The sequence below is a fragment of the Streptomyces sodiiphilus genome (assembly GCF_039529215.1).
Lineage (GTDB): Bacteria > Actinomycetota > Actinomycetes > Streptomycetales > Streptomycetaceae > Streptomyces > Streptomyces sodiiphilus.
In genome coordinates, this window is sequence record NZ_BAAAMJ010000032.1 from 112589 (window position 1) to 168726 (window position 56138).

56 protein-coding genes, 3 tRNA genes and 1 pseudogene (1 of these 60 cut by a window edge) are annotated in these 56138 nt (G+C 70.3%); 30 read left to right on the forward strand and 30 right to left on the reverse strand.

The features are described 5' to 3' along the window. From recF to ABD299_RS16550, 9 genes are all read left to right on the forward strand, one after another. On the forward strand, positions 1 to 619 hold the 3' portion of the coding sequence (gene recF / locus ABD299_RS16510) for a DNA replication/repair protein RecF (RefSeq protein WP_344263066.1). 515 nt of this gene lie to the left of the window's left edge; only the last 619 of its 1134 coding nucleotides appear in the window; its start codon lies off the left edge, out of view; it ends in the stop codon at positions 617 to 619. Positions 620 to 731: 112 nt separating this feature from the next. After that, a complete protein-coding gene (locus ABD299_RS16515; protein ID WP_344263274.1) occupies positions 732 to 1214 on the forward strand; it encodes a DciA family protein in 483 nt (160 codons plus the stop codon). A 293-nt stretch (positions 1215 to 1507) separates the two neighbouring features. Then, on the forward strand, positions 1508 to 3598 hold the full coding sequence (gene gyrB, locus ABD299_RS16520; RefSeq protein WP_344263068.1) for a DNA topoisomerase (ATP-hydrolyzing) subunit B: 2091 nt from the start codon (positions 1508 to 1510) through the stop codon (positions 3596 to 3598). Between the two features lie 35 nt (positions 3599 to 3633). Further along, positions 3634 to 6234, forward strand: coding sequence for a DNA gyrase subunit A (gene gyrA, locus ABD299_RS16525; protein ID WP_344263070.1), 2601 nt, complete (start codon positions 3634 to 3636; stop codon positions 6232 to 6234). Positions 6235 to 6237: 3 nt separating this feature from the next. Beyond that, a complete protein-coding gene (locus ABD299_RS16530) occupies positions 6238 to 6987 on the forward strand; it encodes a DUF3566 domain-containing protein (protein ID WP_344263073.1) in 750 nt (249 codons plus the stop codon). Between the two features lie 70 nt (positions 6988 to 7057). Next, positions 7058 to 7134, forward strand: a tRNA-Ile gene (locus ABD299_RS16535). Positions 7135 to 7323: 189 nt separating this feature from the next. After that, on the forward strand, positions 7324 to 7461 hold the full coding sequence (locus tag ABD299_RS16540; RefSeq protein ID WP_271681643.1) for a DLW-39 family protein: 138 nt from the start codon (positions 7324 to 7326) through the stop codon (positions 7459 to 7461). Positions 7462 to 7646: 185 nt separating this feature from the next. Continuing rightward, on the forward strand, positions 7647 to 9671 hold the full coding sequence (locus tag ABD299_RS16545) for a vWA domain-containing protein (RefSeq protein ID WP_344263076.1): 2025 nt from the start codon (positions 7647 to 7649) through the stop codon (positions 9669 to 9671). Next, complete coding sequence (locus ABD299_RS16550) at positions 9671 to 11017, forward strand: hypothetical protein (protein WP_344263078.1); 1347 nt, start codon at positions 9671 to 9673, stop codon at positions 11015 to 11017. The genes ABD299_RS16545 and ABD299_RS16550 overlap by 1 nt, the downstream gene beginning before the upstream one ends. Positions 11018 to 11060: 43 nt before the next feature. On the opposite strand, the gene ABD299_RS16555 is transcribed toward ABD299_RS16550, so the two are convergent. Next, a complete protein-coding gene (locus tag ABD299_RS16555; RefSeq protein WP_344263080.1) occupies positions 11061 to 12356 on the reverse strand; it encodes a serine/threonine-protein kinase in 1296 nt (431 codons plus the stop codon). Between the two features lie 73 nt (positions 12357 to 12429). After that, positions 12430 to 12990, reverse strand: a complete 561-nt coding sequence (locus ABD299_RS16560; protein WP_344263082.1) for a DNA-binding protein — start codon at positions 12988 to 12990, stop codon at positions 12430 to 12432. Between the two features lie 127 nt (positions 12991 to 13117). On the opposite strand from ABD299_RS16560, the gene ABD299_RS16565 reads away from it, so the two are divergent. Then, positions 13118 to 13190: transfer RNA gene (locus ABD299_RS16565), tRNA-Ala, on the forward strand. Positions 13191 to 13233: 43 nt separating this feature from the next. Here the strand turns inward: ABD299_RS16565 and ABD299_RS16570 are convergent. The 5 genes from ABD299_RS16570 to ABD299_RS16590 all read right to left on the reverse strand — a co-directional run bounded on the left by ABD299_RS16570 (position 13234) and on the right by ABD299_RS16590 (position 17124). After that, positions 13234 to 14034: a class E sortase gene (locus ABD299_RS16570; protein ID WP_344263084.1), complete on the reverse strand. Its 801-nt coding sequence runs from the start codon at positions 14032 to 14034 to the stop codon at positions 13234 to 13236. 22 nt (positions 14035 to 14056) lie between these two features. Next, positions 14057 to 15412, reverse strand: coding sequence for a class E sortase (locus tag ABD299_RS16575; protein WP_344263086.1), 1356 nt, complete (start codon positions 15410 to 15412; stop codon positions 14057 to 14059). Further along, entirely contained in the window at positions 15409 to 16095 is a 687-nt protein-coding gene (locus tag ABD299_RS16580) for an aminodeoxychorismate/anthranilate synthase component II (protein ID WP_344263088.1), read from the reverse strand. Before ABD299_RS16580 ends, ABD299_RS16575 begins: the two co-directional genes overlap by 4 nt. Continuing rightward, positions 16092 to 16271 carry a hypothetical protein gene (locus ABD299_RS16585; protein WP_344263090.1) on the reverse strand — a complete coding sequence of 60 codons (180 nt, stop codon included), beginning with the start codon at positions 16269 to 16271 and terminating at the stop codon, positions 16092 to 16094. Before ABD299_RS16585 ends, ABD299_RS16580 begins: the two co-directional genes overlap by 4 nt. Before the next feature lie 94 nt (positions 16272 to 16365). Continuing rightward, complete coding sequence (locus ABD299_RS16590) at positions 16366 to 17124, reverse strand: DUF881 domain-containing protein (protein WP_344263092.1); 759 nt, start codon at positions 17122 to 17124, stop codon at positions 16366 to 16368. 84 nt (positions 17125 to 17208) lie between these two features. On the opposite strand from ABD299_RS16590, the gene crgA reads away from it, so the two are divergent. Beyond that, the gene (crgA, locus tag ABD299_RS16595; RefSeq protein WP_344263094.1) at positions 17209 to 17514 is read left to right on the forward strand and encodes a cell division protein CrgA; all 306 of its coding nucleotides are present in this window, start codon (positions 17209 to 17211) and stop codon (positions 17512 to 17514) included. 244 nt (positions 17515 to 17758) lie between these two features. Here the strand turns inward: crgA and ABD299_RS16600 are convergent, their stop codons facing one another. Together ABD299_RS16600 and ABD299_RS16605 are read right to left on the reverse strand one after the other, a co-directional pair. Next, a complete protein-coding gene (locus tag ABD299_RS16600; protein ID WP_344263096.1) occupies positions 17759 to 18634 on the reverse strand; it encodes a rhomboid family intramembrane serine protease in 876 nt (291 codons plus the stop codon). A 105-nt stretch (positions 18635 to 18739) separates the two neighbouring features. Further along, positions 18740 to 19273 carry a peptidylprolyl isomerase gene (locus tag ABD299_RS16605; RefSeq protein ID WP_344263098.1) on the reverse strand — a complete coding sequence of 178 codons (534 nt, stop codon included), beginning with the start codon at positions 19271 to 19273 and terminating at the stop codon, positions 18740 to 18742. 215 nt (positions 19274 to 19488) lie between these two features. Here ABD299_RS16605 and ABD299_RS16610 point away from each other — a divergent pair, with 215 nt between their 5' ends. Beyond that, complete coding sequence (locus ABD299_RS16610) at positions 19489 to 20205, forward strand: DUF5324 family protein (RefSeq protein ID WP_344263101.1); 717 nt, start codon at positions 19489 to 19491, stop codon at positions 20203 to 20205. A gap of 132 nt (positions 20206 to 20337) precedes the next feature. Here the strand turns inward: ABD299_RS16610 and pknB are convergent, their stop codons facing one another. The 6 genes from pknB to ABD299_RS16640 all read right to left on the reverse strand — a co-directional run bounded on the left by pknB (position 20338) and on the right by ABD299_RS16640 (position 28094). Beyond that, a complete protein-coding gene (pknB, locus tag ABD299_RS16615; protein ID WP_344263276.1) occupies positions 20338 to 22287 on the reverse strand; it encodes a Stk1 family PASTA domain-containing Ser/Thr kinase in 1950 nt (649 codons plus the stop codon). 178 nt (positions 22288 to 22465) lie between these two features. Next, the gene (locus tag ABD299_RS16620) at positions 22466 to 23932 is read right to left on the reverse strand and encodes a peptidoglycan D,D-transpeptidase FtsI family protein (protein ID WP_344263103.1); all 1467 of its coding nucleotides are present in this window, start codon (positions 23930 to 23932) and stop codon (positions 22466 to 22468) included. Continuing rightward, positions 23929 to 25326: an FtsW/RodA/SpoVE family cell cycle protein gene (locus tag ABD299_RS16625; RefSeq protein ID WP_344263106.1), complete on the reverse strand. Its 1398-nt coding sequence runs from the start codon at positions 25324 to 25326 to the stop codon at positions 23929 to 23931. Before ABD299_RS16625 ends, ABD299_RS16620 begins: the two co-directional genes overlap by 4 nt. A gap of 10 nt (positions 25327 to 25336) precedes the next feature. Then, positions 25337 to 26713 (reverse strand): Stp1/IreP family PP2C-type Ser/Thr phosphatase, encoded by a 1377-nt coding sequence (locus ABD299_RS16630; RefSeq protein WP_344263108.1) that lies wholly within the window; start codon positions 26711 to 26713, stop codon positions 25337 to 25339. A gap of 69 nt (positions 26714 to 26782) precedes the next feature. Continuing rightward, positions 26783 to 27292: an FHA domain-containing protein FhaB/FipA gene (locus tag ABD299_RS16635; RefSeq protein WP_344263110.1), complete on the reverse strand. Its 510-nt coding sequence runs from the start codon at positions 27290 to 27292 to the stop codon at positions 26783 to 26785. A gap of 10 nt (positions 27293 to 27302) precedes the next feature. Continuing rightward, positions 27303 to 28094 carry an FHA domain-containing protein gene (locus ABD299_RS16640; protein WP_344263112.1) on the reverse strand — a complete coding sequence of 264 codons (792 nt, stop codon included), beginning with the start codon at positions 28092 to 28094 and terminating at the stop codon, positions 27303 to 27305. Between the two features lie 398 nt (positions 28095 to 28492). Here ABD299_RS16640 and ABD299_RS16645 point away from each other — a divergent pair. Then, positions 28493 to 28576: transfer RNA gene (locus tag ABD299_RS16645), tRNA-Leu, on the forward strand. Positions 28577 to 28663: 87 nt separating this feature from the next. Here the strand turns inward: ABD299_RS16645 and ABD299_RS16650 are convergent. Further along, entirely contained in the window at positions 28664 to 29938 is a 1275-nt protein-coding gene (locus ABD299_RS16650) for a tyrosine-type recombinase/integrase (protein WP_344263115.1), read from the reverse strand. 5 nt (positions 29939 to 29943) lie between these two features. Next, entirely contained in the window at positions 29944 to 30498 is a 555-nt protein-coding gene (locus ABD299_RS16655; RefSeq protein ID WP_344263117.1) for a hypothetical protein, read from the reverse strand. A gap of 1289 nt (positions 30499 to 31787) precedes the next feature. On the opposite strand from ABD299_RS16655, the gene ABD299_RS16660 reads away from it, so the two are divergent. The 7 genes from ABD299_RS16660 to ABD299_RS16690 all read left to right on the forward strand — a co-directional run bounded on the left by ABD299_RS16660 (position 31788) and on the right by ABD299_RS16690 (position 37170). Next, positions 31788 to 32051 (forward strand): helix-turn-helix transcriptional regulator, encoded by a 264-nt coding sequence (locus ABD299_RS16660; RefSeq protein ID WP_344263119.1) that lies wholly within the window; start codon positions 31788 to 31790, stop codon positions 32049 to 32051. Between the two features lie 204 nt (positions 32052 to 32255). Further along, positions 32256 to 32981, forward strand: coding sequence for a hypothetical protein (locus tag ABD299_RS16665; RefSeq protein ID WP_344263121.1), 726 nt, complete (start codon positions 32256 to 32258; stop codon positions 32979 to 32981). A gap of 148 nt (positions 32982 to 33129) precedes the next feature. Beyond that, complete coding sequence (locus tag ABD299_RS16670) at positions 33130 to 33471, forward strand: phage terminase small subunit (protein ID WP_344263123.1); 342 nt, start codon at positions 33130 to 33132, stop codon at positions 33469 to 33471. Positions 33472 to 33901: 430 nt separating this feature from the next. Beyond that, complete coding sequence (locus ABD299_RS16675; RefSeq protein WP_344263125.1) at positions 33902 to 34816, forward strand: Lsr2 family DNA-binding protein; 915 nt, start codon at positions 33902 to 33904, stop codon at positions 34814 to 34816. Further along, positions 34813 to 35235, forward strand: a complete 423-nt coding sequence (locus ABD299_RS16680) for a hypothetical protein (RefSeq protein WP_344263126.1) — start codon at positions 34813 to 34815, stop codon at positions 35233 to 35235. The genes ABD299_RS16675 and ABD299_RS16680 overlap by 4 nt, the downstream gene beginning before the upstream one ends. Then, positions 35232 to 36662, forward strand: a complete 1431-nt coding sequence (locus ABD299_RS16685; RefSeq protein WP_344263128.1) for a DUF3987 domain-containing protein — start codon at positions 35232 to 35234, stop codon at positions 36660 to 36662. Before ABD299_RS16680 ends, ABD299_RS16685 begins: the two co-directional genes overlap by 4 nt. A gap of 109 nt (positions 36663 to 36771) precedes the next feature. Next, positions 36772 to 37170: a hypothetical protein gene (locus ABD299_RS16690; RefSeq protein WP_344263130.1), complete on the forward strand. Its 399-nt coding sequence runs from the start codon at positions 36772 to 36774 to the stop codon at positions 37168 to 37170. Between the two features lie 63 nt (positions 37171 to 37233). Here the strand turns inward: ABD299_RS16690 and ABD299_RS16695 are convergent, their stop codons facing one another. The 7 genes from ABD299_RS16695 to ABD299_RS16725 form a co-directional block, all read right to left on the reverse strand. Beyond that, entirely contained in the window at positions 37234 to 38040 is an 807-nt protein-coding gene (locus tag ABD299_RS16695) for an aminoglycoside phosphotransferase (RefSeq protein ID WP_344263131.1), read from the reverse strand. 95 nt (positions 38041 to 38135) lie between these two features. After that, positions 38136 to 38300: a hypothetical protein gene (locus tag ABD299_RS16700; protein WP_344263133.1), complete on the reverse strand. Its 165-nt coding sequence runs from the start codon at positions 38298 to 38300 to the stop codon at positions 38136 to 38138. Further along, positions 38297 to 39418, reverse strand: coding sequence for a radical SAM protein (locus ABD299_RS16705; RefSeq protein WP_344263135.1), 1122 nt, complete (start codon positions 39416 to 39418; stop codon positions 38297 to 38299). Before ABD299_RS16705 ends, ABD299_RS16700 begins: the two co-directional genes overlap by 4 nt. A 93-nt stretch (positions 39419 to 39511) precedes the next feature. Then, positions 39512 to 39955, reverse strand: a complete 444-nt coding sequence (locus tag ABD299_RS16710; protein WP_344263136.1) for a hypothetical protein — start codon at positions 39953 to 39955, stop codon at positions 39512 to 39514. After that, a complete protein-coding gene (locus ABD299_RS16715) occupies positions 39952 to 40224 on the reverse strand; it encodes a DUF7848 domain-containing protein (protein ID WP_344263138.1) in 273 nt (90 codons plus the stop codon). The genes ABD299_RS16710 and ABD299_RS16715 overlap by 4 nt, the downstream gene beginning before the upstream one ends. Further along, complete coding sequence (locus tag ABD299_RS16720) at positions 40224 to 40376, reverse strand: hypothetical protein (RefSeq protein WP_344263140.1); 153 nt, start codon at positions 40374 to 40376, stop codon at positions 40224 to 40226. The genes ABD299_RS16715 and ABD299_RS16720 overlap by 1 nt, the downstream gene beginning before the upstream one ends. Then, complete coding sequence (locus tag ABD299_RS16725) at positions 40373 to 40624, reverse strand: hypothetical protein (RefSeq protein WP_344263142.1); 252 nt, start codon at positions 40622 to 40624, stop codon at positions 40373 to 40375. The genes ABD299_RS16720 and ABD299_RS16725 overlap by 4 nt, the downstream gene beginning before the upstream one ends. 143 nt (positions 40625 to 40767) lie before the next feature. Here ABD299_RS16725 and ABD299_RS16730 point away from each other — a divergent pair, with 143 nt between their 5' ends. Next, entirely contained in the window at positions 40768 to 41592 is an 825-nt protein-coding gene (locus ABD299_RS16730) for a helix-turn-helix domain-containing protein (RefSeq protein WP_344263144.1), read from the forward strand. After that, entirely contained in the window at positions 41589 to 41810 is a 222-nt protein-coding gene (locus ABD299_RS16735) for a DUF397 domain-containing protein (protein ID WP_344263146.1), read from the forward strand. Before ABD299_RS16730 ends, ABD299_RS16735 begins: the two co-directional genes overlap by 4 nt. A 474-nt stretch (positions 41811 to 42284) precedes the next feature. Here ABD299_RS16735 and ABD299_RS16740 read toward each other — a convergent pair whose 3' ends face one another. The 5 genes and pseudogenes from ABD299_RS16740 to ABD299_RS16760 form a co-directional block, all read right to left on the reverse strand. Then, positions 42285 to 45686: a HelD family protein gene (locus ABD299_RS16740; protein WP_344263148.1), complete on the reverse strand. Its 3402-nt coding sequence runs from the start codon at positions 45684 to 45686 to the stop codon at positions 42285 to 42287. 135 nt (positions 45687 to 45821) lie between these two features. Next, the gene (locus ABD299_RS16745; RefSeq protein ID WP_344263278.1) at positions 45822 to 46001 is read right to left on the reverse strand and encodes a DUF397 domain-containing protein; all 180 of its coding nucleotides are present in this window, start codon (positions 45999 to 46001) and stop codon (positions 45822 to 45824) included. 72 nt (positions 46002 to 46073) lie between these two features. After that, positions 46074 to 46298 (reverse strand): DUF397 domain-containing protein, encoded by a 225-nt coding sequence (locus ABD299_RS16750; protein ID WP_344263150.1) that lies wholly within the window; start codon positions 46296 to 46298, stop codon positions 46074 to 46076. Further along, the gene (locus ABD299_RS16755; RefSeq protein WP_344263152.1) at positions 46295 to 46561 is read right to left on the reverse strand and encodes a Scr1 family TA system antitoxin-like transcriptional regulator; all 267 of its coding nucleotides are present in this window, start codon (positions 46559 to 46561) and stop codon (positions 46295 to 46297) included. Before ABD299_RS16755 ends, ABD299_RS16750 begins: the two co-directional genes overlap by 4 nt. Positions 46562 to 46782: 221 nt before the next feature. Next, positions 46783 to 47458: pseudogene (locus ABD299_RS16760) on the reverse strand (alpha/beta hydrolase family protein); the annotation flags it as partial. Between the two features lie 167 nt (positions 47459 to 47625). Here ABD299_RS16760 and ABD299_RS16765 point away from each other — a divergent pair. The 8 genes from ABD299_RS16765 to ABD299_RS16800 all read left to right on the forward strand — a co-directional run bounded on the left by ABD299_RS16765 (position 47626) and on the right by ABD299_RS16800 (position 55444). Beyond that, on the forward strand, positions 47626 to 48222 hold the full coding sequence (locus ABD299_RS16765) for a TetR/AcrR family transcriptional regulator (RefSeq protein ID WP_344263154.1): 597 nt from the start codon (positions 47626 to 47628) through the stop codon (positions 48220 to 48222). Between the two features lie 170 nt (positions 48223 to 48392). After that, entirely contained in the window at positions 48393 to 49277 is an 885-nt protein-coding gene (locus ABD299_RS16770; RefSeq protein WP_344263155.1) for a DNA-processing protein DprA, read from the forward strand. A gap of 12 nt (positions 49278 to 49289) precedes the next feature. Continuing rightward, entirely contained in the window at positions 49290 to 49838 is a 549-nt protein-coding gene (locus ABD299_RS16775; RefSeq protein WP_344263157.1) for a hypothetical protein, read from the forward strand. A 344-nt stretch (positions 49839 to 50182) separates the two neighbouring features. After that, positions 50183 to 51388, forward strand: coding sequence for a serine hydrolase domain-containing protein (locus ABD299_RS16780; protein WP_344263159.1), 1206 nt, complete (start codon positions 50183 to 50185; stop codon positions 51386 to 51388). A 260-nt stretch (positions 51389 to 51648) separates the two neighbouring features. After that, positions 51649 to 52857, forward strand: coding sequence for a cytochrome P450 (locus ABD299_RS16785; RefSeq protein ID WP_344263161.1), 1209 nt, complete (start codon positions 51649 to 51651; stop codon positions 52855 to 52857). Between the two features lie 16 nt (positions 52858 to 52873). Continuing rightward, positions 52874 to 54079, forward strand: coding sequence for a type III polyketide synthase (locus ABD299_RS16790; protein WP_425581351.1), 1206 nt, complete (start codon positions 52874 to 52876; stop codon positions 54077 to 54079). Between the two features lie 90 nt (positions 54080 to 54169). After that, the gene (locus tag ABD299_RS16795) at positions 54170 to 55021 is read left to right on the forward strand and encodes a hypothetical protein (protein WP_344263165.1); all 852 of its coding nucleotides are present in this window, start codon (positions 54170 to 54172) and stop codon (positions 55019 to 55021) included. An 81-nt stretch (positions 55022 to 55102) separates the two neighbouring features. Then, positions 55103 to 55444, forward strand: coding sequence for a rhodanese-like domain-containing protein (locus ABD299_RS16800; protein WP_344263166.1), 342 nt, complete (start codon positions 55103 to 55105; stop codon positions 55442 to 55444). Positions 55445 to 55505: 61 nt separating this feature from the next. Here ABD299_RS16800 and ABD299_RS16805 read toward each other — a convergent pair whose 3' ends face one another. Then, positions 55506 to 56111, reverse strand: coding sequence for a GNAT family N-acetyltransferase (locus ABD299_RS16805; RefSeq protein ID WP_344263168.1), 606 nt, complete (start codon positions 56109 to 56111; stop codon positions 55506 to 55508). Positions 56112 to 56138: the final 27 nt, after the last annotated feature.

The window sequence follows — 56138 nt, forward strand, 5'->3', positions numbered from 1 at the left end:
CAGGCACGGGGGCCGGGGGATGGACCTGGCGACGCTGGACGTCTGGGACCAGCACCTGGCCCGGGTGGGGGCCGAACTGCTGGCGCACCGGCTGGCGCTGGTGACGGCGGTGCGGCCGCTGGCCGACAAGGCGTACGAGCAGCTGGCGCCCGGTGGCGGCCCGCTGGTGCTGGAGTACCGGGCGTCGGCGGGCGAGGCGACGGCGGAGGCGAGCGGTCCGGCGGAGCTGGAGGAGGTGCTGCGCGCCGCGCTGGGAGCGGCACGCGGACAGGAGGTGGAGCGGGGGGTGACGCTGGTCGGTCCGCACCGCGACGATCTGGTGCTGCGGCTGGGGGAGCTGCCGGCGAAGGGGTACGCGAGCCACGGTGAGTGCTGGTCGTTCGCGCTGGCGCTGCGGCTGGCGTCGTTCGGGCTGCTGCGGGAGGAGGGCCCGCAGCCGGTGCTCGTGCTGGACGACGTGTTCGCCGAGCTGGACACCCGGCGCCGGGAGCGGCTGGCGGAGCTGGTGGCGCCCGGGGAGCAGGTGCTGGTGACGGCGGCGGTGCCGGAGGACGTCCCGGGGGCGCTGGCCGGGGCGCGCTTCGAGGTGGCCGGAGGGGCGGTGGAGCGTGTCCGGTGAGCAGGACCGCCGCGTCTCCGGCGGGCCGGACGGGCCGGGGGCGCCCGGCGGGTCCGCCGCGTCCGCCGCGTCCGCCGCGGGGGACGCGGCCGGGGAGCCGTCAGGCGTCGATCTGGCGCGGGTGGCGCTGCGGGCGGCGAAGGAGCGTGCGCGGGCGCGCGGTGCGCTGGCGCAGCAGAAGAGGCAGGCGCGCAGGGGCGGTCTGCGGTCGGGGGCGCGGCCCGGTGGGCGGGATCCGGTGCCGCTGGGTGCGGCGGTGGAGCGGCTGACCGCGGAGCGGGGCTGGGAGGTACCGCTGGCCGTGGGCGGGGTGCTGGGGCGCTGGCCGGAGCTGGTGGGGCCGGAAGTGGCGCAGCACTGCGAGCCGGTGTCCTACGACGAGGATTCCCGGGTGCTGACGGTGCGGTGCGATGCCACGGCGTGGGCCACTCAGCTGCGGCTGCTGGCGCCGCAGCTGCTGGCGCGGCTGAACGCCGATCTGGGGCAGGGCAGCGTGAAGCTGATCAAGGTGCTGGGCCCTGGCGGCGGGCCGCGCCGGGAGCCGGGTGCGTGGCGGGCGCCGGGCAGCCGCGGGCCCGGGGACACCTACGGCTGAGACCCCGCGCGGGCGCGTATACACGGTTGTGCGTCCGGGCGGTCGCGGTGTGACATGTGATGCCGCTCACACAGTTTTGGGTTGACAGGGCAAGGCCCTGAGCGCCCCTGTGAGCGTTCTGGGGGGCCGGTCCCCATATAGGGAGTCGACGGACGTCAGTTCAGGGCGGCACATGCGGACTCAGGGCCCGGCAAACCGTCATCACTGTCAGCGCTACCGGTAGACTGGGGGCACCGCCCTGTTGCGGACCATGTCGAACGACGCAGCCGCTCCTGTCTGTCCGGAGTTGGCTTGTGCTGTGCCAGAAAGGGCGCTTCGTGGCCGATTCCGGCAACTCTCATGAAAACACCCCCTCCACGGCCGGTAACCCGGGCGAGGAGACCGTCGAGGCTCTCGTGACGCCGGAGGGCGCCGTGGCGTACGACGCCAGTGCGATCACGGTGCTGGAAGGGCTGGACGCGGTCCGGAAGCGGCCCGGCATGTACATCGGGTCCACCGGCGAGAGAGGCCTGCACCACCTCGTGGCCGAGGTGGTGGACAACTCGGTGGACGAGGCCCTGGCCGGGCACGCCGACCGGATCGACGTGACGCTGCTGGCGGACGGCGGGGTCCGGGTCGTGGACAACGGCCGCGGCATCCCGGTGGACATGGTGCCCTCGGAGGGCAAGCCCGCGATCGAGGTGGTCCTCACCGTGCTGCACGCCGGCGGCAAGTTCGGCGGGGGAGGCTACTCGGTCTCCGGCGGTCTGCACGGCGTGGGCGTCTCGGTGGTCAACGCGCTGTCGCACAAGCTGTCCGTGGAGGTCCGCAGGGACGGCTACCGCTGGACCCAGGACTACGTGATGGGCGCCCCCACCGCCGAACTGGCGCGCAACGAGGCGACGGAGGAGACCGGCACGACGGTCACCTTCTGGGCGGACGGCGGGATCTTCGAGACGACCGACTACTCCTTCGAGACGCTCTCCCGGCGCTTCCAGGAGATGGCGTTCCTGAACAAGGGGCTGACCATCTCGCTGACGGACGAGCGGGAGGCGGCCAAGCAGACGGCGGGTGCGGACACGGCGACCGGCGCCGACCAGGACCAGCCGCGCTCGGTCACGTACCACTACGAGGGCGGCATCGTCGACTTCGTGCGGCATCTGAACTCCCGCAAGGGCGAGCCGGTGCACCCGTCGGTGATCGCGATCGAGGCCGAGGACACCGTGCGGAAGCTGTCGGTGGAGATCGCGATGCAGTGGAACACCCAGTACACCGAGGGTGTCTACAGCTTCGCGAACACCATCCACACGCACGAGGGCGGCACCCACGAGGAGGGGTTCAGGGCCGCGCTGACGGGCCTGGTGAACCGGTACGCGCGGGAGAAGAAGCTGCTGCGCGAGAAGGACGACAACCTCGCCGGTGAGGACATCCGCGAGGGTCTGACGGCGATCATCTCGGTGAAGCTGGGCGAGCCGCAGTTCGAGGGCCAGACCAAGACGAAGCTGGGCAACACCGAGGCCAAGACGTTCGTCCAGAAGATCGTCCACGAGCACCTGACGGACTGGCTGGACCGCAACCCGGCCGAGGCCGCCGACATCATCCGCAAGGGCATCCAGGCGGCCACCGCCCGGGTCGCGGCCCGCAAGGCGCGGGACCTGACCCGGCGCAAGGGCCTGCTGGAGACGGCCTCGCTGCCGGGCAAGCTGAGCGACTGCCAGTCCAACGACGCGGCCAAGTGCGAGATCTTCATCGTGGAGGGCGACTCGGCCGGCGGCAGCGCCAAGTCCGGCCGGGACCCGCAGTATCAGGCCATCCTGCCGATCCGCGGCAAGATCCTGAACGTGGAGAAGGCCCGGATCGACAAGGTGCTGCAGAACACCGAGGTGCAGGCGCTGATCTCGGCGTTCGGCACGGGGATCCATGAGGACTTCGACATCTCGCGGCTCCGCTACCACAAGATCATCTTGATGGCGGACGCCGACATCGACGGCCAGCACATCAACACCCTGCTGCTCACCCTGCTGTTCCGCTTCATGCGTCCGCTGGTGGAGGCCGGACACGTCTTCCTCTCCCAGCCTCCGCTGTACAAGATCAAGTGGGGCCGGGACGAGTTCGAGTACGCGTACTCCGACCGCGAGCGGGACAGCCTCATCGCGCTCGGCCGGGAGCAGGGCCGGCGCATCCGGGAGGACGCCATCCAGCGCTTCAAGGGGCTGGGCGAGATGAACGCCGAGGAACTGCGGATCACCACCATGGACAGCGCCCACCGGGTGCTGCGCCAGGTGACGCTGGACGACGCGGCCGCCGCCGACGACCTGTTCTCCATCCTGATGGGTGAGGACGTGGAGGCCCGGCGCTCGTTCATCCAGCGCAACGCCAAGGACGTCCGGTTCCTGGACATCTGAACGACCCCGCAGCCCGAAAGGAATCGGAGCCGGTCATGGCCGATGACACCTCCCCCGCCGCGGGCGGGGACTCGCCCGCCGTGGACAACCCGTCCACCGTCCTGGAAGAAGTGACCGCCATGCGGATCGAGCCCGTGACGCTCGAGACGGAGATGCAGCGCTCGTATCTCGACTACGCGATGAGCGTGATCGTCTCCCGGGCGCTGCCCGATGTGCGGGACGGTCTCAAGCCGGTGCACCGCCGGGTGCTGTACGCCATGTACGACGGCGGGTACCGCCCGGAGCGGGGGTACTACAAGTGCGCCCGCGTGGTCGGCGACGTGATGGGCACCTATCACCCGCACGGCGACTCCTCCATCTACGACGCGCTGGTGCGGCTGGCGCAGACCTGGTCCATGCGCATGCCGTTGGTGGACTCCAACGGCAACTTCGGCTCGCCGGGCAACGACCCGGCCGCGGCCATGCGGTACACCGAGTGCCGTATGGCGCCGCTGGCCATGGAGATGCTGCGGGACATCGACGAGGAGACCGTCGACTTCCAGGACAACTACGACGGCCGCAACCAGGAGCCGACGGTGCTGCCGTCGCGCTTCCCCAACCTGCTGATCAACGGTTCGGCGGGCATCGCGGTCGGCATGGCGACCAACATCCCGCCGCACAACCTGCGCGAGGTCGCCGCCGGCGCCCGCTGGTACCTGGAGCACCCCGAGGCGACCAACGACGAGCTGCTGGACGCCCTCATCGAGCGCATCAAGGGCCCCGACTTCCCGACCGGTGCCCTGGTGGTGGGCCGCAAGGGCATCGAGGAGGCGTACCGCACCGGCCGCGGCTCGATCACCATGCGCGCGGTGGTGGAGGTCGAGGAGATCCAGGGCCGGCAGTGCCTGGTGGTCACCGAGCTGCCCTACCAGGTGAACCCGGACAACCTGGCGCTGAAGATCGCGGACCTGGTGAAGGACGGCCGGGTGGCCGGCATCGCCGACGTCCGCGACGAGACCTCCTCGCGCACCGGTCAGCGGCTGGTCATCGTGCTGAAGCGGGACGCGGTCGCCAAGGTCGTCCTCAACAATCTCTACAAGCACACCGATCTGCAGACCAACTTCGGCGCGAACATGCTGGCGCTGGTGGACGGGGTGCCGCGCACCCTGTCGCTGGACGCCTTCATCCGCAACTGGGTCACGCACCAGATCGACGTGATCGTGCGCCGGACGCGGTACCGGCTGCGGAAGGCCGAGGAGCGCGCGCACATCCTGCGCGGCCTGCTGAAGGCACTGGACGCCATCGACGAGGTCATCGCGCTGATCCGGCGCAGCGACACCGTCGATGTGGCGCGCGGCGGCCTGATGAACCTGCTGGCCATCGACGAGATCCAGGCGAACGCCATCCTGGAGATGCAGCTCCGGCGGCTGGCCGCGCTGGAACGGCAGAAGATCGTGGCCGAGCACGACGAGCTCCAGGCGAAGATCAATGAGTACAACGCGATCCTGGCCTCCCCCGACCGGCAGCGCCAGATCGTCGGCGAGGAACTGGGCGCGATCGTCGACAAGTTCGGCGACGACCGGCGCACTCAGCTGGTGCCGTTCGAGGGCGACATGTCCATCGAGGACCTGATCGCCGAGGAGGACATCGTCGTCACGATCTCCCGGGGCGGCTACGTCAAGCGCACCAGGACCGACGACTACCGGGCGCAGAAGCGCGGCGGGAAGGGGGTGCGCGGCACGAAGCTGAAGGAGGACGACATCGTCGATCACTTCTTCGTCTCCACCACGCACCACTGGCTGCTGTTCTTCACCAACAAGGGCCGGGTCTACCGGGCGAAGGCGTACGAGCTGCCGGACGCCGGGCGTGACGCCCGCGGTCAGCACGTGGCGAATCTGCTGGCGTTCCAGCCCGACGAGCGGATCGCGGAGATCCTGGCGATCCGGGACTACGAGGCGGCCCCGTACCTGGTGCTGGCCACCAAGTCCGGGCTGGTCAAGAAGACCCCGCTGAAGGATTACGACTCGCCGCGCTCGGGCGGTGTCATCGCCATCAATCTGCGGCAGATGCCCGACGGCCGGGACGACGAGCTGATCGGTGCCGAGCTGGTGTCCCCGGCCGACGACCTGCTGCTGATCAGCAAGAAGGCGCAGTCGATCCGGTTCACGGCCACGGACGAGGTGCTGCGGCCGATGGGCCGGGCCACCTCCGGTGTGAAGGGCATGAGCTTCCGCGAGGGCGACGAGCTGCTGTCGATGAACGTGGTGCGCGCCGGTACGTTCGTGTTCACCGCGACCGACGGCGGGTACGCGAAGCGGACCTCGGTCGACGAGTACCGGGTGCAGGGGCGTGGCGGTCTGGGCATCAAGGCCGCGAAGATCGTCGAGGACCGCGGGTCCCTGGTCGGTGCGCTGGTGGTGGAGGCCACGGATGAGATTCTGGCCATCACCCTCGGCGGTGGGGTGATCCGCACGCGGGTCAACGAGGTCAGGGAGACCGGACGTGACACGATGGGCGTCCAGCTGATCAACCTGGGCAAGCGTGATGCCGTCGTCGGTATCGCACGCAACGCCGAGGCCGGCCGGGAGGCCGAGGAAGTCGAGGCCGTGGCCGCCGGCGCCGAGGCGGAGGCACCGGCCGCGGACGACGAGGAGTAGGGCGTGAGTGGAGCCACGGGTGATCCCGCGGCCGGCGGTGCCGGTTACGACCGGCACCGCCCGGACGGTCAGGGCACCCCGCCGGACGGCGACGGCGCCGGTCGTGACCCTGCGGACAGCCGTACAACGGGAGAGACGCCCCGCGGGGGAGCCACCATGACCAGTGCCAGACCGGCGGACCCGTATGGACAGGGCCGCGGCTACGACCAGCAGCAGGACGGGCAGCACTACCAGCCGCCGCAGGCCTACCCGGCACCGCCCGGGGCGCCGCCCCAGGCCCGCTCGGAGAGCGGCGGGGAGAACGTTCCGTACGGCCCGCCGCAGCAGGGGGGCCCGCTGCAGGGCGTCCGCCGGCCGCGCACCGGGGCCCGCACGGTCCCGCGGACCCGCAAGGCCAGGCTGCGGGTGGCGAAGGCCGACCCGTGGTCGGTGATGAAGGTCAGCTTCCTGCTGTCCATCGCCCTGGGCATCTGCACGGTGGTCGCGGTGGCGGTGCTGTGGATGGTGATGGATGCCATGGGCGTGTTCTCCACCATCGGTGCCACCATCAGCGACGCGACCGGCACCGAGGAGGCCGGCGGCTTCGACCTGGTGGCGTTCCTGTCGCTGCCGCGGGTGATGATGTTCACCGCGGTAATCGCGGTGATCGATGTCGTGCTGGCCACCGCGCTGGCCACGCTCGGGGCCTTCATGTACAACCTCTCGGCGGGCTTCGTGGGCGGTGTGGAGGTCACCCTCGCCGAGGACGAGTGACGTGCCCGTCCGGCGCCGCCAACCGATTTGGGCGCCGGGGTGCACATGCGCTAACCTTTCGGTGCAGCGCGGGGCTATAGCTCAGATGGTTAGAGCGCATCCCTGATAAGGATGAGGCCACAGGTTCAAGTCCTGTTAGCCCCACCAGCGCGAAGAGGCCCGACCGGTTCCGGTCGGGCCTTTCGACATCATCGGGTGACATCAACGGCCTCTTCGGGAGGGGCCCGGCCAGGCTGCGCGACGCCGGTGGGCCCGGACGCCTCAACCAAACGGCACAGTTGGGTATCATCGGGCGCCAGATGGTCCGATCACGTCGAAGAAGGACGAGGTAGCGCGGTGAAGAAGCTCCTCCTGGTCGCCCTGGCCGCCATTGGCGGCCTCCTCGTGTACCGCCAGATCCAGGCGGACAAGGCAGAGCAGGACCTGTGGACGGAGGCTACCGACTCCGTACCGACCGGCTCGACGGGTGTCTGACCCGGCCGGCCACAGAACGAACGCCCCGCCGGGCCCCCGGCCGCAGCACGCGGACCGGGGGCCCGGCGGCGTGTGCGGGCCTGTAGCGAGACCGTGACACCGCGGAGCTTGTTGTGTGCGTCAGCAAACTCGTACCGTCTGTGCTGTCGACGGACGAGAGCAGCGGACACCGGGGGGAGTTGGCCATGGCGGGCAGAGCGGGAACGACGGGCGAGGGGGGCACGCGGCCACCGCGCCGCCGGATCCCGGGAACCACTGGCCGGCGTCTCGCCACCTGCCTCGGCGTACCGACCGTTGCTCTGCTGGCCTGCGCGTTGCTGGTACCGCCCCCGGCGGCCGCCGCGCCGGACCGGCCCGGACAGGTTGCGGACGGCAACAGCAGCCTGATCATGGTGCTGGACGCCTCCGGGTCGATGGCCGAGGACGACGGCACCGGGCGCACCCGGATGGCGGCCGCCCAGGAGGCGCTGGGCACCGCTGTGGACGCGCTTCCGGAGGGCTACCCGACCGGGCTGCGGCTGTTCGGCTCGGACTCCAGCGACTGCACCGACACCCGGCTCGCGCAGCCCGTGGAACCGGTGGACCGCGAGGCGCTGAAGGACGCGCTCGGTGAGGCCGGGCCGACCGGGAACACCCCGACAGCCCGGGCCCTGCGGGAGGCGGCGAAGGACCTTCCGGCGGTGCCGCACGGTGCGATCGGCCGGCAGACCATCCTGCTGATCTCCGACGGGGAGTCCAACTGCGGCACCACCCCGCCGTGCGAGGTCGCCGCGGAGCTCGTCGGCGACGGAGTGGAACTGCGCATCGACACCGTCGGGTTCCAGATCGGCGAGGAGGGCCGTGCGGAACTGGAGTGCATCGCCGAGGCGGGCCACGGCAGGTACTACGACGCGCCGGACGGCGAGGCGCTGGGCCGCGAGCTGGAGCGCGCCGCGCTGCTGTCCTCCGACGGCTACCGCTTCGAGGGTAAGGAGATCAGCGGCGCCGGGGACCGGGACGGCGCACCGCTGCTGACTCCCGGTCAGTATCTGGACACCATCGGCCCCGGCCGGACCCGCTGGTACGCGGCGGACCTCGACGACTCCTCCGCCGCCGACTTCTCCGTCACCGCGGTGCCCCACCCCGGCGTCCCGGTGGACCGCCGCGACGGCCTGGAGCTGCGGCTGACCGACGACAGCGAGCGGGGCCGCGGGTGCGGCGGAGTGGCGCGCACCCGGTTCGGCCAGGACGAGGGCGCCATGATCCTCACCCGGAGCGTGAGCCGCGTCCCGTCCCCGGACGGCTCGCAGACCTGCGACCCGGCGGGACGCTACCTGCTGTCGGTGACCAGGGAGAGCGCCGACGGCTCCGACACCGCGCACTGGCCCCTCGAACTGCGCTTCGCGCTGGAGGAGCCGCTGCCGGAGGGGGTGCGGCCCGCCGCCTCGCAGCCGCGCTACGGCGCGGCCGGCCCGGATGCCGCGCTGCCCACCGACCAGCCGGTGGACACCGAGGGCGGCACCGGGTTCAACGACGCCACCGAGCTGTCCCCGGGCGTGTACCGCGACCGGCTGCTGCCCGCCCAGACCCGCTGGTACAAGGTGCCGCTGGGCTGGGGACAGCAGCTGCGCTACCGGGTGGAGTTCGCCAACGAGCCGACGCTGGAGGGCCGGCCGCAGGCCAGCCACGTGCGCGCCGTCAGCTATTCCCCCTCCCGCCTGCCCATCGCCGGCGGCGACTTCCGCACCGAGCGGGTCTACCGCGGCGAGCAACTGGCGATGGACATGGGGACCGTCCCGGTGACCTGGACCAACCGCTGGGAGAGTCACGACCCGGCGCGCCCGGTCCGCAGCCCCGGCGACTACTACATCGCCGTGTCGCTGGGCCCTGGCGCGGTGAGCATCGCGGAGAACGCGGCGATCGGCGTGGTGCTGCGGGTGGACGTGGTGGGCGAGGAACTGACGGGCCCCGAGCACAACGCTCCCGTGGCGGGCGCGGCCGGCGACGAGGACGGCGAGGGGAGTACCGACGGTGCTTCGGACGAGGGCCGCGCACAGGACGATTCGGCATCGGACCGGGACAGCGCCGCCGGTGCCGGGGCAGGATGGACCGGCCCGGTGCTGGCCGCCCTCGGCGGTGCGGTCGCGGCGGCGCTGCTGACCACGGCGGTGCTGATGTACCGGGCACGGCGCACGGCGGCACGGAACGGCACGACGAGGGGTGACTGGTGATGACCGGGGCAGGACGCAGGACGATGGCGGCGCTCACCGGAGCCGCGGCGCTGCTGCTGCTGGCTCCCGCGGCGGCGCTGGCCGACGGCGAGGAACCGGTGGCCGAGCCGCAGCCGTACCGGATGGCCGACGACGCCGAGCCCATCGAGGGCACCGAGCGCAGCTCGGACGCCCCCCGCCTGGAGGGCGGGGGCACCTACACCGACGAGATAGCCCCCGGCCAGACGCTCTACTACTCCATCGGCCTGGACGACGTCTCCGACGTCTACCTCACCACGGTGGCGGCGCCCGCGCCGGGCACCAAGGTGGGCTACAGCGACCGCATCGAGGTGGTGCTCCAGACCACCGGAGGCGACACCTGCCTGTCGTCGGACCGGCAGAACTTCGGTGCCGACGGGCTCGCCCGGCCGATCACCGCCTGGTCGCTGCGGGCGATCGACCCGGACCGCTCCTGCCAGGAGGCGGGCGTCTACCACTACACGGTGACCCGGGACAGCGACCCCACCTCCAGCCCGGAACCGTGGCCGCTGGAACTGCGGGTGCTGGTGGAGCCGCCGGTCACCGGGGGCCAGGTGAACCCGCCGTCCCCCGGCAGCGTGCTGACCGAGCCCCCGGCCCCGCCGGCCGACGCGGCCGAGCGGGTCACCGGCGGCACCGGTTTCAACGATGCCCGGCCCGTCACCGAGGGCGTCTGGCGCGATGACATCGCGCCCGGGCAGACGCTGTTCTACCGGATCCCGGTGGACTGGAGCCAGCAGCTGGCGCTCACCGTGGAACTGGGCAACACGGCGGCCAAGGACGACGCGTCGTGGGTCAGCGACGGGCTGACGGCCGCGCTGTACAACCCGGCCCGTGCCCGGCTCGGCGAGGAGAAGACCAGCTACCGCGGCGAGGCCGAGGAGATGCGGGCCATCACCCCGCCGGTGGCCTACGACAACCGCTATGACGACCTGCCGGTCAGCCGGATGCGGTTCGCCGGCTGGCACTACATCGCGGTGACCCTGCACGAGGATGTCGCCACCGTCACCGACGAGCCGTCGATCGGCCTGACGCTGCGCACCTCGCTGGAGGGCGAGGTGACGGCCGGTCCCGACTACGAGGACCCGCAGGCGGCGCTGGACGCAGGGTTCGGGGTACGCGACAGCGACCGTGACCAGGCGGAGAAGGGGCTGTCGGACCAGGAGATCGCGGCGGACCGGCGCGGTTCGCAGCAGCTGCTCGGCTTCGCCGGAATCGGTGCCGGGGTGGGGCTGCTGGCCGCGCTGACCGTCTGGCAGCTCACGGCCCGCCGCCGCGCCGCCGCGTCGCAGCCTGCCCCGCCTCCCGGCGGCCCCTGGGCGGCCTGACGACCGCCCGTCGGGGCCCGGGCGCTCACCGCCGGGCCCCGGCTCAGGCGGTGAGGACGAGCCAGAGGCCGACGGCGATGAGGGCCACGGCGAGCAGCTGGAGCGGCACCGAGACCTTCGCGGACGGTCCCGGCCTGGCCGGGCGGGGTGCCGCCGCGGTGACGCCCGCGGTCGGCGTCGCCGGTGCCGGATGCGGGTAGCCGTATCCGGCCGGAGGCTGCGGGGCGTGCGCCATGGCGGTGGGCTGCTCGTGGACACCGGCGGGGTATGCCGGCTGCTGACCGGAGACCGGGTACGGGGGCGGCGGCACGGGTGCCGTCCCGGACGGTGTGCCGGACGGCGTGCCGGGGGGTGTGCTGGGGGGCTCGGGCACCGGCGGGGGCGGCGGCAGGTGGTAGCTGCCGGTCTCCGAGGGAGCCGGCGGCACGGCACCGGCCGGCCCGGCGCCCGGGGCGCGCCCGAGCGGGCCGTCCGGGCCGAACCCGGGCGGCAGCGGCCCGAGCTGGTCGAAGACCTCCACGCCGTCCTGCTCCGGCGTGCCGGGCAGCAGTTCGGCGGCGGAGGCGATCGCTCTGCGGGTGCCGGTCGCGGTACGGAACCGGGCGTCCGGGTCCGGCTGGAGGAGGTTTCCCAGCACCTGCCACAGCGCCTCGGGGACGCCCTCGGGAGCCTCGGGCACCCCGCCGGACTCCCGGTAGGCGACCATCAGCTGCTCGGAGTCGGGCTTGCGGCCGGTCAGCAGGTACAGCGCGACCAGGCCGACCGCGTACAGGTCCGCGGGGTAGTCCGGCTCGGCGCCGCGCATCTGCTCGGGGGCGAAGTACCCGGGGGTGCCCAGCACGAAGCTGGTGTCGGTCAGCCGCGGCTCGCCCTTGCGCATGGAGATGCCGAAGTCCGACAGCCTCAGGTGCGGGCGCCCGGTGCCGGTGGGTTCCAGCAGGATGTTGGCCGGCTTGATGTCGCGGTGCACCACCCCTTCGTCGTGCACCGCCTGGAGACCGGCCAGCAGCTGGTCCAGCAGGGTGCACACGAAGGCGGGCGGCAGCGGGCCGTAGTCCCCGATGAGGTGGGCCAGCGAGCCGCCCCGGACGAGGTCCATGGTGAACAGGACCTTGTCGTCGTCGGCCGCCCAGCTGGCGGGGGCCAGCACATGCGGGTGGTCGATGCGCAGCGCCTGTTCGCGGACGAAGCGCAACAGCGTGTGGGCGTCGGACTGCAGCAGTACCTTCGCCGCGACATAGCGCTTGCGGCGGTGGTCCCAGGCCCGCCATACGGCCCCGGCACCCCCGCGTCCGATCGGGTCGATCAGTTCGTATCGACCCGCGAAGACCTCACCCATCGTGCTGTGTCCGCTCTCTGCGTCGGTGACCCGTCCTGCCGGCTGTCCGCATCCAGTGTCCCAGTCCGTCGTCTCAGCCCTGATGGGTCTCGTAGTGCTCGATGGCCTCCCGGGTACGGGCCACCCCGTACACCCGGAGGAACTCGGCGAGTTCGGGGTGCGTGTCGGCCAGCACCTTGGCGGCGCTCTGGATCTCCGCGGCGTCGGAGACCGACCGCAGCAGCGCCTGGATCTCGCGCACCACGCGCTTGGTCGGGTTCGCCGGGACCCCGGCGGTGCTCGACCGGGTCGCGGTGGCGTTCGTGGACAGCACGTTTCCCCCGGCCGTGCGGCGGATCTCCTCCATGGCCGCGGTGGCCTCCGAGGCGCTGAGGTGGCCGCTGCGCACCTCGGCGGCGAGATCCTGGAGCGCGCGGACGCGCTGGACGACCGCCGGGTTGCCGATCTTCGCCCGCTGTCCGCTCATCAGCTGCGACAGCATGGGTGCCGAGAGCCCCAGGACGACGGCGAGCCGTGCCTGGTTCAGTCCCAGGTCGGCGATCAGGCGGCGGAAGAGCGCCCCCAGCGGCTCTCCGTACCACGTCGTCTGCTGCTCTCTGGCCTTCTCCGTCGCCTCCTGCTGTGCTGCGTCCATGGCCTCTCCCCTGATTTCCCCTGAGCGCTTCACGTGCGCGAAGTTGCGCGTCATCCTACGGAGCGACCCGGCCGTGGGCGATACCCGGTCGGAAACCGGGGGGAAGATTGGGTAGTCTGGTCACGACGGGGCCTTAGCTCAGTTGGTAGAGCGCTGTCTTTGCATGGCAGATGTCAGGAGTTCGACTCTCCTAGGCTCCACGGTCGCGGGCCGGGCCGCCCTCCTCGGGCGGCCCGGCCGCTGTCATTCCTGCCGCAGTTCCTCGGGCAGCGTGCGGTCCTCGTCGATCGGCTCCGTGCGCTCCAACTCGCCCCACACGATGTACCGGTACTTCGAGGTGAACACCGGGGTGCAGGTCGTCAGTGTGATGTAGCGGCCTTCCTCGGTGCGCCCGGACTCGGCCGGGACCGGGTCCAGGACCCCGATGTTGTACTTGGAGGTCTCGGGGAGGATGGCGTACGCCCGGTAGATGTACCAGGTGTTCTTGGTCTCGAAGACGATCGGGTCGCCTTCCTCGATCCTGTCGATGTGGTGGAACTTGGCGCCGTGTCCGTCGCGGTGGGCGGCCAGCGAGAAGTTGCCGCTGCGATCCCACGGCATCGCCGATTCGACGGGCTCGTCGTAGTAGCCGGCGACGCCGCCGTTCAGGGTGGGGAGGTCGATGCCCTCCTTGACGAGGATGTCGTCCGAGGTCATGGAGGGGACGTGCAGGAAGCCGATGCCGTCCTGCGGGTCGTACTCCCGGGGGTCGTCCCCCGGGGACTGCTCCCAGGCCTCCCGGACCGTGTCGGCGTCCCGCTTGGCCTCCTGGTTGGCGAGCACGTTGGTCCACCACAGCGAGTAGACGACGAAGAGGCCGAGCACCAGGCCGGCGGTGATGAGCAGTTCACCGAACAGGCTGACGGCGGTGGCGACGATCCTCAGGCCCCCGCGCGGCCGGCCGGACACCGCGGGCGGCGCGGGTTCGTCCGCCGCGTCGTCGGGGCCGGCGCCGGCCGGCTCCGTGCGGGCGGGGGGTGCTGACTGGTCCGGGTGTGGTGCCACGGGCTCCGTTCTCCGCTCAGGTTCAGTTGACGAGGGCATCGGGCAGCCCCTCGCTGCGTGGACGCTCCTCCGCCAGCTGCCCCCAGACGATCAGACGGTACGTGGAGGTGAACTCGGGCGTGCACGTGGTCAGGGTGATGTAGCGGCCCGGCTCGGTGAAGCCGCCCTGTTCGGGAACCGGGTCCAGGACGGCGATGTTGGAGGGCGAGGTGGAGTCCAGGCGGCTCGTCATCTCGTACACGTAGTACGTGGTCTCCGTCTCGACCACGATCGGGTCACCGGGATCCAGCCGGTTGATGTACCGGAACGGCTCGCCGTGGGTGTTGCGGTGCCCGGCCAGTCCGAAGTTGCCCTCCTCGTCCCAGGGCATGGCGGTGGGCAGGCCGTCCTCCGCGGTGTAGTGGCCGGTCATGCCCTTGTCCAGGACGGTGGCCTCGTCGACGCTCTCGGCGATGGGGACGCGGACGTCCAGCGTGGGCAGATAGAGGAGGGCGAACCCCTCGCCGGGCGAGAAGGTGCCCGGCTCGCGGTCGTCCGCTCCGCGCTCGCTTCCCTCCCACTGGTCGCGCAGGGAGTCCGCCTCGTTGTTCGCGTGCGCCCTGGCCTCCACGTTCGTCCACCACAGCTGGTAGGTGACGAACAGCAGCAGCAGCACGCCGGTGGTGATCATGAGCTCGCCCAGCACGTTGGCGACCTTGGAGCCCAGCGTGATCTCGCGGGCCTTGGCCGCCTTGCGGCGGGCGGCCCGGCCGCCGGGGGCGGGAGCGGGGGCCGGACCGGGGTCCGGGGTGCCGTCCGGCGGGGTGTCCCCGTCCGCTGCGGGCACGGAGCCGGTGAGGTCCGCCGGGCGGAGCAGGGCCATCGTCTCCGGGTCCCCCGCGGCGAGGTGCGCAGGGAGACGCAGGGCCATCGTCTCGGAGTCCCCGAAGGCTGCGGGCCCGGGGGACCCGGCTGCGGGCCCGGCCCAGTGCCGCGTCGCCTCCTCGCCGCCGGTGCCGGCGGAGGGGCCGGGGACGGGATTTCCGCCGGGGTACGTGCCGTAGGGGTCGCCGGGGGCGTGCAGCGGGTCGCCTCCGCCCTCCGCCGCCGGTTCCGCCCAGCCGGCACCGGGCGGGTATCCGCCGTCCGCGCCGCCGGCTGTGCCACCGGACGGCGTACGCCCCGCGGCGTGCCGTCCGCGTGGCCGCTGCGGGTCCCGCCGGTACAGGTCGTGACCGTCGGCCGGCTGTGGCCCCGATGTCCTCCCCTGCCCGGGCAGGGGGTCGTTCAGGGGATCGTCCAGAGCCTCCACGGCGGCCTCGAACGCGCCCGGAGCGGCGTAGGGGTCCTCCTCCTGGCCCCGCCATGCCGCGCCCCCCTCCGGGCGCACCGCGGTCACGCCGTCGGCTCCTGCCGTCCGCTGCGGCCCACCACCGGGGCGAGCCCGTGGGAGCGGCCGACGGCCGCGTCGTCCCCGCAGACGGCGAGCCAGTTGGCGAGCATCCGGTGGCCGCCGTGGGTCAGCACCGACTCGGGGTGGAACTGGACTCCCTCGATGGGGAGTTCGCGGTGCCGCAGGCCCATGATGACGCCCTCGGCGGGTCCGGCGTCCGGTCCGTGGCCGGGTGCGGTGCGGGCGGTGACCTCCAACGCGTCGGGCACGGTGCCCTCCACGACGGCCAGGGAGTGGTAGCGGGTCACGGTGAAGGGGGACGGCAGCCCGGCGAAGACGCCCTGGTCCCGGTGGACGACGGGGGAGGTCTTGCCGTGCAGCAGCTCGGGGGCGCGGCCGACGACGCCGCCGTGGGCGACGGCCATGGCCTGCAGGCCCAGGCAGACCCCGAAGACGGGGACGCCGGTGTCCGCGCAGTGCTTCACCATCTCGACGCAGACCCCGGCGTCCTCCGGGGTGCCGGGGCCGGGGGACAGCAGCACGCCGTCGAAGCCACCGGCCGCCACGTCGCCGGTGGAGACCTCGTCGTTGCGCAGCACCTGGCACTCGGCGCCGAGCTGGTACAGATACTGCACGAGGTTGTAGACGAAGCTGTCGTAGTTGTCGACGACGAGGATCCGTGTGGTCATCGGCCGGTCGCTCCCTGTCCGTCGTCCACGGTCACGTCATTGAACGGCATCATCGGTTCCGCCCAGGGGAAGACGTAGCTGAAGAGCAGGTAGATCACGACCAGTGCGAGCACCAGAGCGATCAGCGAGCGCACGAGCGTGTTGCCCGGCAGGTTCCGCCAGATCCAGCCGTACATGGTGTCGCGTCCCTCTCTGTCATGCCGCTCCCCGCGTCGCCGCCCGGGCGCCGCGCACCAAGCGTACGACGCGGCGGTGCCGGTGGGAGAAGGTTCAGTCGACGGGCTCGGCGTACTGCAGGTCCACGCTGCCGGTGTAGCCGGGCAGGGTCACTTCGGAGTGCTCCTGGACCTTCCATCCGAGGCCGTACGCGGCCACGTACTGCTGGTAGTTGCGGATGGCCGGTGAGTCGTCCAGCGCGTCGCGGAGCCGGTCGCGGTCGCCGACGGCGGTGACGGTGTAGGGCGGGGAGTAGAGCTGGCCCTGAAGGATCAGCGTGTTGCCGACGCAGCGTACCGCGCTGGTGGATATCAGCCGCTGGTCCATGACCTGGATGCCTTCGGCGCCGCCGTGCCACAGCGCGTTGACCACGGCCTGGAGGTCCTGCTGGTGGATGACCAGGTCGTTGGGGCTGGGGTCGGGGACGCCGGGCACCAGGGGGCCGGCGTCGGGTGGGGCGTCGGTGAGGGTGACGGTGAGGCCCGTGCCGGTCAGCTCGTGCAGTCCCGCGGTCTCCTCGGCCTCGGCGAGCCGGTTCTCCTCGGCGGCGCCGCCGGCGTTGTCGCGGCGGGTCAGCGCGGCGACGTCGGCGCGAAGGTCGGCGGTCGAGGACTCCAGCCGGGCGTTCTCCTTGCCGCGCTCCCTGACCAGGTCGGACATCTGCAGCAGGGAGTCGTCGGTGCGGATGTTGCTGCCCTGGGAGACGTTGAAGCTGGCCCAGAAGATCAGGCCGGCGAGGACGAAGACCCCGAGTGTCCCCAGGCGCGACGGCGGAAAGCGGAACCTGCTCACCGTTACCCTGGTCTCCTTCATCGCCCTGTGAAGCACTACGCTAACGGACGATCCCATCGCCGTGTTCCGCTGCGCTGCCGCAGCGCATCGACAGGAGAGCCTCTCGTGCCGAAGTCCCGGATCCGGAAGAAGAAGGACGACGTGTCCGCGTCGGGCAGGAAGAACGACGCGAAGAAGAACGACGCCACGTCGGACAAGGACAAGAAGAAGCAGACGAAGATCGACATGGGTTCGGGCCGCAACTGGGTGGCTCCGCTCATGCTGGCGCTGTTCGTGATCGGCCTCGCCTGGATCGTGGTCTTCTACGTGACCCAGGGCAGCCTGCCGGTGGACGCGCTGGGCAACTGGAACATCGTGGTCGGCTTCGGCTTCATCGCGGCGGGGTTCGTCGTCTCCACCCAGTGGAAGTAGCGCCGGGCATCGCCCGGCGCGGTACCCACAGAGTTATCCACAGCTTGCCGAAAGATCTGAAAAGCTGTGGATAACTCGGGAGGTGGTCGAACGCCCGTCCGCCTTCCGTCCGCCCGTCAGGCATATCCGCACCCCTGTTCGCCTGCGGAAATGTGCGTCGTGCCAGGTCGGGGTGGTGTCGTCCACAGTGTGCACAAGATCCGGCACCCCCTGTGGATACCTGTGGATAACCCGCCCGTCGGGGTCAGCCGCCGAGCAGATGCAGGGTGCGCACCACACAGGCGACGACGAGCAGCAGCAGGACGGTGGCGCTGACCCCGTACTGCACCGGCAGCCGCTTCTCCCGGGGCGCGTGGACCATGGCGTAGGCGATGACCGCGCCGACGACCAGCCCGCCGATGTGCGCCTGCCAGGCGATGTTCGCCCAGGTGAAGGTGAAGACCAGGTTGATGGCCAGCAGCACGGCGATCGGCCGCATGTCGTACCGCATGCGGCGCATCAGCACCGCGGTGGCGCCGAAGAGTCCGAACACCGCTCCCGAGGCGCCCAGCGTGAGCTGGTTCTGTGCGGCCAGCAGGTAGGTGAGGGTGCTGCCGGCCAGCGCGGAGATCAGATAGAGCGCCAGGAAGCGGGCCCGGCCCAGGGCCGCCTCCAGCGGCGGGCCGAGGAACCACAGGCCCAGCATGTTGAAGCCGATGTGCCAGATCTGCTGGTGCAGGAACGCCGAGGTCAGCAGCCGGTACCACTCGCCGTCGGCGACGCCGATCCAGGTGTACGCGGTGGGGTCGACGTCGTAGCCGATCAGGCCGAGGTCGCGGACCATGGAGTCGCCCACGGTGAGCACGGTGACGAACACCACAGCGTTGACGGCGATGAGGATCTTGGTGATCAGCCGGGTGTCGGAGACGACGGTGCCCCCGGCCAGGGTCCGCGGCCGGGTGGCGCGGGTCTCCTGGGAGCTGCCCCGGACGCAGTCGGGGCACTGGTAGCCCACCGAGGCGGAGATCATGCAGGAGGGGCAGACAGGCCGGTCGCAGCGGGTGCAGCGGATGCCCGTCTCGCGGTCCGGGTGCCGGTAGCAGCCTGCCAGGCCCGGCTGCGGCTGTTCCTGCTCCGTCATGGCTTCCCTCTCCCTCCGGCACGCCGGAGGGCGCACCGCTTCTCCCCGCCCCTGCCGCGGCCCCCCTGATCCTACGGACAGGGGGGCCGGAAAGGTTCCCGCCGGTCAGCCCTCGCGGGTCTCCACGACGACCGACTCGATCACGACGTCCTCGACGGGACGGTCGGTGCGGGAGTCGGTCGCGGTGCCGACGATGGCGTCGACCACCTTCTGGCCCTCGGCGTCGGCGACCTCACCGAAGATGGTGTGCTTGCCGGTGAGCCAGGCGGTGGGGGCGACGGTGATGAAGAACTGCGAGCCGTTGGTGCCGGGCCCGGCGTTGGCCATGGCCAGCAGGTAGGGCTTGGTGAAGGCCAGGTCCGGGTGGATCTCGTCCTCGAACTCGTAGCCCGGGCCGCCGGTTCCGTTGCCGAGCGGGTCGCCGCCCTGGATCATGAATCCGCTGATCACCCGGTGGAAGACCGTGCCGTCGTACAGCTTCTCGGCGGACTTCTTGCCGGTGGCCGGGTTGGTCCACTCGCGGGAACCCTCGGCGAGCTCGACAAAGTTCTTGACCGTCTTCGGCGCGTGGTTCGGGAAGAGCCGGACCACGATGTCGCCTCGGTTGGTCTTGAGGGTGGCGTACAGCTGCTCAGCCACGATGTACCTTCCGTCTGGTTGTGGTGACGGTTACCGATCCTGTCACGAATGGCGAAGGCATCCGGCGCGCGGCCCCCGGCGTGAGCGCCCGGCGCACGCGACACGCGATGCCCCGGATGCCCGTTTCGCGTGCCCGAGAGGCCCTTAACCGGCATGATTTGCACACGAGTGGACACGCGATGGCAAGAGGTATCCGCCACCGAGAAGGAGGAACCGTGACCCGCAACAACAGCGTGCGCGCGGCGAGCGACAACGCGAAGGACAGTGTGCGGCACGCCGCGGAGGTGGTGGCGCCCTACGCGGTCTCGGCCCGCGACAGCGCTGTGCACTACGCGCACGAGGCCGGCTCGTATCTGCGGCCGCACGCCGACCGTGCCGCCAAGCAGGCCCGTAAGCACTACACGTCCCAGCTGGCCCCCCGCCTGCAGCAGGCCCGGGGTGCGCTGCCGGACGGCTTCGACGGCGCCGCGGAACGCACCCGCGAGGCCGCCCGCAAGGCCAGGGCCGCCGCCGGACCCCGCGTCGAGGAGGCCGTGGTGCATGCCAGGGAGGCCGCCGGACCGGTGCGGGAGGCGGCCATGGCGCGCTCCGCGGCGACGATGGCCGCCCTGCGCGGCGAACTGACGGCCAAGGACGTCCGCAAGGTCGCCGCCCGTCGCAGGCGCCGCGGCAGGACGGTCCGGGCCCTGAAGCGGCTGGGCGTGATCGGCGCGGTGCTCGGCGCCGGGCTGGCCGTCTGGAAGTGGTGGGACCGTCAGAACCACCCCGACTGGCTGATGGGCCCCACCGCCGCCACCGAGGTCGGGGAGTTCACCCCGGGCGCGGAGCAGGAGCTGCTGGACCCGGACACCGAGGCCAGGCAGGCCGAGGCGGAGATCGACGCGGGCATCGAGGCCGACGCCCCCGAACGGCAGGAGGGCAGGAAATCCTGACGCCCGGACGGGCGCGGGGCGCCGCGCACGGGGCAGCGCGCACAAGAGTGGGGCCCGGGTCCCCGTTCCTCTCCCGCGAGGGAGAAGGAGCGGGCACCCGGGCCCCGAAGGTGTCCGGCCGGCCGGCGGGGATCAGTCGTCCCCGCGGCCCCCGATGAAGCCGCCGCCGCCGTTCTCCCCGCCGTCGTCGAACCCGGCGGAGAACAGCTTGACCTTGTCCCCGGCGCTGACCGGCTGACCGGGCGCCGGGTCGGTGTTGTGCACCACCGCCTGCGGGCCGCCCGGGCCTTCGATCTCCACCTTCAGGCCCGCCGCCTCCAGCTGCTGGCGAGCCAGCGGGACCGGCTGGCCGATCACGTTCGGCATGCCGAACTCGTCGTCCTCCTCGGCCGGCTTGGCGATGGTCAGGGTGATCTGGGAGCCCGGCTTCAGCGAGGAGCCCGCCGTCGGGTCCTGGGCGACCACCTGGTTCTCCGGGTAGTCGTTGGTCTCCTGCACCCGTTGCGCCGCGGTGAAGCCGTCCTGCTGCAGCCGCTGCACGGCCGCGTCGTACTGCAGGCCCACCACGTCCGGCACCTGGACCGTCTCCGGTTCCACCGCGACGGTCAGCGTGACCGTGGAGCCCGGGGCGACCTCCTCGGAGGCCGCCGGGTCCTGGCCGAGCACGGTACCCGCCGCCTGGTCGGAGACCTCCTCCTCGCGGCTGACCTCCAGGCCGAGGTCCTCCAGGGTGTCCCGGGCCGTCTCGTAGTCCTGGCCCGTGACATCCGGCACCTCGACCATCTCAGGACCCTCGGACATGATCAGCGTGACGATGCTGTCCCGCTCGATTTCCGAGCCGGCCGCCGGATCGGTCTCGCAGATCAGGCCCTCGTCCTCGTCGCAGGGCTTGCTGTCGCCGACTTCGACCCGGAAGCCGGCGCTCTCCGCCCCCTGCTCGGCCTCCTCGACGGTCTTGCCCGCCAGGTTCGGGACCTCCACACCGGCTTCCGGCGGGCTGCCTCCGAACAGGGCGCGGCCCACGAAGACCGCACCGATCAGCACCAGCACGGCGGCGACGACCAGAAGGATGGTCGAGGTGTTGTTGTTCTTCTTCTGCCGCCGGTCGGCGCGCGAGTACGGCGGCTCGTCACCGGCCGCCGGCATCATCGCGGTGGCCGGGTCCTGGGCGCGCAGCGCCGCGGTCGGCCGGTCGTCGTAGCCGTAGCCCGCCGCACCCATCGCCGCCGCCGCGCCCACCGGGCGCCCGTCGAGATACGCCTCGATGTCGGCGCGCATCTCGTCCGCGGACTGGTAGCGGTAGTCCGGGTCCTTCGTCAGCGCCTTGAGGACGATGGCGTCGATGTCAGGAGTGATCTCCGGGTCGTAGACGCTGGGCGGCTGAGGCTCCTCCCGGACGTGCTGGTAGGCCACCGCCACCGGGGAGTCGCCGACGAAGGGGGGCCGTACGGTGAGGAGTTCGTAGATCAGGCAGCCGGTCGAGTACAGGTCGGAGCGGGCGTCCACCTGCTCGCCCTTGGCCTGCTCCGGGGAGAGGTACTGGGCGGTGCCGATCACGGCGGCCGTCTGTGTCATCGTCATGCCGGAGTCGCCCATGGCGCGGGCGATGCCGAAGTCCATCACCTTGACCTGGCCGTTGCGGTTCAGCATGACGTTGGCCGGCTTGATGTCGCGGTGCACGATGCCGTTGCGGTGCGAGTACTCCAGCGCCTGGAGGATGCCGATGCACATCTCCAGCGCCCGCTCCGGAAGGAGCTTGCGGCCCGAGTGCAGCAGTTCGCGCAGCGTGGAGCCGTCGACGTACTCCATCACGATGTACGGGATGGAGATCCCGTCGACGTAGTCCTCGCCGGTGTCGTAGACGGCGACGATGGCGGGGTGGTTCAGCGAGGCCGCCGACTGTGCCTCACGGCGGAAGCGGGCCTGGAACGTGGGGTCGCGGGCGAGGTCGGCACGCAGCGTCTTGACGGCGACGGTGCGGCCGAGGCGCGTGTCGTGGGCCAGGTAGACCTCGGCCATGCCCCCGCGGCCGAGCACCTGGCCCAGTTCGTACCGCCCGCCGAGGCGACGCGGCTCTTCCATCATTCCAGCCCTCTCCATGTCTCCTGGCCGTCCCCTCTGGCCGGCCCGGCTGGGGTTGACCCCCGGACAGAGTCTGGGGGAGTGCTGTGGACCGTTGCGGCCCGGGCATACCGTACCCGTCGGGTCCCAGCCTGCCGGGCCGCGGTCGCCTGCCGATATCCAACCGGTATGGCGCCGGTCAGTTCTGCCTGCTGAGCACCGCCTCCATCACGTCCTTGGCGATCGGGCCCGCCAGGCGGCCACCGGAGATCTCGGTGCGGTCCTGGGAACCGGCCTCGATCACCACGGCCACCGCGACCGGCGAGCCGTCGTCGGTGATGGCGTAGGAGATGAACCAGGCGTAGGGCAGCTCGGTGTTGCCCTCGCCGTGCTGGGCGGTACCGGTCTTGCCGCCGACCCGGACGCCGGAGATCTTCGCGGTGCCGCCGGTGCCCTCCTCGACAGTGTCCTCCATGGCCTTCTGGAGCGACTGGGCGTTCTCCGGGGACAGCGGCCGGCTCAGTTCCTCGGGCCGGTGCTGCTCCACGACGTTGACGCTGGCGACCAGCGACTCGACCATGTACGGCTTCATCAGCTTGCCGTCGTTGGCGACCGCCGCGGCCACCATGGCCATCTGCAGCGGAGTTGCCCGGTTGGACGCCTGCCCGATGCCGGCCATGGCGTTCTGCGGCCGGTTGTCCTCCGGGTAGACGCTCTCGGCGGCGCGCACCGGGGTGTCGAGCTCGGGGTTGTTGAAGCCGAACTTCTCCGCCGCCTCGATCATCTTCTCGTTGCCGATGTCGTTGCTGAGCCCGGCGAAGACGGTGTTGCAGGAGTCCATCAGGGCGATGCGGATCGAGGCGTCCTCGCAGCGGCCCTTGATCTGGTTGTCCAGCGGCACGTCGTTGGTGTCGGGCAGCAGATAGGGCTCGGGGTAGTCGGTCGCGTCGTCGACCGAGGAGACCAGCCCCGCCTCCAGGGCGGCGGCCGCGGTCACCACCTTGAACGTGGAGCCGGGCGGGTAGGTCTCGCGCAGCGCCCGGTTCAGCATCGGGTTGTCGGGATTGTTCTCCACCTGGAGCGCGGACCACGCCTCGGCGTCCGCGGCGCCGTACCCGGCGAAACTGGACGGGTCGTAGGACGGGGTGCTGGCCAGCGCCAGGATCGCCCCGGTCTGCGGATTGATCGCGGCGACCGCGCCCTTCTTGTCGCCCAGGCCCTCGAACGCCGCGCGCTGGGCGTCGGCGTTCAGGGTGGTCACGACGTTGCCGCCCTTCTTCTCCTTGCCGGTGAGCATGTCGATGGTCCGGTTGAAGAACAGCCGGTCGTCGTCCCCGGTGAGGATGGAGTCGTGGAGCTTTTCCAGTTGGTTCGCGCCGAAGGCCTGGGAGGCGTACCCGGTGACCGGGGCCCACATCTCGCCGTCGGTGTAGGTCCGCTTGAACTTGAAGTCGATGCCGTCGGTCTCGGTGGAGCCGGTGATGGCCTTGCCGTCGACGATGATGTTGCCGCGCGGCTGGGAGTACTGGTTGATCGCGACGCGCCGGTTGTTGGGGTCGGTCTGCAGTTCGTCGGCCTGGACGAACTGCACATAGTTGACGCGGAGGAGCAGGGCCAGGATGAGCAGGCCGCAGAAGACGGCCACCCGTCGCATCGGTTTGTTCATGCTCGGACCACCTGAGTCTGTTCTGCGTCGGGCGAGGACGCCGGGGCGGGCGCGGGGCGGCGGGCGGTGTCGCTGATGCGCAGCAGCAGCGCGACCAGTGCCCAGTTGGCGATGACCGAGGAGCCGCCCTGGGCCAGGAACGGCATCGTCATGCCGGTGAGCGGGATGAGGCCGGTGACACCGCCGGCGACCACGAAGACCTGGATGGCGAACACCCCGGACAGGCCGACGGCCAGCAGTTTGCCGAACGGGTCGCGGGCGGCCAGCGCGGTGCGCAGGCCCCGCTGGATCAGCAGGGCGTACAACAGGATGACGGCCATCAGGCCGACCAGTCCCAGCTCCTCGCCGACGGTGGCGAGGATGTAGTCGCTCTTGGTGGCGATGCCGCCGATCAGCCGCGAGTAGCCCTGGCCGAGCCCGGCACCCAGCAGCCCGCCGGAGCCGAACGCGTACATGGCCTGCGCGGTCTCGGTGACGCCGCCGTTGGCGCCGAGGGCCAGCGGGTCGAGCCAGTTGCCGACCCGGGTGCCGACGTGCTCGTTGACCGAGGCGACAGCGACCGCGCCGGTGGCCGACAGCAGCAGGCCGAAGACGATCCAGCTGGTGCGCTCGGTGGCGACGTAGAGCATGACCACGAAGATGCCGAAGAACAGCAGCGACATGCCCAGGTCGGTCTCGAAGATCAGGATGAGGAGGCTGATCCCCCAGATCACCAGGATCGGCCCGAGGTCGCGGCCGCGCGGCAGGTACAGCCCCATGAAGCGGCGGCTGGCCAGCGCCAGGGCGTCGCGCTTGACCATGAGGTAGCCGGCGAAGAACACCGCGATCACGATCTTGGCGAACTCGCCGGGCTGCAGCGAGCCGACGCCGGGGATGGTGACCCAGATCCGGGCACCGTTGACCGGCGGGTAGAACATCGGCGCGATCAGGAGGGCGAGCGCCACCAGCATTGAGATGTAGGTGTAGCGCTGCAGGATGCGGTGGTCCTTCAGGAAGATCAGCACCCCGAGGAACAGCGCCACCCCGACCGTGGACCACATCAGCTGGCCCGGCGCCATCGCCCCGCCGAGGGCCGGGGTGGTGATGCTCGGCTCCTGGTCCAGGCGCCAGATGAGGACCAGGCCCAGTCCGTTGAGCAGGGTGGCGATGGGCAGCATCAGCGGGTCCGCGTACGGCGCCCACCGGCGCATCACCAGGTGGGCGACGCCGGCCAGCAGGCCGAGCCCCAGGCCGTAGCCGAGCGCCCCGGCCGGCACCGCTCCGTCGCGGGCCAGACCCACGTTGAGGTAGGCCAGGACCGGCAGCAGCACCGCGAACACGAGCATCGCCAGCTCGGTGTTCCGGCGGCTGGGAAGGCCGCCGGTGGACACGGTCGTGTTACTGGTGCTGCTCATGGCCGGTCCCTTACGTCCCGCAGTGCTGGCGGACGCCCTGCTGCGCCTCGGTGAGCACGAGCGGCTGCGGCGCGTCGGCTTCGTCGTCCGCCTCGGCCTCGCGGAGTGCCTCGCGGTGCTCGGCGACGAGCCGGCAGGTCTCGGCCTGGAGTCCGAGCTCGGCGACGGTGGCGCGGGCCTGGGGCAGGCCGGTGGCCGAGATGGAGTTCTCGACCTCGGTCCGCTTGAAGCCCGGCAGGTGGCGCAGCTCGACGGCCGGGTGGTCCTCGTGCACGCTGCTCAGCGACAGCGGGCCGAGATCCTGGCTGACCCCCTGGAAGATCGCCACGTGGTCGCCGTTGGCCCCCACGTAGTACTGCTCCTGGGTCCAGCGGTACCCGGCGTACAGCCCGCCGCCGATGACGGCGAGGGCGAGCAGGGTGAGGAAGGTGCGCTTGATCCACCGGCGGCGGGGCCGCTGCGGCAGGTACTCCTCGTCGGTGAACGCGCCGAAGCCGTCCGCGCCGTCCTCGCCGGCGGCAGGCTGCGGGCGGCGGAGCTCGGCGGCGCGCGCGGCCGGGGTCTGCGGCTGGCCGCCGCCCAGCTGGCTCTGGGTCTCGGCGACCGCGCCGACGATCTGCGGGGCGTCGCTGAGCTGGCCGGCGCGGGCGTCGGTCTCCCGGGAGCCGACCTCCAGGACGTCGGCGACGATGCAGGTGATGTTGTCCGGGCCGCCGCCGCGCAGTGCCAGCTCGATGAGCTCGCGCACCGCGTCCTGGGGCGCGGCGAAGGCGCTCAGGGTGTGCTGCATGGTCTCGTGGCTGACCACGCCCGACAGGCCGTCGGAGCACAGCAGGTAGCGGTCCCCGGCGCGGACCTCGCGGATGGACAGGTCGGCCTCGATGTGGTCGGCGCTGCCCAGGGCCCGCATCAGCAGCGAACGCTGCGGGTGGGTGGTGGCCTCCTCCTCGGTGATCCGGCCCTCGTCGACCAGCCGCTGCACCCAGGTGTGGTCCTGGGTGATCTGGGTGAGCTCGCCGGCGCGCAGCAGGTAGGCGCGGGAGTCTCCGACGTGCACCAGGCCGAGCCGCCGGCCGGTCCACAGCAGCGCGGTCAGGGTGGTGCCCATGCCGTCGAGCTGCGGGTCCTCCTCGACCATCGAGCGCAGCTGGTCGTTGGCGCGCTGCACCGAGTCGTCGAGCGAGGTGAGGATGTCGGAGCCGGGGATGTCGTCGTCGAGCTGGACGAGGGTGGAGATGACCTCGGAGCTGGCGACCTCGCCGGCCGCCTGGCCGCCCATGCCGTCGGCCACGGCGAGCAGCCGGGGGCCGGCGTAACCGGAATCCTCGTTGTGGTCGCGGATCATGCCGACGTGGGAGCCGGCGGCGAATCGCAGTGACAGGCTCATGTTCGCCTCACCCGCCGGCTCCGGAAATCTCCGCACGGTGCCCAGCCTCCGGTCGTCATGTTTGGGGCCCTACTTCCGCAGCTCGATGACCGTCTTGCCGATCCGGATCGGTGCACCGGGCGGGATGGGCATCGGCTGGGTGAGTCGTGACCGGTCGAGATAGGTGCCGTTGGTGGATCCGAGATCCTCCACGATCCACTGGCCGTCGCGGTCGGGGTAGATCCTGGCGTGGCGCCCCGAGGCGTAGTCGTCGTCCAGCACGATCGTGGAGTCGTGTGCCCGGCCGAGCGTAATGGTCTGCCCCTGCAGCGCGACAGTGGTTCCGGTGAGGGAGCCCTCGGTGATGACCAGCTTGGTGGGCGCGCCGCGGCGCTGCCGTCCGCCGCGTCCGCCGCGCTGGGCGGGCGCCTGCTGCCGGCGGCGCGGGCCGCCCGGCTCCGGGGCGCGGCGGACGGTGGCGCGCTGGGTGACCCGGGTGCCGAACAGGTCGCTGCGGATGACCTGCACGGCCACGATGACGAACAGCCACAGGACGGCCAGGAAGCCCAGCCTCATGACCGTCAGGGTCAGCTCTGACATTGCCCCCGCTTCACCCTTCGGCTTGCCGGTAGATGACTGTCGTACTTCCGACGATGATCCGTGATCCGTCGCGGAGCGTAGCGCGCTTGGTGTGCTGTCCGTCCACCACGATGCCGTTGGTGGAACCGAGGTCGCGGATGGTGGTGGGCTCGCCGGCCTGGATCTCGCAGTGCCGGCGGGAGACCCCGGGGTCGTCCACGCGCACGTCGGCCTCGGTGCTGCGGCCCAGCACCAGGGTGGGCCGGGAGATCTGGTGGCGGGTGCCGTTGATCTCGATCCAGCGGCGGGTGCGGCCGCCCTGCGCGGTGACGGGCCCCTGCGGGTAGCCGTAGCCGTAACCGGCCGGCGCGGGGGCGCCCGGCGGGGGCACGGCGGGGGGCGGGGGGTACGCGTGCTGCTGCGGCGGGGGCGCGCTGTGCGCGGAGGTGCTGGAGGCCAGGGTGCGGCTGCGCACCCGGTACAGGCCGGTGTCCAGGCCCGCGGACTTCTCCAGGTGGACCTTGATCTCGCCCATGAAGGTGTAGCGCTGCTGCTTTGCGTACTCCCTCACGATTCCCGCGAGTTCGTCCCCGAGCTGCCCGGAGTAGGGGCTGAGCCGGTCGAAGTCGCCCGTGCTGAGCTCCACGATGAAGTCGTTGGGCACCACGGTGCGCTCGCGGTTCCAGATGGTCGCGTTGTTGTCGCACTCGCGCTGCAGCGCGCCCGCGATCTCGACCGGCTGCACCTCGGACTTGAAGACCTTGGCGAAGGTGCCGTTGACGAGGCCTTCGAGACGCTCCTCAAAGCGCTTCAGTACTCCCATGGTGCACCTCCTTCCGCCGTCCCAGTTCCCTGCGTCCGCGCCCGCGGGACCGGGCGGTCGTGTTCGCCGATCGTATCCACGCGCGAGGCCACCGGGTGGTTCCCGTGATGACCTGCCCGGTCGGCGGGTGGTCATCCGCCTTCCGCCTGCCGCCGCACCCCGGATCGTAGAGGGGTGCACTGCACAGTGTCCCGCATGCGCGGACAGAAGTGCCGCCGCGTGCCCGGCGGGGGGCGCATCGGGGGCTTCGGGACGGTGGTTACGGAGGTGAGGGCACGGTTCGGAGCGTGTTAGCCTTCTGTGTGTCGGGAGGCGCTCGCACCGCACACGGCAGGTCGGTACAGATGGGTACGGACAGGTCGGGCGGATGTGGGATACTGACAACCGGCAGCACCCATGCGCGGGTGGCGGAATAGGCAGACGCGCTGGATTCAGGTTCCAGTGCCCGAAAGGGCGTGGGGGTTCAACTCCCCCCTCGCGCACTCACAGAGACCCCTGTTGATCAGGGGTTTTTCTGTTTTCCGGGCGGCGGCGTGACCAACCACGTGACCAACGGCCCGGAGGACTGGCTAGACCAGACCCGAGACCCGGACCCGGTTGGCGCTGCTGGCCGCAAGGCGGATCGCGCCGTCCTTCCGGCTGTGGCCGTAGCGGGCCATGGTGTAGCCCGGGGAGTGGTGCCGAACGTTCGCGGAGACCTCCACCGGGTTCTCCCCGGCCTCCAGACCGTTCGTGACGTAGCTGTGGCGCAGATCATGTATGCGGAAGCCCTCCGGGAGCCGCAGGCGCGTACGGAGCCGCCTCCAGCGGGCCGACACCTTCTCTGGGTCCTGCGGACCGCCGATCCGGCTCGTCTTGTGCACTCGGTGCCCGTCCCGGGCGAACACCAAGCCGTGATCGGTCCAGGCTGCCCCGAGACGCGCGATCTCGGCGCGCTGGCGCTCGCGCTGCCACTTCAGAACGTTGATGACGGACTGGTCAACGTAGATGGTCGCCGCGTCGTCTCCGTCCTTCGTGAGTGGTCGGTGACGGAAGACGTTGCCCTCCTCCACCACGACCCAGGACAGGTCAACGGCCCCGGTAGCCCAGTGCACGTCTTCCCAGCGAAGCCCCAGCGCCTCACTCCGGCGGCAGCCGGTCACGGCTATGAACGTCCACAGCGGCGCGTCTCGCAGGCAGTGATGCGTCAGGCCGCCGTCACACACCTTGATCCCGCACGGTTCCCACACGGCCCGCAGGAACCGTGTCGTCTCCGAGTCGTTCAAGGTCGGGTACTTCTGCTCCTGGGCCTTGATCTGCCGCTGGGTGGGCGGGTGAGCCGTGGCCGCCGGGTTGGAGGGGATCAGCTTGGGCACGGCGGCCCCCAGAGCGCGGGACAGGATGTTGTGTACGTGCCGGACGGACTTCGCTCCCAGCGGCTTGCCCTTGTTCGTTGGGCAGGGGGCCGTCTCCAGCAGCCGGTACAGGTCGTCCAATGTGTCCTCGGTGATCTCCTTCAGTTTGACCGTGCCGATGTGCGGCTTGATGTGAAGCCGGATCTTGGTCTCGTACCCGGCCATGGTCGTCCCTTCCTTGCGGTGGTTCTTCAACCACTTGTCCAGCCAGTCACCCAAGGCCATGTCGGAGGCGACGACGACCTTCCCGGCCTCGTGGTCAGTGATCCACTTCCGGAGGGCGCGTTCTGCGGCTGTCTTCGTCGGGAAGTCACGGCCGATCCAGGGCCGGACGTGCTTGCCCTGGGACCGGTCGAAGTGCAGGGGCGTGCGGACACCCCACGTGTTCGCGCGGCCCTTGCGGCTGATCTCAACTGGGGTGCTCCCCAGTCCGTTTCCTCTCTTCGCCACCGCTGTTACTGGTCCTTCCACTGGTTGAGGATCTGCCGTGCCTTGTCGGTGAGCTGCCGGCCGTCCCACAGGCCCCGGTCCTTGGCCCGTTTGATTCGTTCGGACATGGTTGCTTTGCCGATGCCGAGACGGGCGGCCAAGTCACCCTGTGGGGCGGTGCTTCCGGTGGCCCGCATCCGGGCCAGCTCGGCGACCAGAAGGGCGTAGTCCGTATCGGTGCGGCAGCGCTCCGGGACTGGCCACGGGGTGTGCATGTCCTTGCCCTCTTGGGGGGCGAGGATGGCGCGGGCCTGGGCTTTGATCTCCGCTAGCGGGACCTGTCGCAGGAGTGAGGCGGGGATGCCGTTGGTTGAGATCGCCTCTTCGGTGAGGCGGACAAGGGTCTCGTCGTCCCCCGCGACGTGGAGGCTGATGGACAGGTCCGTAGGGCCGTTGAACGGCCCGCCTTCCATGCAGGTGATCTCGATCTTCCAAGGGCCTTCCCAGTGGCGCCACTTGAGTGATCCGTCTTCGCGCTGCCAGCCCTGGGGAGGGCCGGTCTCGTTGCTGTGTGTGTTCACGCTCAGCAGAGTAACCCCGTAGGCGAACGCTCTGCAAGGGGTTCGGTGGGTGAGTGATGCCACGATGGCGAACGTTGTGCAACACGTTCGCGTGCCTGCACTCTGAGGACAGGAGAGCACGCAACGGAAGGGCAACATGCGCAACGGGGAACGCACCATCCCGCCGACCTCCGACCACGAGCGGGCAACCTTGGAAAGGGAAGCAGACCGGATAATTTCCGGGGTGCCTGATGATTGCGGAGACCCGTTTCCAGAACCGTGGAAGGGGGCGACTGGGGTTAGTTCCTTTGAAACCTTGAACGGTGCTCATGCTGGTTTCGCTCCCCTGGCTCTTACTGGGATGATCGCTTCGTATCCTGACTTCGATCCGATATTTGAGATGCGAGAACTTGAGTCGCTGATGAGTGCCGTTCCTCATTCCGATGACGGAAACGGCCGGCGTGCGGTTCTGGCTGAACTGGTGGATCTGGGCGGCTTCTCTTTCGCCGGGCGGGAGTCACAGTCAGGGGAGGACTGTGGGATCTGCCGTTGGAAGGGGTGCGGGGTGGCCCTGTATGCCCCTGGGCAGCCTCGGGGGCGGGGGAAGCCTCGCAAGTATTGCCCGGAGCACCAGAAGGCCGCGCGAGCGCACACGGCACGGCTGCGGCGGGCCGGTCTTCATCTCGGGAAGCACAGGAACTTGGTCTATGACTTCCCGGGACTGGACAGTCAAGAACTCCAGGGGTACCGGGACATCTGGGCCGGGCTTAACCGCGCGGCTACGGCAGCGTCGCTTTAATTCCTACCTTGTAGAGGGCTTGTCTTCTCACTCTTGGGCGCCCTTTGGAGTCATGTCCGCTGGGCGGTGGACCTCTGACGCGGAAGTGAGCCGGGGCCGTCACCAAGTCCGGAGCGTTCGCGCTCGAACGGGTCTCTGCGGATACCTCCCTGTGAGAGGGGACAGCGGAGAGAGGACGGGCTTCCCTACCCTCCGGGCCGACTGGTCACCGGCTGGGGGGTAGGGGGGCCGCATCTCTCTTACGTTGTCCTCTTGTGAGTGTGTCCACCGGCCGCCCCTCAGAGGCGGCCCGGGAAACCGTTCCTTGGCCTTGCCGTTCGGTGTGACGTGGCTCCCACTTCAGGGTTTCTCTGTGAGGACTCGGAAGATTCACACCTACGTTTAGTAGGAAGTGGTCTTCCACTGCCAGGGAGGAGTTTCTTTATCTTCCTGACAAAGAACAGGCTCCGGATTCCGTTCCGGGGCCTGTCTGTTTTCCCTGTTCTCTACTCTTTCGTTGGATGGTGAGTTGATGTATGACCCGAAGCGGGGGAAGGCCCGGCGGGAAGCGCTAGGAATGTCGGTTGAGGAGCTGGCGGCGCGGGTGGGGGTGAGCGCTCAGGCGGTGTATCAGTGGGAATGGGGGAAGCGTAAGCCGAATCTCGTTCGGTTTGTTTCGATCGCTTCCGCCCTTCGGATTCCCGTTGAATCGCTTGTGGAGCAGGCCGGGGGCGACGAAGAGACGATTTTGGCTATCCATCTGGCGCGGCTCCAGCAGAACAAGAGTGAGGTATGAGAAATGGGCACTGAAGACCCCATGCGGGGGATGCTCCGAGACGAGATTATAAAGGCGATTCGGGATGTCCGCCCAGTGCAGTACACGCGGGAAGACCTTGCCCGCATGACACGAGGGCAGATCAACGCCGCCCGTAAGGCCGGTCACCTCGATGACCTTCTGATGGGCCGGAACTGACAGATAAACGAGAGGAATATTTGATTCGTGGCAGATGACTTGAAGTTCATGAATGTTGATCTCGCTCATTTCGAGCTGTCGGACACTCTGGTTGAGTTGTTCCGCAAGCGGAATGAGGCCCGGGAGCGGTTCCGGAAGTACGGGGCGGAGAACGCCGACTGTCGGCGACGCGACACCAAGGGCCCGCACGATCACCACGCGCCCCCGCAATGGGTTGTGCCCGCCCTGGCGGCGGCGGACCGGGAGTTGCGGGAGCTGGAGGCGAAGGCGCTGGCGGAGGGGAAGCCGCTGCCGGACCGGGATGGGTTCATGGCGCCGGTCCGGGCGCGGGTGGCGGAGTACGAACGGATGGTTCCGGCTCTGCGGAAGCTGTGGGACCAGGCGGAGGAGGCGCTGGCCGCCGCTGTTGAGGAGGAGTTGCCCGCGCTGGCCTCGCAGGCTGTGGAGGGCTGCAACAAGGCGCAGAAGGAGTACCGGGCTGCTCTGGGGAAGGCTGAGGCCGCGCGGGCGCGGATGCGCGCCAGCACGGAGCGCTTCACGTGGGCGGTGACGGCTGGTTCCCGGCATGTCCGGGACGGCCGGGGCACACTCAGCGCGTTGGGTGATGACCTGGACCGGTGGGAGGCCACGGAAGACGGCCGGATCACCGAGCGTTCCGCGAAGGCCCTGGGCCTGATCACTCCATACGCCAACTTCCTTGCCCTGGACGGCTTCGTTCGGTTCGACCGCGAGGACGTACCCGTTCCGCGTTGATTGGTTGCTTCGACGGTTTTCCTGTCCTCACGAGCCCCGCGGCTTGCCGGCCGCGGGGCCGTTTCCGTTCGTGCGCTCCGGTTCTCCCACCGTGAGGCCGGCGGCCACGCTCTGCGTCTACGCCCCTGCCACCTTTGGAGGTCATCACGTGCCCAGACTGCGTAACCCGAACTCTCCGCACTCTCGTTACCGGGGGGTGGACGTGCTGCCCAATGATCACGGGTTGCCCGTGCCGGAGCTGCCCGCTTCCCGGGAGTGGACGCCGGAGGAGCGGGAGCAGTGGCGCCAGTGGTGGGAGTCGCCCCAGGCGGCCCGCTGGGATGAGTCGTACGTGCCGACCGTGGCGGTCATGCTGACGTACTACGGCAAGATCCTGGATGGCACGGCCAACCGGGACCACCTGACCGAGTACCGGCAGCTTGCCGGGGCTCTGGGCCTGACGGCTGACGGCATGAAGCGTCTTGGCTGGGCCTTCGAGGGGGAGGAGTGAGCCGCCGGGCGGCCAAGGCCGGGGCCGCTGCCGTTCATGACGGCACCCATCGCCCGGGCCGCGAATGCCCCTGGGATCACGAGGAACGGTGCTCAGAATGCGTATTGGAGTTCGCCATTCACACGGCCTGGCAGCTCACCGGCAAAGAACGACCCTGGGATAACGACATGAAGCACGTTCCCGAGGTCTGCTATCCGTGCAGAGAAGAGGAGTGAATCGCATTCCTGTCCCTTTGTTTGGTGCTTGGGGATTTGAAAGGCGTACACGGTGGAAGGAAGGCACCCCCGGTGGGTCCCTATTGGCTGGTCACAGGTATTACCCCAGGGTCTAGAAACGGGCTCACCTGTGCCCTGACATGCGGTTTCTCTGGTAGGGTCGGTGGTGAAGCGCGCCACAAAGATTCCCTCTTGCATTTCTCGGATTCTTGGGCATGATGAATTCCGCTCCGCCCCTCGATGGCGGGACGGCCGGGTGTAGCGGGACGCTCCCCGGGCGGATTCACCAGCCGGACCGATGCAAAGGAAGCCCAGCGATGCGTAAAACGGTTCTCGTGCCCGTTGAGAAGATGCTCTGTGACGCCCATATAGCGCGTGACGGGAGCGAGGAAGAAGCGGCCGAGACGCTGACGCTGGGACGCCACACGTGGGATCTCTGTCTTGAGCACAGCGTCACGTTCGGCCGGTACCTGCTGGACGCGCTTGGAGTGCCGGGGGAAGGGTCGGCCCCGGACGGGCCGGAGGAAGCCGCCACAGCGGCGCCTACGGCCGTTGCCGGGGACGCTGAGCAGCAGCCGGAGGAAGCGGCGGAGCCTGCCCACACCGACACGGAGGACGCCACGGACACGGCGGACGACACGGCGGAGGAGTCGGCCCCGGAGGAGACTCCGGCCGCGTCGGGGCCGGTTGAGTCGGTCATGGTCTGCGGGGAGGTTCCGGGCTACTCGTGGCAGGACGCGCGGGACGCCGTGCGCAACCTGGGCTATGAAGTGGTCGGCCGGGCGGACGACTCCACAGTGTTGATCATCTGTGGCACGGGTGCGGAGCGGAACGCGACCAAGCTACGGGACGCACGGGAACGGAACCTTCCCTGTCTGGACGCCACCCGGCCGGGCGCGTTCGCCGATGCCGTGTGCGCCGGGAAGCTCACCGGTAGCGACCCGTTGCCGGAACCGGTCAAGCAGGACCGGGAAGGCATGAGTGAGCGGGAGCGGAACCGGGCCGTTCGCCGCTGGGCACGGGCGCACGGGTTCACCGTGCCGGACCGGGGCCGCATTCCCATGAACGTCCGCCACGCCTACGACCTGTCCCAGCAGTCGGGGGCGGAGGGAAAAGCGCAAGCGGCGTGAGTGCCGCGCCCACGGTGACGGCCGCCCAGTGCGGCCGTCACCCCCGGCCCACCGACACGGCGGCATGGCGTGCGGCCAAGCGCTACGGGGCCGAGAGCAAGCCCAGCAAGCGCGCGTACGGCCCCGGTAGCTGGGTGAGCTGGACGGCCCCGACCGGCCAGCAGCGAACCGGAGTGGTCACCCGCGATGACCTCACCGTCCGGTCAGCCAAGCGTGCGGCGGAGGTAGGGGAAGCCAAGGACGGCCGTACCCGGGCCGCTGTGGTCCCCGCAGACGGAGGGGAAACGCTCCCGCTTGCCCTGCCTCATTGGAACGATCCCGCCGCCCTGGTCAAGGACGGCGGCCGGTGGCGCCCGGTCAGCGTGGCGCACCACCTGTCAGCCAACCAATCAACTCCCCTGGAAGTGAGCGCAGCATGAGCACCCCAGTCTTCTACGGTCCGATCGGTCGCGCGGTGCGGAAGGTGGCGCCGTATGTCGAGACTGACCCGCTGGGCATCTACGTTGCCGCCCTCACCCTGTGGTCTGCCGCGATTGGCGGAACGGTACGGGTATCTTCCCGGGGCAACGCCCGTCCCGCGCTGCTGTGGAGCTGCTTGGCGGCCGGAACGGGCAGGGGCAAGGGAACGGCACTGCGGGCCGCTCAGCACATCACCCGCCCGGCGCTGGGCCGCTTCCTGGACACGCACACCACGTCCGGGATCACCTCCGGCGCGTCCCTGGTCAACCACCTGGCCGAACAAGCGGAAGCCACAGCAGAGATGGAGGCCGGGCGGGACGTGCGTGCCCTGGTCATCGAGGAAGAGTGGTCGGAAGTGCTCCGCCGGGTACGGCGCGATCCCTCGTTCACGGCCAAGCTGCGTGCCGCCTGGGACGGGGCACCAATCCGCAACACCACCAAGGAAGACGCACAGTGCGTGGAAGATCCCGCGATGGTGCTGCACACCCACATCACGCCGTCCGACTGGACGCGGTACATCGGCGCAGTAGAGGCGGCCGGGGGCAGCTACAACCGGATCATGCCGTTCACGCTCGGGGCGGTGCCCATGCTGGACGATGACCGGGTGAGCCTGCCCACCATCAACGGCGCAGAACTGTCCGACGCCTACGGATGGGCGACCCTCCGGCCCCGGACCCTCACCCTGACCGATGACGCCCGGCCCCTGTGGCGGATCATCCGCCGCTACGCCCGGATCATCGCTGAGTCTCTGCCAGAGAGCCAGGCTGTTTATGTGGAGCGAACGGCCGAACAGACCCTACGAGTTGCCGCGTGCCTGGCCGCGTCGGAGTGCTCGGAGGAGATCACGGAAGAGATGCTGTCGGCCGCCTTCTCCCTGGTGCGCCGCAGCGTCGCCAGCGCCGTGAACCTCACCGGGACCACCCCGGACAGCGCCAAGGCAGCGCGCCCGGTCCTCACCCTGGCCGACAAGGTGCGCGCCCGGATCGAGCTGCACGGCGGCCGGGCCACCTCCTCCCAGGTACTCCCGTACGTCAACGCCACCGCCGCACAGGTCAAGGCACTCCCCGGAATCGTCGTCACCCAGGAACGGAACGGCGTCGGGCGCCCGGCCGTCGTCTTCACCCTCCGCGAGAACACCACTGTTCACCCCGAGTCGAACCGGACCGTTCCCACGCCCAGGCCGGCGGAAGCGGAGCGTGGACAGAACCGGGGAACCGTCGTGCGGATGGACTCCTACCGCCCGGCCCCCACCCCGGAACCGAAAACCGCCACGACACCGGCTGCCCGACCGGCCCCGAAGACGGTCGTCCCCCAGCAGCACGCCAAGACCACTCCGGCAGCCGCCAAGCCACTCCCGGCCGACAACCCGTTCCGTGCTCTGCTCTGACCAGCCACAGGAACCAAGAAACGCCCCCGCCAATCGCGGGGGCGTTCGTTGGTTCGGGGTGCTGGCCGGTGCAGCTCTACCCCGCTTCCGCCATGGGAACCCACACTCCGTGAATGCGTTCCGGACCGATGTCGATCCCGTCGAGCGCAAGCAGCAGGGCCGCGCGTCGCTGAAGCTGAAGCCGCTGTTCCTCAAGCTGCCTACGGTGTTCCTCGAAGCGGAGCACGTAGGGGCGGATGAGTCCGACGTCTTCACCGTTCAACGGCTCATCCGCCGCACAGGGCGCAGCGTAAGGGCTCCGGGGTTGCTCGTTCGCGGGACGTCGCCCTTCCTGCCGCTCACGGTTCACGGTGTGCAGGGGCGGAGGGTGCTCGGTGGTCCGGCGTCGCTGGCCCGTGGCGGGCAGCAGCAGCGCGAGAACAGTCCGGAGGCACGCCACGAGGGCGCGCGCGATAGAGTGACGCACGTCAACAGGTCCTATCTGTTGGCCATGCCCCGGGGGTGTTAGCGCACCCGCCGGGGTCCTTTTTCGTTTGTCAGTGAAAGACGCGTCCCTGGATGAGGAACACGCTTAAAGGGAGTTGCGATATCTGGCCCAGTCACGCGAAGCGGTGACCAGGCGAACCGTCCATGAGTCCGGGGCATCTCCGCCGATTTCCTGCCACATGGCCGCGTTGGCAACGGCGAATGCCGTTACGCCTGCGGATGGCGCTGCGCGCCATGCCGGAACACGGTTCGCCCATTGTTCCGCTGATTCCGGTGTGTGGCCTCCGGCCGCCATCAACCAGATGACCCAGTATCCGGCGTCCAGCCACGGGGCTCCACGCGTCGCCCATGCCCAGTCAACAAGGTGTGCGGAGTCGTCAACGAGTACATTGGCGTTGTTCAGGTCGGTGTGTAGCAGGGCGTTACCTGCGAAGAAATCCAGATCGGCTGGTGTCGCCGCATAGCTTTCCAGGCGCTGCTCTGCGTGCCGCAATTCAATCTCGGGGCAAGGTGTTTCGCCCAGGTGGTGCAGCAATTCGGCGACCTTTGGCAGATCCGGGGAGCCGGGCGAGTAGTCGGCGTGGCGGCCTTCCAGGAGTTCGAATCCCAGAACGTTCCACCCGGCCTCTTCCGCGTGCCAGAGAAGTTCAGGCGCGAGGTCCGTAAGGAACGGGTTGACTTCGGCTTCCCGTCGCTGTGTCCAGATACGCCTATGTTCGGATCGCATTCCCTTGACGAAATAGCCGTCGTTCTCTGTGAACACCCGTGCTGCGACCTCACTATTAAACCCTTCGCTTGCGGGCTCAGCTTTGAGGATCGGGCCGGTGTGCTTTTCAACGGCGGCGATCACTGCGGGTGGCAGCTCTTGGAAGGCGATACGAGTCGTCGGCATGGTTCCTCACACTCTCACACGACGGGCCGCGCGGACCCCACGACGAGTGAACGCCGTGGAGCCCACGCGGGACACGCGACCGGGGCGCCGGGCGCTTACCGGTACGGATTGTCGTCGTTGCAGGCGGCTGCCGTGCCTTCGGCCAGCGTCTCGACATCATCCACGATGACGAGTCCGGCAGGCTCGGGGCTCACCGGACGAAGCGGCTCCGGCTCCGCCGCCACGGGGCGGGGCGTGATCTCTACGGCTACTGCGGTCATGCGGCTTTTCCTCCATTTCCGTGCTGGCAATATGTTTCCAGTGGTGCCTTCGCTTCCTGGTAAGCCTTGGCGAGTGGTCGGCAAACTCGGCAGGTAGCCGAGAGCTTGCACCCGCCACAGCCACCGGAGCGAAGCATTTGGGCATCTGCGATTCCCGGCAGACGCAGGAGGCCCGGAAGCCCTTCAACCATCAGGTTGATGGGGTTTTCCCGGCCGACTTTGCACATGGTGACGAAGCCATGCGGGTCCACGTGAAAGAAGGTGTGCCCGGCCGGACATCCCTTGAACACGGTGGACTTGTTCAGGAAGCCCGGCGCTTGCGCGGCCAATGGCTCCGGGTTGCCGTCGTACGTCGGTGAAATATTCCCGTACTCGCTGTACGTGGTGGCGTACTCCTCCGCGATGGCGCGCATTGCTTCGATTTCGTGCGCGTTGTGTTTCGTGATAATCAGGGCAAGCTCAAGTGAAACCCCGGCTTCCTTCGCCGCCTTGAGCCCTTTCGAGAGAAGCTTGAACGCTCCCGGTTTTCGCGTCAGGGAGTCGAAACTTTCCGGAGACGCACCGTAGAGCGAGACGGTTACCTTGTGCGGCGGCATCGCCGAGAGCAGTTCAACGGTTTCCGTCTGGTGAAGTCGAGATCCGTTGGTCAGAATCTCGATCATCATCCCCATTCCGTAGGCTTCCCGGTAGGCGTCCCGGAAGTCCCGGTCAATGGTCGGCTCCCCGCCCGTGAACTGAAGCCAGAGAACGCCCGCGTCCCGAAGCATTTCGAGCAGGCGGGATTTTTCGTCGCGGGGAAGCCCTTCGAACTTCCGCTCCGCCAAGTAGCAGTGTTCGCAGTTGAAGTTGCAGCCCTTGTTGATTTCCCAGGTGGCGCGGCTGTAGTTGAGCCGGGTGACCGGGCGCACGAGGGCCGTTCCCTTGCTGGGCTCGCCGGAGATGTCAACGCCCCATGCCGTGCGGGCGGCATCAGCGAGCCAGTCAGGAACCGGCGTACCGTTCTGAACCGCTTCCGCAAGGTCGCGGTACATGGTGCTGGGGATCTGCATCCCTTTGCGGGAGCCGGGCCGCACGATGACGAACCTGTCGTGCTGCGGGCTGGCGATCACCTGGTGCATGTGTCCTCCGCTGGACCAGTTGGACCCGCCCCCTGCTGGGGGCCGTGCCGTGGGAGATGTGCGGTTTCCTCCCCGGCAGGGGGCGGGAGTCTGTCAGGCGTGCGCGTACTGCGGTGCTACTAATCTCCAGTCGGTCAGGAAATCGAGAGCGATCGGCCGGCATGACAGGGAGTAATAGACATCTGCGTCACACCGCCCCCATACGCGGTCCGGGCCGCCCGCGTTGACGCTGATGTGCCGACCGGTCACCAGGGCGGCCAACTGCACCTCCTGAAACCGGAGATCGGCCGCCCACTCACGGAAGATCCGCCCCGGGTTCGGCCCGTGCGGCCCGACCTGCCGGAGACTTCCCGGCGGGAACGGGCCACGGTCCGGAAGCGGGTCCAGGGCATCCGACAGGCGGCGCGCCTGCCTTCGCATCCATCGCAGGGCCAGACGGGGCGTGCTGGCCCGGTAGCCGCCGAGTATCCATTCCCCCTCGGCCTCCGGGCTGCGGGCCACCGTCTCGCACCAGTAGCCGTCATGGACCGTCGTCACAGCCAACCCCCGGGAATCAGCCGGTAGGGGTGGGTCTCCACAAGGCGGTAGGTGAAGTGCTCCCGGTTGCTGTCCCGGTGCTGGCGCACCCACCCAGCCGCTGACCGCCGCGCCACCTCCCGCGAGCCGGGCGCGTGCTGCCGGGGCAGCTCCACGGCCGGGCTGGACTCCCCGCACACGGCGCACTGCATCGCCACCGTGGAAGGCTCCGCGTCCGGCTCCACGTCCGCCTCCATGACGAACCGGCGGACCCCGTACACCTCCCGCATCACTGCCCCCGCAACTGGTTGAAGTGGTCCGTGATGCGAGCGCTCAGCGCTTCACGTTGCGCGTTCAGCTCCGCAAGGGTGGGGATCGCGTCGTCGGCCGCTGTCTCGGTGTCGTCGTGCTCCGTGGCGGGCGCGTGGGGCTGTTCGGTCACCGTGTCACCTCCACAGCCGCACTGCCCCGGAGAGCCGCCGCCAGGGCGCGGGCCGTCTCCACGTTGCAACGGCCCAGCTCGACCAAGGGAGGACAGGCAACGAACGGCGCACTGGGACCGATGTCCACGCAGAGCGACGGAAGCTTGATGCCAAGGACCGTCAGCACGTCTTCCAGTTCGTCACAGACCGCCTCGGCGTCCTCGATCTCGTCGTCTGCCGACTGCTGGCCCTTCGCTGCCGTCGTCATGCTCGCCACTCCGTACGCCGTCTTGTTCGTCCCTCTTGTGGGGCGGGTACTTACGTTGTGTACCCCCACCATCACGGCTGCGGCGTACTCTCAACAGGGGTAAGAGGTTTCCAAACCATTTGGAAAGCAAGGGGGTTGAACGCATGAGCGAGCTGTCACCCGAGCCCGCGAACGGGCTGGAGTGGTTCGGGCAGGAGCTAGCGGCGGCCCTGGCACACCATGGGGCCACCCAGCGGGAACTAGCCGACTTCACCGGCTACAAGGAGCCGTACGTGTCCAAGGTGAAGAACGGCAAGGCGCTGCCCTCACCCGCGTTCGCGGCAGGCTGTGACCGCTTCTTCAACACCTCGGGGTACTTCGCGCGGCTGCTGGTCAGGGTCTCGCAGCACGGACACCCGGAATGGTTCGTGCCCTATCTCCGCCTGGAGGAGAAGGCGGAACAGATTCTCGACTTCTCCCCGTTCCTGGTCATGGGCATCTTGCAGACACCGGAGTACGCCGAAGCTCTCTTCCGGGCCGCCCACCCCCGGGACACCGATCACGTGATCAAGGAGAAGGTAGCTCTCCGACTCCAGCGCCGAACCGTCCTGGAGCGTCCAGACCCGCCCGTCCTGTGGATCATCCTGGATGAGTCCTGTCTGCGCCGGGAAGTCGGCGGGCGCGCGGTGATGCGCCAGCAGATGGAACACTTGCTGGCCGAGGCGCAGGGACCGAACGTCACGGTCCAAGTGCTGCCCTACGACTCGGGTGCACCTCCGGCTGCCGAAGCCTTTACGCTTCTGACGTTCGGTGACGACGACGGGGCGCCGGTCCTCCACTCGGAGGCTCAGGGGTTGGGTCGCGTGATCGACTCAGCGTCCGTCGTCCGGACCGGCACCGACCGGTTCGAGCGTCTGCGCGCTGATGCACTGTCCCCGGAGAAGTCCCTCCGCGCGCTGCGTGAGGCGATCAAGGAGTACGCACGATGAGCAACATAGAGGGCACGCCGATGGTGTGGGTCAAGTCCACTTACAGCAGTGGCGACGGCGGACAGTGCATCGAGTGGGCGCCCGCGCACGCTGCGGCGCATGGCGTCGTTCCCGTCCGCGACAGCAAGGCCCCCCAGCGGGCCGGTCTCCGCGTCTCGCCCGCAGGCTGGGCCGGGTTCGTCACTGCGGTGAAGAACGGCGAGCTGGGCGCCGTCTGAGCCGTGGACCACGTGACCAACGCATGACCAACAGCGGTCGGGACTACCCGCAAAAGACCAGGTAACAGGCGGCAAACCGGTACCGCCCCGGGTGGCCGCCGAGTGGGTGTTTGCGCAGGTCAGCGGCCCGAAAGCCGAGAGTGCGCGAGGAGAGTTCAACTCCCCCCTCGCGCACAGCGAGCGGTTCGCGGAACTGCTCGGTGAGAAGAACAGGGCCCCCGCTCCGGAGAAATCCGGAGCGGGGCTTCCTTGTTGTGCGCCCATGGCTGTGTGCACGCACCACGCTGTTCGCGCCGGGCGGACGGCGCACCCGCGGTGAATTCCGTCACAGCACGCCCCCGGCTCTCCCGGGCAGCCGCCACGAGGGCCGCCCCGGCCCGGAACACCGGCCGGCGATCGCCCCTCGTACCGGGAGGCTCCGGGGATGCCCGTCCGTGCGCCCGCCCCGGTCGGCCGGGACGGGCGCACGCCGGACTACTCGGGCCCGCCGCCCAGCGCCGTCCGCACACCTTCTCCCTCCCAGCCGTTGTCGGTGCGCCACAGGACCTTGACACCGAGGACCCGCTGAATCGCGTCCGCGGACCACTCCTCGGCGGGCGGCTGGGAGAGCACCAGGAAGAGACCGTCGGCCGGGGCGGCCAGGGTGTGGTTGATCTCCCTCAGGCGGGCCGCCCCCGAGCGGAGGTCGGCGTGGGAGGCCAGACCGGCGCCGAGAACCTCGTAGAGGTGGTGGCCGCGGCTCGTGACGCAGCTGACATCCACGGCCGGTGAGTCGTCCGGCTCCAGGTCCGCCCGCAGCAGGGCCGCCTTCAGTTCGAGCCGGACGGCCTCGTGGGTCTTGCAGACGCGGTCGGCGGCCGCCGAGTCCTCCAGGGCCCGGCGCAGGCCGCCGTCGTCCGGTGCGGTCTGCGGGTCGGCGGGCTCGGCTGCGGTGTCGGGCACGGCGTCGGTTTCCTTCGGCTCGGGCGGTAGCTGGTCTGCGGGGGTCTGGTCGTCGTGCTCCGCCTCCGGGGGGCCGGCGGACGTCAGGCGCCGCTCCAGGGTCTGCCGGGCCTCCTCCAGTGCGTGGGCCCACCCGCTGCGCTCCAGGTCCCTCCGGATCAGGTCCGGGGCGGGGGTGCCGGAGGCGAGCGCGCGGCCGGTGGTCACGGCGAGGTCCCGCAGCAGGGTCAGGGCGGCCCGGTCCGGGGAGCCGAGCACCCGCCACACGTCCAGCCAGTCGTGCTGGTCCAGGCGCAGGCAGCGGTTCGCCATGCCCTTGAGCTCGGCCAGTCGGGCCCGGGCATCCTCCGGGACGCGCCCGTCGGCCAGTTCGCCGAGGGTGCCGAGCGCGGCGGCGTAACGGACGGCCATCTTGGGCGAGATGGGCGAGCGGCCCCGCTGGTCGGTGGTGACGAAGCTGACCTGGGAGGCGTGCCGGAGCACCCAGGCGTCCAGTTCGGCCCCCGCCTGTGGGGGCGCGGAGCCGTGCCGCACGGCCATGAGCAGTGGGCGGCCGGTGGGCGGCGAGAGGGCCTCGACCTTGAAGTTCCCGCCGGTGGTGTGGCCGACCACCCGGACCCGGATGTCCGAGCCGATCTCCGGCAGCCCGCCCGTCGCCTCCTGCGGAGCGGCCGTCGGCGGCGGGCCGCCCGCGGCGTCCCCGCCCGTGCCGGTGCCGGTGAGGGCCGCGGGCAGCGGGGCGGTGTGCAGGACGGTCAGGCTCTGGGTGCTGCGGGTCAGGGCGACATACAGCTGGCGCAGCCCGGCCGGTCCGCGGCCGGCGATGGTGGCGGGCTCCACGACGAGCACGTGGTCGTACTCCATGCCCTTGGCCCGGGCGGCGGGTGGCACCGTCACCGCCTCGCGCTCCGCGGCGCTGATGCCCTCGGCCTCGTCCAGGCGGCGGGTGATCTCGCCGAGCCAGTCGGAGTCGTCGGGGACGATCACGGCCACCGACCGCAGCGTTCTGCCGTCACTGGTGCCGACGAGGCGGGTGACGTGGGCGACGACGTCGTCCAGCAGCTTCCAGGGCTCGGTCGCCACCACCTCGACGGCGTTCTCCCCGGCCTCGCGCACCGCCCGCGGATACGGCGTGCCGGGGGCGACCTCGCGGGCCAGCGGGGCGACGAAATCCATGATCTCTTTGGGCACCCGGTAGCTGGTGTCCAGCTCCTCGGGCCGCCAGTCGCCGTGGTCGGACAGCAGGGCGCCCAGACGGTTCCAGTCGGTGTAGGTGTGCGGGCCGGTGGCCTGCGCGAGATCACCGAGGACGGTCATCGAGCCGTTCACCGCACAGCGGCGGCGCAGGGAGCGGGCCTGCATGGGCGTCAGGTCCTGCGCCTCGTCGATGACGATGTGGCCGTAGCGCCGGGGGGCCTCCCCGGAGATGAGGTGGCGCAGCTCCTCCAGGCAGACCCGGTCGTCCACGGTCCACGGGTCGTCGGCGGCGGTGGCGGCCCGGGGGCGGTGCAGGGCGGCCTGCTCCTCCTCGTCGAGGAGGCTGTCGGCGCAGGTCCGCAGCAGGGCGGGCGAGTCGTACAGGGTGCGCAGGCACTCCCTGGCGCCGGGAGAGGGCCAGACCCGCTCGACGAGGCGCTCGACCCGGCGGTTGCGCTCCAGGTCGCGTCGGATGGCGGTGTCCTGGCCGCGGCGCGGCGCGACGGCGACGAGCTCCCGCAGGAGGCGGTCCACCAGCAAGGTGCGGAAGCGGTCCCGGCGCTCGCGGTAGGCGCCGTCGCCCTGCCGGGCCTCCTCGACGAGGGCGAGGAGCGACGGGCGCGGGACGCGCAGCGTGGTGCTCCCCGCGGTGACGGTGAAGGCGGGCTCGTCGCCCTCGAAGGACGGTGCCGCGGTGAGCTCGTCCACGGCCTCGGGCCGGCACTCGCTCTCCACGCGCCGCCGCAGCACGGCGGCCATGCGCTCGTCGGACTTCACCAGTCGGGCCCGCGGGGTGTCCTCGCCCGCGCCCTGGCCGTCCCACAGTCGGCTCAGCTGCACGGCGTTGACGTCGCGGACGCCGAGCGTGGGCAGCACCTGCCCGACGTGGTCGAGGAACGCCCGGTGCGGGCCGATGACCAGCACGTCCTGGGCCTTGACGTGCTCGTTGTGGATGAGCCAGGTCACCCGGTGCAGGCCGACCGCGGACTTGCCGGTGCCCGGCCCGCCCTGCACGATCAGGACGTCCGAGGGCGAGCCGGTGACCAGTGCCATCTGGTCGCGGCGGATGGTCTCGACGATGTCCCGCATGCCGCCGTGCCGGGAGCGCTGCAGCTCGCGCAGGAGGAAGTCGTCGGGCTGCGCGGGCCTGCGCCGCGCGCGCCGGGCGACGTCTCCCGGAGTGGCGGCGGGCAGTGCGGGCGCCTCCGGCTCCCGGGTCGCGGTGGCGGGCGGACCGGCCGGGACGTCCCGCCCCGCGTCGTCCGCCGGCTCCCGGGGCGCCGGCACGGTGAGGGCGGCGGCGATCTCGTCGTAGTAGTCCTCGACGATGCGCTGCGAGCAGCGCAGTTGCCGGCGCAGAAGCACCTCGCCGGGCTCCGAGGGCAGCGCCTCGGCCCACTTCCTGGCGGCCGGGCTGGTCCACAGCACGACCACCGGGTCGCCGGTCTCCGGGTCGCGGACGCCGCGCCGGCCGACGTACCAGGTCTCGGGTGCGCCACCGGGCTCGTCCTGGACGTCGACGCGGCTGACGACCAGCGAGGCGCCGCCGAGTCCGTCGTAGGCCGCGGCCCGTTTCTCGGTCTCGACCCGGTTCGCGTAGCTGTCCTTGCCGCTGGCGGACGCGGTGGCGGCCGACACCCCGGTCATCTCGGCCAGCCGCGCCTCGTAGCAGTCGTAGGCGCGGTGCACCGCCTTCTGTTCGAGGGCGATGATGTCGTCGCGCGTGGTGGTGCCCATGTCCGTCCCCTCCCTGGAAGCACCCAGAGGATGCCGGTGCCCGGCTCCCACCGGGCACCCGCCTCAGACCTATCAGAGAACGCTGTCACTGACGACCCGTCAGCAAGCCGGTTCTATACCGCCCTTGGAGGCCGCTCACTGCGCGGAGGTGAAGCACAGGTGCGGTCGGTCCGGGTTCTTCGAATCCCGGACCGCTACGCCACCTCCGGGCAACGGCGCGAGCTCGGACCACTCACCGGAGTTGGCCGTGAGGCTGCCCTTCTGCCGGCTCAGCTCGTTCGGGTTGATGGCGTACAGGTCCTGTCTTTCCCTCAGCTTCCTTGTCGCCGATGTGAGCGTGACGAAGCGCTTCTACGCCAGCGAGGGGGCGCGTAGGAGCTCATTGGTTCACGGGAGCAGAAGGTTGCGCTGTCCGTCGTGTATGCCGCTGGTGAAGGCGCGGTAGTCGTCCTCGGAAAGGATGAGGGTCTGGGCGGCCGGGTCGCCTACGTCCTTCGAATCGCGCAGCGCGACTACTCCGTCGACGAAGGCGACTTCCAGGCAGTTCTGGCTGCCGTTGCTGAGGTCGCTCTTGACCCACGCGGCATTGGTGAGGTCCAGCTCTCTGATCACGAGTAGCGCTCCTTGATGACGGTGTGAATGTGATCGCGGGACGCTCGCACGTTGAGCGCTTCGCTCCTGAGGTGGTTGAAGCTGGTTTCGTACCGTGCGAGATGCCTATCTTCCTCCAGATGCAGGGAGGTTGTCATCGGCTCCACGACGGCAACAGGAGGGCCCGCGGGGAAGTGCAGCAGGCGAAAGGCGCCGTCGATGCTGGACTCCGGCGCCTGTGACTCCGCCGGACACGACGATGCACCGAGGGAATGGACTGCCACGGAGGGCAGCCGAAGCGAAAGATACTGCCACCTATCTCACTACGAGTGGCACGCGCAGGGCCGAAGAGTCTCTCGGTCCTGAGATGGGAGTGGAGGAACGGCAGTCGGTCACGCCGCAGGCTTTGAGGGCGAGACGTCTCGCCATGGTGGGGGGGCAAGAGAACCGGGCCCCGGAGTCCGGTACGAGCTCGTGGTTCCTTGTGCGTCTGTGTCCCGCGTCGCAGGTCCTCGGGGCCGGGGGCGAGGGTGTAGGGGTCGGCGTGCCAGGCCGGACCCATGTCGGTGAAGTGCCGCGGGTCGTCCTTGTCGCCGGTGACGACCAGCGCGGGCGTGGTCATGGTGGAGAAGTGGCAGCACGCCGGCCCTGATCCGGGGCTCGGCCAGGTGCACCACGTGCCCGGTGTCGGGGTCGGCGAGCCCGGCCCCCAGGAGGAGGGCGGCGGTGAAGCCCCCGAGCGAGTGTCCGGCGAGGCCGGCTTTGGTGCGGTCGATCCGTCCGGCGAGCTGCGGCACGGCGTTCTCGATCACGTCGAGCCGGTCGAGGATGTGCGTCATGTCCTCGGCGCGGGAGCGCCAGAAGGAGGGCGCGCCAGGGGCGTCGGCGACCAGGTGGCTCAGCGTCCTGGAGGTGAGGTGGGTGGGCTGGACGACGACGAATCCGTGTGCGGCCCAGGAGTTGGCGAGCGGCGCGTAGCCGTTGAGCGAGGAGAGGTGGTTCGAGGGGCCGTGGCCGTGGGAGAGGAGGACGACGGGCAGGCCGGTTCCGGTCGCGGGTGCGGAAACCCGCACCTGCAGGTCCACCGGGCGTCCGGGCACGGAGAGGACGACGGGGCTGTAGGACAGGACCGGGATGGGGGTGTCCAGGCATGCGGTGGCGGTGGCGGTGGATGTGCTCACGATGGGGTTCCCTTCGGTGGCGCCCGCGGGCCCGCCGGTCTCCTGCGGGCCGGCGGGCGGGCAGGACGGGCGGGCGCGGCCCGCTTGCTAAGCTGAAACGGAGCGCCGCTCCGGCAAGTATCCGGAGCGCTGCTCCGCTTTGCCAATCGGCGTGGAGGGGCGGCGCGATGACCACCGACGACCCGGCGGGGGAGCCGCCGTCCCGGAGCAGACGGGCCGATGCCCTGCGCAACCGGGAGACGGTGCTCTCCGCCGCCGCCGAGGTCTTCGTCACCTCCGGCGTCGACGCGCCGATCCGGCAGATCGCGGCCCGGGCGGGCGTCGGAATGGCCACGATCTACCGCCACTTCCCGACCCGGGCGGACCTCGTCACCGCTGTCTACCGCCACCAGATCGAGGCATGTGCCGAGGCCGGGCCGGACCTGCTGGCCCGCGCGGACTCGCCGTTCGACGCGCTGCGCCAGTGGGTAGACCTCTTCGTCGACTTCCTGGTCACCAAGCACGGACTCGCCGACGCCCTGCGGTCCGACAGCGACCGCTTCGCCGCGCTGCACGACCACTTCCTCGACCGCCTGCTGCCCGTCTGCGCCCAGCTGCTCGACGCCGCGGCCGAGGCCGGTGACATCAGGCCCGGCGTCCAGCCGTACGAGCTGATGCGCGGCATCGGCAACCTCTGCGGCGGACGCGACGACGACCCCCGCTACGACCCCCGGCGCCTGATCGCCCTCCTCCTCCAGGGACTTCGCCGGCCCCACGCGTCCTGACCCCGGCGAGCAACATCGCGGCCACCACCCGTGACATGCTCTGGCCCGAGACGGGTCGGTGTACCGAAGGCGTCACGCCGGGTTCTCGGTAATCCAAGGGCTGCAGGGACCACCCTGCGGACCAGCCCGCACGCCCTCGTGAAGAGGGTGGCGCTCCCTATACTTGCCTCATGGACAGGGACCTGGAGCGCGCCGCCGTCGTCGCACTGCTGCGGCGAGGCAATCGCTCCTGGCCGGAGCTGACCGACCAGATCGAGAGTGTCGGCAGTACCCGCGAAGTTCTGGAGAGCGGGCTCGACGTCTCGGGGCAGGGCGCCCTGTTCGAGGCTGGGCCCGACGTGGACCTTGAGGCGGTCCTCGCCGAGATCGCGGCATGGGAACGCGAGGGTATGCGCCTGGTGACCATCCTCGACAAGGACTATCCGCTCTATCTGCGATTGGTCCACCAGCGCCCGCCGTTCCTGTTCCTGCGAGGAACATCCCTTGAGGAGGATCTGCGGGTCGCCGTTGTCGGTACCCGGACGCCTACGCCGGAGGGGATCGCTCACGCTCGTGCCATCGCGGGTGGACTTGCCGAGCGCGGCGTCACCGTCGTCAGTGGCCTTGCCGCAGGTATCGACACCGCTGCTCACGGCACCGCTCTCGCTGTAGGCGGCCGGAGCGTCGCGGTCATCGGGACAGGGCTTCGCCGGACCTATCCGGCCCAGAACGCCCGTCTGCAGCAGGAGATCGCGGAGCGCGGCCTGGTGATGTCCCAGTTCTGGCCGGATGCCCCTCCCACGAAGACGTCGTTCCCGATGCGCAACGCCGTGATGAGTGGCTACAGCCTGGCCACGGTCGTGGTTGAGGCGGCTTACCGCAGCGGCGCCCGTATGCAGGCCCGCCTGGCTCTGGAGCACGGCCGTCGAGTCTTTCTCATGCGCTCCCTCATGACCCACGAATGGGCCCGGGAGTATGCGCGCAGGCCCAATACCACCGTCATCGACGGTCCGGACGACGTTTTCCGTCAGCTCGGTTCTCTCGTCCCCGCCGCGGGCGAGCTGACCTGGGCCTAGCCCACGAGCTCCATGGCAACTGTCAACGAGTTGACTGATCGATACGCGAACGTTCTCGTTCACCCCTTACCACCGGGCCCGGGGGTTTGCCAGGTGTGCCGAGGTACGGCGAAGCCGGGCTTCTCCACCTGCTGGCAGTGCAAAGAGGCGAAGGAAGTCCTGGGGCCGGGCACCGCCGACGCGGTGATTCCTGTAAGCCTGGCTCTCAAGAACGAGCAGTACGCCAATGAACTGTGGCGCTACAAGAACACCATGGGTGCTCAGCAGCAATACTTCCGGACCGGACTGGCCGCGGTCCTGTGGCGGTTTCTCGGCCTGCACGAAGGCTGCGCTGCGGCTCGCTGCCATGTGTCCGGCTTCGGCATCGTCACGACTGTGCCCAGCACCAGGAAGCGCGAGGACCATCCATTGCGCACAATGGTGGCCCGCACCGTCGGGATCACGCGTGACCGGCATCGTGATCTGCTCACGCCCACACCCGGCGCGGCCTCGCTCGGTCGTGCGGCCTCCGTCGCGCTACGTCTCGTCGGTGCTCCGTGGGGAGAACGTCCTCCTCATTGACGACACGTGGACCACCGGCCACCATGCGCAGTCAGCTGCGGCGGCCCTGAAATCGGCTGGGGCAGGTAGCGTCGCCATCGTTGTCCTCGGCCGTCATCTCAACCGCACGTTTGGTGACACCGAGTGGCTCGTGGAACAGGCCCGTCTGCGCAGCTTCTCGTGGGATGCCTGCGCGTTCCGGCGCTGGAGCCACGTGTGAGTGCGACCTGACCACCTCCACTGTTCACCCCGGGAAGAGCCAGCCGTTGCCGGATGGCGTGCGACCGGGCGCGTGGCGAGCGGCAGAACGGTGAACGGTGCTTCTATCGTTTGAGGTTCGCGAACCGGAGGGACGGGGGAGGCCGATGGGTGCGGGTGGCTGGTCGCCGGGCAGGCTCGACCGGATGCGGCGGGTACTGACGGGGCATGTGGACAGTGGCCGGGTGCCCGGTCTGGTGGCGCTGGTCTGCCGGCGCGGCGAGGTCCGGGTGGAGGCGCTGGGCGCGATGGCGGCCGGTGGCGGGTCGATGCGTGAGGACGCGGTTTTCCGGATCAGTTCGATGACGAAGCCGATGCTGGCCGTCGCGGCGATGATCCTGGTGGAGGAATGCCGTCTGCGTCTCGACGACCCGGTGGACGGGCTGCTGCCCGAACTGGCGGCCCGCCGGGTCATGCTGCGGCCGGACGGCCCGCTGGGGGACACCGAGCCCGCGCTGCGGCCGGTCACCCTGCGCGATCTGCTGACCCACCGGATGGGCTTCGGGATCCTTCTCGCGCCACCCGATCAGTACCCGGTCCAGCGGGCCGTCGGTGAGCTGGAGTTGTGCCAGGGCCCGCCCAAGCCGGCCACCCCGCACGGCCCGGACGAGTGGATGCGACGGTTCGGTACTCTGCCGCTGATGCATCAGCCGGGCGAACGGTGGATGTACCACACGGCGTTCGACGTGCTGGGCGTGCTCCTGGCGCGCGCCTCCGGGCAGCCGCTGGAAGAGTTCCTGCGCGAGCGCCTCTTCGAGCCGCTGGGCATGACCGACACCGGCTTCCACGTCCCGCCCTCCGCCCTGGACCGGCTGACCACCAGCTACGCGAGGGACCCGGAGACGGGCGGGCCGGCACTCTACGACGGCGTCGAGGACAGCCAGTGGAGCCGTCCCCCGGTGTTCCCCTCCGGCGCCGGCGGACTGGTTTCCACCGCGGCCGACTGCCTGGCGTTCGGGCAGATGCTGCTGCGCGGCGGCAGGCACGGCGGGGTGCGCGTCCTGTCGCGGCCCTCCGTGGAGCTGATGACCACCGACCAGCTGACCCCGGCCCACAAGGCCCGGTCGGCCTTCGGGGCAGGGTTCTGGGACAGCCGGGGCTGGGGGCTCGGGATGTCCGTGGTGACCCGGCGCGACCAGGTGGGGACCGTACCGGGACAGTTCGGATGGAACGGCGGGCTCGGCACCTCCTGGTACTCCGACCCGGCCGAGGAGATGACGGGCGTCCTCCTCACCCAGTGCATGGAAGGGGCAGAACTGTCCCCGGTGGAGGCCGACTTCTGGACCTGCGCCTACCAGGCCGTGGACGACTGACGCGCCACCCGCCCGGTCCGGGCCCGCAGGCGCTCCGCTCCGGTTCCTTCCGTACGGAGCCCTGGCCCTGACCGGTGCCGCAGCGCACCGCGCCTCCGCCATGGCAGGACTCAGGGTGATGGTCACATCACCCTTGGTCTCCACGAACGAGTTAATTCACTCTGCGGGACACATGACGTGCCCGGACGTTGGGGACAAACCGGCCATCCAGCGTCGACTTGAGGCGGTCGCCGGGCGACCGCCGAGGGAGGGGAGCCGGTATGAGCAGTGCCGATCCCGTGCGGGCCTGTACGTTCACGCACGTCGAGGGCCTGGAGTTCGATCCCCAGCTGAGACAGCTGATGACCGAGGCGCCGCTCTCCCGGATCCAGCTCCCCTTCGGTGAAGGCGTCGCCTGGCTGGCCACCCGCTACGAGGACGTGCGCGCGGTCACCACCGACCGCCGGTTCAGCCGCGCGGCGGTGATCGGGCGCAACTTCCCCCGGATGACCCCGGAACCGATCGTTCAGGACGAGGCGATCAACGTGATGGACCCACCGGAGTACAGCAGGCTGCGCCGGCTGGTCTCCAAGGGCTTCACCAACCGGCAGGTCGAGGAACTGCGGCCGGCCACCCAGCGGATCGTCGACGGCCTGCTGGACGGCATGGAGGAACACGGCCCCCCAGCGGACATCGTCCGCCACCTGGCCGACCGCCTTCCGATGACCACCATCTGCGAACTGCTGGACATCCCCGAGGACGACCGGCCCGAGCTGCGTCGCCGTGCGGTGGCGCTGATGTCCTTCGGGGCGGGCAACCGGGACGCCCAGGCGCAGGCCAAGGCCGAGCTGCGCGCCTACTTCACCGAGCTGACCGCAAAGCGCCGCCGCTCCCCCGGCGAGGATCTGCTCAGCCGGCTCGCTCTGGCCAGGGACGGCGAGGAGCTGCTGGACGACCGGGAACTGGCCGTCATGGGCATGGTGCTGCTGGTCACCGGCCACGACACCAGCACCTACCAGATCAGCAACATGACCTACACCCTGCTCACCCATCCCGAGCAGCTCGCGAAGCTGCGGGCGCAGCCCGAGCTGCTGCCGGACGCCATCGAGGAGCTGCTGCGGTTCATCCCGTTCCGCAAGGGCGTGGGCATCCCGAGGATCGCCACCGAGGACGTGGAGATCGGCGGAGTGATGATCCGCGAGGGGGACACCGTGCATGTCTCCTACCTCACGGCCAACCGGGACGACGGGGCGTTCGACCAGCCCGACGAGCTGCTGCTGGACCGCGAGGGGGCCGCCCAGCACATGACGTTCGGCTGGGGGACGCACCACTGCATCGGCTCGCACCTGGCCCGGATGGAGCTCCAGGTGGCGATCGGCTCGCTGCTGTCCCGCTTCCCCGGCCTGCGGCTCGCTGTCCCGCCCGAGCAGGTGGAGTGGAACACCAGCTCGATCTGGCGGTATCCGCACGCGCTCCCGGTCGCGTGGTGACCGGGAGGTGAGGGGGATGGCGACACTGTGCAGGCCGGCCGTGGACGTGCCGGAACACGTGATCACGATGGAGCAGACCCTGGACATGGCGCGCGATCTGCACGCCGGACATTCACAGCTGCCCCTGGTGCTGCGGCTGATCGAGAACACCGGGGTGCGCACCCGGCACATCGTCCAGCCCGTCGAGGAGACGCTGCGGCACCCGGGTTTCGAGCGGCGCAACGCTCTCTACGAGGCAGAGGCGAAGGCGCGGGTGCCGCCGGTGGTCAGCAGGGCGCTGCTCAACGCCGGGCTGGAGCGGCGCGACATCGACCTGATCATCTACGTCTCCTGCACGGGCTTCATGATGCCGTCGCTCACGGCCTGGCTGATCAACACCATGGGGTTCCGCGGCGACACCCGGCAGCTCCCGGTCGCCCAGCTCGGCTGTGCCGCCGGCGGTGCGGCGATCGGCCGGGCGCACGACTTCTGCCTGGCCTACCCGGAGGCCAACGTCCTGATCGTGTCGTGCGAGTTCTGCTCGCTGTGCTACCAGCCCACCGATCTGGAGGTCGGTTCGCTGCTGTCCAACGGGCTCTTCGGCGACGCGATCTCCTGCGCGGTGGTGCGCGGCCGCGGCGGCGAGGGCATGCGGCTGGAGCGCAACGGCTCGCACCTGGTGCCGGACACCGAGAGCTGGATCTCCTACGGGGTACGGGCCACCGGCTTCCACTTCCTGCTGGACAAGCGGGTGCCGGCCACCATGGAGATGCTGGCCCCCGCCCTGCGGTCGCTGTCGCAGGAGCACCGGTGGGACGTGTCGGCTCTCGACTTCTACATCGTGCATGCGGGCGGCCCGCGCATCCTGGACGACCTGTGCCGGTTCCTGGAGGTGGAACCGTCGATGTTCCGGTTCAGCCGGGCGACGCTCACCGAGCGCGGCAACATCGCCAGTTCGGTGGTGTTCGACGCCCTGGACCGGCTGTTCGCCAAGGGCAGGCTGCCGGACGGCGCCCGCGGACTGGTCGCCGGTTTCGGTCCCGGCATCACCGCGGAGATCGCCCTGGGCAGCTGGTCCGCGGGCCCCGGGGACGCGCCGGACACCGCCACCCGCGCCGTCGTGGAGCGGGCCGACGGGCCCGCCGGGTCCCCGGTGGCACCGGAGGGCGGTCCGGCCCCGGGAAACGTTTCGGCGGACCGGCCTTCGTCCATCCCGATCCCGGCCCCCTCCCCTCCCCGGTGACCCGGGCCGGGGCGGGCGGAGCCCGCTGTCCGCGGTGTCCGCGCCCCCTTGGTTCGGCCCGGCGCCCCCGCCGCCCGTAGGCTTGCGAGTGTGACGACACCGCAGGACCGGCAGACCGGGGAGCAGGACACGGACGGGCAGGAGACCGGCGGGCAGTCAGCCGCCGGAGCCGGGACCGAACGGCTGGAGAAGGCCGTGCGGGCGGCCGAGAACGCGCTGATCGAGTTCGAGATCGCCGTGGAGACGTTCCGGGTCGAGGTGGAGAACTTCTCCCGGCTGCACGAGGAGCGGCTCGGCCCGCTCTACGCCCGGCTGGAGGAGCTGGACGCCCGGATCGCCGAGGCGCAGGCCGACCGCACCGGCGACCCGGAGGACCGGCGCCGCGCCAAGGAGGCCCGGGCGCTGGTGTCGCCGATGCCGAGCGTCTCCGCCCTCTTCGAGGGCTGGCTGGACTCCGACGGCATGTCGCAGGAGGCCGCCGCGATGCTCAGTGAGCGGTCCGTGCAGTCGCCGCCGCGGGTGCGGCCGGGCGAGGATGCCCGCAAGCTGTTCCGAGAGCTGGCCCGCAAGGCCCACCCGGACCTGGCCCGTACGGACGCCGAGCGCGACCGGCGCGGAGCGTTCATCGCCCGCGTCAATCTCGCCTACTCGCGCGGTGACGCCGAGGAGCTGCGGGAGCTGCTCGCGGAGTGGGAGGCGGGGCCGGCCCCGGAGCAGCCGCGGCCGGCCCGCGGCGAGGAGCTGTTCGCCCGGCTGGAGTGGCTGGCCCGCCGCAAGGAGCTGCTGACGGAGGCCGCGGGCGCGCTGGAGGACAGTGCGATCGCGGCCATGCTGCGGATGGCCCCCGACGACCCGGACGGCCTGCTGGAGGAGGTCGCCGCCGGGCTGCGCACCCAGATCGACGAGCGCGAGCGGCAGCTCGCCGAGCTGCTGGCGGGCTGACCGCGCCCGCCGCCGACGGCACGTGGCGGGAACAGGCCGCCCGGGATGATCAGAGTCGCCGTCTGCCCTAGGGTCGGCGGCATGAACTTCGCGCAGTATCCCTCTGTCACCGTCGACGGCATCCCCGACGGCGCCTTTCTGCTGGACGTCCGGGAGGACGACGAGTGGGCGGCCGGGCACGCCGACGGCGCGCTGCACATTCCGATGGGCCAGGTCGTCCTGCGCTTCGGCGAGATCACCGAGCGGGCCGCCGACCGCCGCGTGTATGTGCTGTGCAAGGTCGGCGGGCGTTCCGCCCAGGTCACCGCCTACCTGGTGCAGCAGGGTCTGGACGCGGTGAACGTCGACGGCGGCATGCAGGCCTGGCAGTCCGCCGGCCGCCCCCTGACCAGCGACACCACCGACTCCCCCTTCGTGGCCTGAGGAACCGGGCCCTGTTCCGACGGGCGGGTTGGCGGAACAGGGCCCGGTCGGTGCGGTCCGCTCACGGCGCGGGGCAGGGATCGGTGGGGATGCGTGCGTGGAGGTGCATGTCGTGCCGGCCGTCGGCGTGCACCATGGCGCTGCGCCGGACGCCCTCCTGAACGAAGCCGGACTTCACGGCCACCCGGCAGGACGCCTCGTTGTGGACCGAGTGCGCGAGTTCGAGCCGCCGGAACCCGATGTCGTCCAGGGCCCAGCCGGCCAGCGCCCGCAGCGCCCGGGTGGCGACGCCGGTGCCACGGGCTTCCGGCAGCACCCAGTACGCGCATTCGGCGGCCCCGTGCAGGAGGTCCATCCAGCGCAGCGACATCCGGCCGAGCACCTCGCCGTCCACGTCGTCGCCCCGCGTGATGGCCCACTGGGCGGCCCGCTCGGCCTCCCAGTGCCCGGCGGAGTCCGTGATCCACCGGCGGGCCTCCTCCGGTGTCGCCACCTGGCGCATGTGCCAGCGCCCGATCCCCGGGTCCTGGAAGGCGCGCACCAGCACGGGCGCGTCCCCCGCCCGCCACGGCCGCAGAACGAGAGAGCCGTCCCGCGAGGCGATCGAAGGCTGCGCGCCCGAGGAGAGGCTGCCGGCGGGGACGGTGAACGGTATGGCACAGGGCATGCGCCGCATCATCCCTCACGGTGCGCC

Coding starts and splice junctions, on each gene's coding strand:
- ABD299_RS16775 (WP_344263157.1), top strand. CDS start 49,290: ATGGCAACTGTCAACGAGTTGACTGATCGATACGCGAACGTTCTCGTT.
- ABD299_RS16675 (WP_344263125.1), top strand. CDS start 33,902: ATGATGAATTCCGCTCCGCCCCTCGATGGCGGGACGGCCGGGTGTAGC.
- ABD299_RS16630 (WP_344263108.1), bottom strand. CDS start 26,713: ATGAGCCTGTCACTGCGATTCGCCGCCGGCTCCCACGTCGGCATGATC.
- ABD299_RS16765 (WP_344263154.1), top strand. CDS start 47,626: ATGACCACCGACGACCCGGCGGGGGAGCCGCCGTCCCGGAGCAGACGG.
- ABD299_RS16715 (WP_344263138.1), bottom strand. CDS start 40,224: ATGCGGGAGGTGTACGGGGTCCGCCGGTTCGTCATGGAGGCGGACGTG.
- ABD299_RS16705 (WP_344263135.1), bottom strand. CDS start 39,418: ATGCACCAGGTGATCGCCAGCCCGCAGCACGACAGGTTCGTCATCGTG.
- ABD299_RS16685 (WP_344263128.1), top strand. CDS start 35,232: ATGAGCACCCCAGTCTTCTACGGTCCGATCGGTCGCGCGGTGCGGAAG.
- ABD299_RS16640 (WP_344263112.1), bottom strand. CDS start 28,094: ATGGGAGTACTGAAGCGCTTTGAGGAGCGTCTCGAAGGCCTCGTCAAC.
- ABD299_RS16580 (WP_344263088.1), bottom strand. CDS start 16,095: ATGACCACACGGATCCTCGTCGTCGACAACTACGACAGCTTCGTCTAC.
- ABD299_RS16740 (WP_344263148.1), bottom strand. CDS start 45,686: ATGGGCACCACCACGCGCGACGACATCATCGCCCTCGAACAGAAGGCG.
- ABD299_RS16585 (WP_344263090.1), bottom strand. CDS start 16,271: ATGTACGGCTGGATCTGGCGGAACCTGCCGGGCAACACGCTCGTGCGC.
- ABD299_RS16735 (WP_344263146.1), top strand. CDS start 41,589: ATGAGCAACATAGAGGGCACGCCGATGGTGTGGGTCAAGTCCACTTAC.
- ABD299_RS16545 (WP_344263076.1), top strand. CDS start 7,647: ATGGCGGGCAGAGCGGGAACGACGGGCGAGGGGGGCACGCGGCCACCG.
- ABD299_RS16635 (WP_344263110.1), bottom strand. CDS start 27,292: ATGTCAGAGCTGACCCTGACGGTCATGAGGCTGGGCTTCCTGGCCGTC.
- ABD299_RS16805 (WP_344263168.1), bottom strand. CDS start 56,111: ATGCCCTGTGCCATACCGTTCACCGTCCCCGCCGGCAGCCTCTCCTCG.
- ABD299_RS16660 (WP_344263119.1), top strand. CDS start 31,788: ATGTATGACCCGAAGCGGGGGAAGGCCCGGCGGGAAGCGCTAGGAATG.
- ABD299_RS16725 (WP_344263142.1), bottom strand. CDS start 40,624: ATGACGACGGCAGCGAAGGGCCAGCAGTCGGCAGACGACGAGATCGAG.
- ABD299_RS16770 (WP_344263155.1), top strand. CDS start 48,393: ATGGACAGGGACCTGGAGCGCGCCGCCGTCGTCGCACTGCTGCGGCGA.
- ABD299_RS16590 (WP_344263092.1), bottom strand. CDS start 17,124: ATGAAGGAGACCAGGGTAACGGTGAGCAGGTTCCGCTTTCCGCCGTCG.
- ABD299_RS16700 (WP_344263133.1), bottom strand. CDS start 38,300: ATGACCGCAGTAGCCGTAGAGATCACGCCCCGCCCCGTGGCGGCGGAG.
- ABD299_RS16790 (WP_425581351.1), top strand. CDS start 52,874: ATGGCGACACTGTGCAGGCCGGCCGTGGACGTGCCGGAACACGTGATC.
- gyrA (WP_344263070.1), top strand. CDS start 3,634: ATGGCCGATGACACCTCCCCCGCCGCGGGCGGGGACTCGCCCGCCGTG.
- ABD299_RS16780 (WP_344263159.1), top strand. CDS start 50,183: ATGGGTGCGGGTGGCTGGTCGCCGGGCAGGCTCGACCGGATGCGGCGG.
- ABD299_RS16625 (WP_344263106.1), bottom strand. CDS start 25,326: ATGAGCAGCACCAGTAACACGACCGTGTCCACCGGCGGCCTTCCCAGC.
- ABD299_RS16695 (WP_344263131.1), bottom strand. CDS start 38,040: ATGCCGACGACTCGTATCGCCTTCCAAGAGCTGCCACCCGCAGTGATC.
- ABD299_RS16600 (WP_344263096.1), bottom strand. CDS start 18,634: ATGACGGAGCAGGAACAGCCGCAGCCGGGCCTGGCAGGCTGCTACCGG.
- ABD299_RS16550 (WP_344263078.1), top strand. CDS start 9,671: ATGACCGGGGCAGGACGCAGGACGATGGCGGCGCTCACCGGAGCCGCG.
- ABD299_RS16730 (WP_344263144.1), top strand. CDS start 40,768: ATGAGCGAGCTGTCACCCGAGCCCGCGAACGGGCTGGAGTGGTTCGGG.
- ABD299_RS16560 (WP_344263082.1), bottom strand. CDS start 12,990: ATGGACGCAGCACAGCAGGAGGCGACGGAGAAGGCCAGAGAGCAGCAG.
- ABD299_RS16785 (WP_344263161.1), top strand. CDS start 51,649: ATGAGCAGTGCCGATCCCGTGCGGGCCTGTACGTTCACGCACGTCGAG.
- ABD299_RS16620 (WP_344263103.1), bottom strand. CDS start 23,932: ATGAACAAACCGATGCGACGGGTGGCCGTCTTCTGCGGCCTGCTCATC.
- ABD299_RS16800 (WP_344263166.1), top strand. CDS start 55,103: ATGAACTTCGCGCAGTATCCCTCTGTCACCGTCGACGGCATCCCCGAC.
- pknB (WP_344263276.1), bottom strand. CDS start 22,287: ATGGAAGAGCCGCGTCGCCTCGGCGGGCGGTACGAACTGGGCCAGGTG.
- ABD299_RS16555 (WP_344263080.1), bottom strand. CDS start 12,356: ATGGGTGAGGTCTTCGCGGGTCGATACGAACTGATCGACCCGATCGGA.